This window comes from Rhizobacter sp. P5_C2 (assembly GCF_054049715.1).
In genome coordinates this window covers 1-44,131 of the sequence record NZ_JBFULV010000060.1, presented here as the reverse complement: position 1 = coordinate 44,131, position 44,131 = coordinate 1, and the positions used below count along the sequence as shown (strand labels likewise).

37 protein-coding genes and 2 pseudogenes are annotated in these 44,131 nt (G+C 68.6%); 26 read left to right on the top strand and 13 right to left on the bottom strand.

Translation table 11 applies throughout. From position 1 onward, the window contains the following. The coding region (locus ACXJLU_RS21205; RefSeq protein WP_457334353.1) for an efflux RND transporter permease subunit at window positions 1-2,396 on the top strand (2,396 nt) is incomplete at its 5' end. 28 nt (window positions 2,397-2,424) lie between these two features. Here ACXJLU_RS21205 and ACXJLU_RS21200 read toward each other — a convergent pair. After that, the gene (locus ACXJLU_RS21200; RefSeq protein WP_457334351.1) at window positions 2,425-4,458 is read right to left on the bottom strand and encodes a PAS domain-containing hybrid sensor histidine kinase/response regulator; all 2,034 of its coding nucleotides are present in this window, start codon (window positions 4,456-4,458) and stop codon (window positions 2,425-2,427) included. 83 nt (window positions 4,459-4,541) lie between these two features. On the opposite strand from ACXJLU_RS21200, the pseudogene ACXJLU_RS21195 reads away from it, so the two are divergent. Continuing rightward, window positions 4,542-4,673, top strand: a pseudogene (locus ACXJLU_RS21195) (TRAP transporter substrate-binding protein); the annotation flags it as partial. A gap of 76 nt (window positions 4,674-4,749) precedes the next feature. Then, window positions 4,750-4,953 (top strand): annotated as a pseudogene (locus ACXJLU_RS21190) (DUF6691 family protein); the annotation flags it as partial. 10 nt (window positions 4,954-4,963) lie between these two features. Here the strand turns inward: ACXJLU_RS21190 and ACXJLU_RS21185 are convergent. The 3 genes from ACXJLU_RS21185 to ACXJLU_RS21175 form a co-directional block, all read right to left on the bottom strand. Next, a complete protein-coding gene (locus ACXJLU_RS21185) occupies window positions 4,964-7,213 on the bottom strand; it encodes a sensor histidine kinase (protein ID WP_457334349.1) in 2,250 nt (749 codons plus the stop codon). Between the two features lie 29 nt (window positions 7,214-7,242). Beyond that, window positions 7,243-7,977, bottom strand: coding sequence for a LuxR C-terminal-related transcriptional regulator (locus ACXJLU_RS21180; RefSeq protein ID WP_073465289.1), 735 nt, complete (start codon window positions 7,975-7,977; stop codon window positions 7,243-7,245). Window positions 7,978-8,118: 141 nt separating this feature from the next. Then, window positions 8,119-9,096, bottom strand: a complete 978-nt coding sequence (locus tag ACXJLU_RS21175) for an NADPH:quinone oxidoreductase family protein (protein WP_457334347.1) — start codon at window positions 9,094-9,096, stop codon at window positions 8,119-8,121. Window positions 9,097-9,181: 85 nt separating this feature from the next. Between ACXJLU_RS21175 and surE the strand changes: the two genes are divergently transcribed. The 5 genes from surE to rlmD all read left to right on the top strand — a co-directional run bounded on the left by surE (window position 9,182) and on the right by rlmD (window position 14,226). Beyond that, a complete protein-coding gene (gene surE / locus ACXJLU_RS21170) occupies window positions 9,182-9,937 on the top strand; it encodes a 5'/3'-nucleotidase SurE (RefSeq protein ID WP_457334345.1) in 756 nt (251 codons plus the stop codon). Then, window positions 9,934-10,740, top strand: coding sequence for a protein-L-isoaspartate(D-aspartate) O-methyltransferase (locus ACXJLU_RS21165; RefSeq protein WP_073465291.1), 807 nt, complete (start codon window positions 9,934-9,936; stop codon window positions 10,738-10,740). Before surE ends, ACXJLU_RS21165 begins: the two co-directional genes overlap by 4 nt. Window positions 10,741-10,754: 14 nt before the next feature. Then, window positions 10,755-11,699 (top strand): peptidoglycan DD-metalloendopeptidase family protein, encoded by a 945-nt coding sequence (locus ACXJLU_RS21160; RefSeq protein ID WP_457334343.1) that lies wholly within the window; start codon window positions 10,755-10,757, stop codon window positions 11,697-11,699. Window positions 11,700-11,734: 35 nt separating this feature from the next. Next, window positions 11,735-12,790, top strand: a complete 1,056-nt coding sequence (rpoS, locus tag ACXJLU_RS21155) for an RNA polymerase sigma factor RpoS (RefSeq protein WP_457334341.1) — start codon at window positions 11,735-11,737, stop codon at window positions 12,788-12,790. Between the two features lie 92 nt (window positions 12,791-12,882). After that, the gene (rlmD, locus tag ACXJLU_RS21150; protein ID WP_457334339.1) at window positions 12,883-14,226 is read left to right on the top strand and encodes a 23S rRNA (uracil(1939)-C(5))-methyltransferase RlmD; all 1,344 of its coding nucleotides are present in this window, start codon (window positions 12,883-12,885) and stop codon (window positions 14,224-14,226) included. A 64-nt stretch (window positions 14,227-14,290) separates the two neighbouring features. On the opposite strand, the gene ACXJLU_RS21145 is transcribed toward rlmD, so the two are convergent. Continuing rightward, window positions 14,291-14,998 carry a Bax inhibitor-1/YccA family protein gene (locus ACXJLU_RS21145; RefSeq protein ID WP_457334337.1) on the bottom strand — a complete coding sequence of 236 codons (708 nt, stop codon included), beginning with the start codon at window positions 14,996-14,998 and terminating at the stop codon, window positions 14,291-14,293. Between the two features lie 197 nt (window positions 14,999-15,195). Here ACXJLU_RS21145 and ACXJLU_RS21140 point away from each other — a divergent pair, with 197 nt between their 5' ends. Then, window positions 15,196-15,597 (top strand): GlcG/HbpS family heme-binding protein, encoded by a 402-nt coding sequence (locus tag ACXJLU_RS21140; RefSeq protein WP_073465296.1) that lies wholly within the window; start codon window positions 15,196-15,198, stop codon window positions 15,595-15,597. Between the two features lie 21 nt (window positions 15,598-15,618). Here the strand turns inward: ACXJLU_RS21140 and ACXJLU_RS21135 are convergent, their stop codons facing one another. Both ACXJLU_RS21135 and bfr read right to left on the bottom strand, forming a co-directional pair. Continuing rightward, window positions 15,619-15,825, bottom strand: a complete 207-nt coding sequence (locus ACXJLU_RS21135) for a (2Fe-2S)-binding protein (protein ID WP_457334335.1) — start codon at window positions 15,823-15,825, stop codon at window positions 15,619-15,621. A gap of 196 nt (window positions 15,826-16,021) precedes the next feature. Beyond that, window positions 16,022-16,501, bottom strand: a complete 480-nt coding sequence (bfr, locus tag ACXJLU_RS21130) for a bacterioferritin (protein WP_457334333.1) — start codon at window positions 16,499-16,501, stop codon at window positions 16,022-16,024. A 315-nt stretch (window positions 16,502-16,816) separates the two neighbouring features. Here bfr and carA point away from each other — a divergent pair, with 315 nt between their 5' ends. From carA to ACXJLU_RS21110, 4 genes are all read left to right on the top strand, one after another. Then, window positions 16,817-17,974 (top strand): glutamine-hydrolyzing carbamoyl-phosphate synthase small subunit, encoded by a 1,158-nt coding sequence (gene carA, locus ACXJLU_RS21125; protein ID WP_457334356.1) that lies wholly within the window; start codon window positions 16,817-16,819, stop codon window positions 17,972-17,974. Beyond that, window positions 17,967-21,233, top strand: coding sequence for a carbamoyl-phosphate synthase large subunit (gene carB, locus ACXJLU_RS21120; protein WP_457334331.1), 3,267 nt, complete (start codon window positions 17,967-17,969; stop codon window positions 21,231-21,233). The genes carA and carB overlap by 8 nt, the downstream gene beginning before the upstream one ends. Before the next feature lie 82 nt (window positions 21,234-21,315). Continuing rightward, window positions 21,316-21,792, top strand: a complete 477-nt coding sequence (greA, locus tag ACXJLU_RS21115) for a transcription elongation factor GreA (RefSeq protein ID WP_457334329.1) — start codon at window positions 21,316-21,318, stop codon at window positions 21,790-21,792. A 49-nt stretch (window positions 21,793-21,841) separates the two neighbouring features. After that, window positions 21,842-22,288: a DUF4149 domain-containing protein gene (locus ACXJLU_RS21110; protein ID WP_457334327.1), complete on the top strand. Its 447-nt coding sequence runs from the start codon at window positions 21,842-21,844 to the stop codon at window positions 22,286-22,288. Between the two features lie 15 nt (window positions 22,289-22,303). On the opposite strand, the gene ACXJLU_RS21105 is transcribed toward ACXJLU_RS21110, so the two are convergent. Then, on the bottom strand, window positions 22,304-22,777 hold the full coding sequence (locus ACXJLU_RS21105; protein ID WP_073465301.1) for a YhbY family RNA-binding protein: 474 nt from the start codon (window positions 22,775-22,777) through the stop codon (window positions 22,304-22,306). Between the two features lie 33 nt (window positions 22,778-22,810). Here ACXJLU_RS21105 and ACXJLU_RS21100 point away from each other — a divergent pair, with 33 nt between their 5' ends. The 4 genes from ACXJLU_RS21100 (at window position 22,811) to glmM (ending at window position 27,801) form a co-directional block, all read left to right on the top strand. Next, on the top strand, window positions 22,811-23,512 hold the full coding sequence (locus ACXJLU_RS21100) for an RlmE family RNA methyltransferase (RefSeq protein ID WP_457334325.1): 702 nt from the start codon (window positions 22,811-22,813) through the stop codon (window positions 23,510-23,512). Window positions 23,513-23,611: 99 nt separating this feature from the next. Continuing rightward, a complete protein-coding gene (gene ftsH / locus ACXJLU_RS21095; protein WP_073465303.1) occupies window positions 23,612-25,513 on the top strand; it encodes an ATP-dependent zinc metalloprotease FtsH in 1,902 nt (633 codons plus the stop codon). Between the two features lie 65 nt (window positions 25,514-25,578). Further along, window positions 25,579-26,421 (top strand): dihydropteroate synthase, encoded by an 843-nt coding sequence (gene folP / locus ACXJLU_RS21090; RefSeq protein ID WP_457334323.1) that lies wholly within the window; start codon window positions 25,579-25,581, stop codon window positions 26,419-26,421. A 48-nt stretch (window positions 26,422-26,469) separates the two neighbouring features. Then, on the top strand, window positions 26,470-27,801 hold the full coding sequence (gene glmM / locus ACXJLU_RS21085; RefSeq protein WP_457334321.1) for a phosphoglucosamine mutase: 1,332 nt from the start codon (window positions 26,470-26,472) through the stop codon (window positions 27,799-27,801). 5 nt (window positions 27,802-27,806) lie between these two features. Here the strand turns inward: glmM and ACXJLU_RS21080 are convergent, their stop codons facing one another. Further along, window positions 27,807-28,292, bottom strand: coding sequence for a fasciclin domain-containing protein (locus ACXJLU_RS21080; RefSeq protein WP_457334319.1), 486 nt, complete (start codon window positions 28,290-28,292; stop codon window positions 27,807-27,809). 213 nt (window positions 28,293-28,505) lie between these two features. On the opposite strand from ACXJLU_RS21080, the gene pstS reads away from it, so the two are divergent. From pstS to phoR, 7 genes are all read left to right on the top strand, one after another. Further along, entirely contained in the window at window positions 28,506-29,543 is a 1,038-nt protein-coding gene (gene pstS, locus ACXJLU_RS21075; RefSeq protein WP_073465307.1) for a phosphate ABC transporter substrate-binding protein PstS, read from the top strand. 109 nt (window positions 29,544-29,652) lie between these two features. Beyond that, window positions 29,653-30,630 carry a phosphate ABC transporter permease PstC gene (pstC, locus tag ACXJLU_RS21070; RefSeq protein ID WP_457334317.1) on the top strand — a complete coding sequence of 326 codons (978 nt, stop codon included), beginning with the start codon at window positions 29,653-29,655 and terminating at the stop codon, window positions 30,628-30,630. After that, entirely contained in the window at window positions 30,627-31,490 is an 864-nt protein-coding gene (gene pstA, locus ACXJLU_RS21065) for a phosphate ABC transporter permease PstA (RefSeq protein WP_457334315.1), read from the top strand. Before pstC ends, pstA begins: the two co-directional genes overlap by 4 nt. 18 nt (window positions 31,491-31,508) lie before the next feature. Then, window positions 31,509-32,294, top strand: coding sequence for a phosphate ABC transporter ATP-binding protein PstB (pstB, locus tag ACXJLU_RS21060; protein WP_047588656.1), 786 nt, complete (start codon window positions 31,509-31,511; stop codon window positions 32,292-32,294). A gap of 14 nt (window positions 32,295-32,308) precedes the next feature. Continuing rightward, window positions 32,309-33,016 (top strand): phosphate signaling complex protein PhoU, encoded by a 708-nt coding sequence (gene phoU / locus ACXJLU_RS21055; RefSeq protein ID WP_073465310.1) that lies wholly within the window; start codon window positions 32,309-32,311, stop codon window positions 33,014-33,016. Between the two features lie 34 nt (window positions 33,017-33,050). Further along, window positions 33,051-33,758 (top strand): phosphate regulon transcriptional regulator PhoB, encoded by a 708-nt coding sequence (phoB, locus tag ACXJLU_RS21050; protein WP_073465311.1) that lies wholly within the window; start codon window positions 33,051-33,053, stop codon window positions 33,756-33,758. Window positions 33,759-33,795: 37 nt separating this feature from the next. Beyond that, complete coding sequence (gene phoR, locus ACXJLU_RS21045) at window positions 33,796-35,154, top strand: phosphate regulon sensor histidine kinase PhoR (RefSeq protein ID WP_073465312.1); 1,359 nt, start codon at window positions 33,796-33,798, stop codon at window positions 35,152-35,154. A gap of 1 nt (window position 35,155) precedes the next feature. On the opposite strand, the gene ACXJLU_RS21040 is transcribed toward phoR, so the two are convergent. The 4 genes from ACXJLU_RS21040 to trxA all read right to left on the bottom strand — a co-directional run bounded on the left by ACXJLU_RS21040 (window position 35,156) and on the right by trxA (window position 39,168). After that, entirely contained in the window at window positions 35,156-36,814 is a 1,659-nt protein-coding gene (locus ACXJLU_RS21040) for a hypothetical protein (RefSeq protein WP_457334312.1), read from the bottom strand. 124 nt (window positions 36,815-36,938) lie between these two features. Further along, complete coding sequence (locus tag ACXJLU_RS21035; RefSeq protein ID WP_073465314.1) at window positions 36,939-37,199, bottom strand: type B 50S ribosomal protein L31; 261 nt, start codon at window positions 37,197-37,199, stop codon at window positions 36,939-36,941. Between the two features lie 103 nt (window positions 37,200-37,302). Next, a complete protein-coding gene (rho, locus tag ACXJLU_RS21030) occupies window positions 37,303-38,565 on the bottom strand; it encodes a transcription termination factor Rho (RefSeq protein WP_457334310.1) in 1,263 nt (420 codons plus the stop codon). 273 nt (window positions 38,566-38,838) lie between these two features. Next, window positions 38,839-39,168, bottom strand: a complete 330-nt coding sequence (gene trxA, locus ACXJLU_RS21025) for a thioredoxin TrxA (RefSeq protein ID WP_047511552.1) — start codon at window positions 39,166-39,168, stop codon at window positions 38,839-38,841. 172 nt (window positions 39,169-39,340) lie between these two features. Here trxA and ACXJLU_RS21020 point away from each other — a divergent pair, with 172 nt between their 5' ends. Further along, window positions 39,341-41,920, top strand: a complete 2,580-nt coding sequence (locus tag ACXJLU_RS21020; RefSeq protein ID WP_457334308.1) for a PD-(D/E)XK nuclease family protein — start codon at window positions 39,341-39,343, stop codon at window positions 41,918-41,920. Continuing rightward, on the top strand, window positions 41,917-44,131 hold a 2,215-nt coding region (locus ACXJLU_RS21015), incomplete at its 3' end, for a UvrD-helicase domain-containing protein (protein WP_457334306.1). The genes ACXJLU_RS21020 and ACXJLU_RS21015, both read left to right, overlap by 4 nt.

Genomic DNA, 44,131 nt, shown 5'->3' with positions numbered 1-44,131 from the left:
CCGTGGCCACGGTGCAGTCGGCCGAGGAACTGGCCGCCGTCGAACTCGTGTTGAGCGACGGCCGGCCCATCCGGCTCGACCAGGTCGCGACCGTGGTCGACGGCAGCGCCGAACCGCGGTCCGCGGCCTTGCTCGACGGCAGGCCGGTGGTCGGCTTCGAGGTCGCGCGCTCACGTGGAGCGGGTGAGCTGGAGGTGGCTGCCGGCGTGCGCAGCGCGCTGCAGGAGCTGAAGGCCGCTCATCCTGGCATCGAGGTGGTCGAGGCCGTGAACGCCATCGATCCGGTCCGGGAGAACTACGAGGGTTCGATGGGCCTGCTCTACGAGGGTGCGGCCCTGGCGGTGCTGGTCGTGTTCGTGTTCCTGCGCGACTGGCGCTCGACCTTCGTGGCGGCGGTGGCCTTGCCGCTGTCCATCGTCCCGACGTTCGCGGCGATGCACCTGTTGGGCTTCACGCTCAACACGGTGACGCTGCTGTCGCTGTCGCTGGTGATCGGCGTGCTGGTGGACGACGCCATCGTGGAGGTCGAGAACATCTCCCGCCACCTGCGCATGGGCAAGAGCCCCTACCGGGCGGCGATGGAGGCTGCCGACGAGATCGGGCTGGCGGTCATCGCCACGACCTTCACGCTCATCGCCGTCTTCCTGCCCACCGCTTTCATGGGGGGCGTCGTCGGCAAGTTCTTCGTGCAGTTCGGCTGGACGGCGGCCATCGCCGTGTTCTTCTCGCTGGTCGTTGCACGCATGCTCACCCCGATGATGGCCGCCTGGGTGCTGAGGGCACCGAAGGAGCAGGGCGAAGCCGAGCCCCGCTGGATGTCCACCTACCTCCGCTGGGCGCGCTGGTGCCTGCGCTACCGCGGGCTCACGCTCGGGGTGGCGTGCGTGTTCTTCGGTCTCGGGCTGTTGCTCGCGTCCACGTTGCCGGGCTCGTTCATCCCGCCCGATGACGAGGCGCAGACCCAGGTGTCGCTGACCCTCCCGCCCGGCAGCCTGCTCGACGACACCCTGGCCCTGGCCGAGCAAGCGCGCGAGATCGTGCGTCGCAACCCGCACGCCCGCACCATCTACACGGCGGTCGGGGGCAGCAGCAGCGATTCGGGGCCGGGCGACGACGGCCCGGTGGCCGGCAACGTGCGCAACGCGGTGCTGACGGTGAAGCTGTCGCACCGCAGCGACCGCTCCGGCCTGAGCCAGCAGCAGATCGAGCAGCAACTGCGAGTGGCCTTGGCGGGTTTGCCCGGCGCGCGTGTCAACGTCGGCGGTTCCGGCGAGAACTACGTGATGGTGCTCGCCGGTGACGACGGCCGCGCACTGGGCCAGGCGGCCGCACGGGTGGAGCGCGAGTTGCGGACGATCCCCGGCATCGGCGCCGTCACCTCGACCGCCGGTCTGGTGCAGCCGGAACTGGTGGTGCGCCCCGACTTCGCGCGTGCCGCCGACCTGGGCGTCACGTCGTCCGCGATCGCCGAGACGCTGCGCGTGGCGACGGCGGGCGACCACGAGCAGGAGCTCGCGCGGCTCAACCTCGGCGAGCGGCAGGTACCCGTGGTGGTGAAGCTGGCAGGCGCGGCGCGGCAGGACATCGACACGCTCGGACAACTGCGCGTACCGGGCGCCCAGGGGCCGGTCGCGCTGGAGAACGTCGCGTCGCTCGAGGTGGCCAGCGGCCCGGCCCGGATCGCCCGCCACGACCGCAGCCGCAACATCAACATCGAGGTCGAGTTGAACGGCCGGCCGCTGGGCGAGGTGGAGCAGGCTGCGCTGGCGCTGCCGAGCCTGCGGCAGCTGCCGCAAGGGGTGAAGCACAGCGCGAGCGGCGACGCCGAGGACATGGCCGAGCTGGCCTACGGGTTCGGCATGGCCATGCTCACGGGCGTGCTGTGCATCTATGCCGTGCTGGTGCTGCTGTTCAAGGACTTCGTGCAGCCGGTGACCATCCTCGCGGCGCTGGTGCTGTCGGTGCCGGGCGCATTCCTGGCGCTGTACGTCACCGGGTCGTCGATGTCGATGCCGTCGATGATCGGCCTGATCATGCTGATGGGCATCGCGACGAAGAACTCGATCCTGCTGGTGGACTATGCCGTCATCGCCCGCGAGCAACACGGGCTGAGCCGCGCCGACGCGATCATCGATGCCTGCCGCAAGCGCGCCCGCCCCATCGCGATGACGAGCATCGCGACGGGTGCCGGCATGCTGCCCTTGGCGTTCGGCTGGGGGGGCGATCCGAGTTTCCGGGCGCCGATGGCCATCGTCGTGATCGGCGGCCTGGTCTCCTCGACGCTTCTGAGCTTGCTGGTGATCCCGGCCGTCATCTCCTATGTCGATGATGCCGTGCAGGGGCTGCGCAAGCTGGCGGGCCGCTCGGGTCGGCCCGCAGCGACGCGCGCCGGGTGAGGGTGGCGGCGGAGCGCGTGCCCGGCGCTCAGCGCCCGACCAGATTCGCCACCACCAGCACCAGCTCGGTCACGTCGAACGGCTTCGCCAGGTGGGCCTGGTAGCCCGCGAGCAGTGACTTCTTGCGGTCCTCGGCGCGCGCGAAGGCCGTCAGCGCCAGCGCCGGAATGCGCTCGTGGCGCGTCTCGCTCGCACGCAGCGCGCGCATGAACTGGTAGCCGTCCATCGTCGGCATGCCGATGTCGCTGACGATGACGGCCGGGCGGGCCCGCTCCAGCCCCGCCAGTGCCTGCTGCGCCGACGCGAAGGGCGTCACCTGCGCGCCCTGGTCCTCGAACACGCGCTGCAGCAGGTCGCGCGCATCGGGCTCGTCGTCGATGATGAAGGCATGCACCCCGCCGAGCCGAGGCAGGGCGGGCAGGTCCGCGGCCGGCGCGGCCTCTTCCACCGTTGGCACCGAATCCACCGATTGCACGCGCTGCGCCTCCTCGGCTTCCAGTTGCGCATGCGAGACCGGCAGGTCGACCACGAAGCTGGCGCCGTGGCCCTCGCCGGCGCTGGTCGCCCGGATCGTGCCGCCGTGCACCTCCACCAGCTGCCGGCAGATCGCCAGCCCCAGGCCCAGGCCGCCGAAGGCCCGCGTCGTCGAGCTGTCGTTCTGCGAGAAGCGGTCGAACACCTGCGGCAGAAAGCTCGCCGGGATGCCGATGCCGTTGTCGGTGACGCTCAGCGCCAGCCGCTGGCCGTTGCGCTGCAGCGCGACCTGCACCTGCCCGCCCTGCGGCGTGAACTTGATCGCGTTGGTGAGCAGGTTCCACACCACCTGCTGCAGGCGGCTGCTGTCCCCGCGCACGGTCGGTGCGTCCGGGTCGAGCCGGGTCGCCAGGCGGATGTCCTTGGCCTCGGCGGCGGGTCGGGCCGAATCGACGGCCGCCTGCACGACCTCCAGCAACGGCACCTGCTGCGCATCGAGCCGGATCTTGCCGGCCATGATGCGGCTCAGGTCGAGCAGGTCGTCGATCAGCTTGACCTGGGCCCGCGCGTTGCGATCGATCACGTCGATGGCGCGTGCCAGATCGACGGGCGTGCCCGTTTTTTCGGCCCGGCGCAGCACCTGGGTCCAGCCGAGGATGGCGCTGAGCGGCGTGCGCAGTTCATGCGACAGCGTGGCCAGGAATTCGTCCTTGACGCGCGTCGCGCGCTGCGCCTCCATGCGGGCGCTGCGCTCGGCCTGCAGCAGTTCGTCGCGCTGCCGGCTGGCGAGCTCGGCGGCCGCGGCGTCCCGGCGTTCGGTGAGGTCGCGGGTCAGCTTGGCGAAGCCGAGCAGCCGGCCGTCGTCGTCGCGCAACGCGGTGATGGTGACGTTGGCCCAGAACATCGAGCCGTCCTGGCGCACCCGCCATCCTTCGTCGATGAAGCTTCCCTTCTCGGTCGCCACCAGCAACTCGTGGTCGGGCCAGCCGCTCTCGCGCGTTTCGCGCGGATAGAAGACCGAGAAGTGCCGGCCGATGATCTCGGCGGCCGCGTAGCCCTTGATGCGTTGCGCGCCGACGTTCCAGGTGGCGACCATGCCGTTGGCATCGAGCATGAAGATGGCGTAGTCGGATACGCCCTCGACCAGCAGCCGGAAGCGCTCCTCGCTGCGGCGCAAGGCCTCTTCATGGCCGCGCCGCTGCGTCAGGTCGCGCGTGACCTTGGCGAAGCCGACGAGCCGCCCGTCGGGCGCGCGCATCGCGGTGATGACGACGTTCGCCCAGAACTGCGAACCGTCCTTCCTGACGCGCCAGCCTTCGTCCTCGAAGCTGCCGGCGGCCTGCGCCACCTCGAGTTCGTGCGCGGGCAGGCCGCGCGCCAGGGCTTCGGGCGGGTAGAAGCGCGAGAAGTGCTGGCCGATGATCTCGTTCGCCCGGTAGCCCTTGAAACGCTCCGCACCGGCGTTCCAGGTGACGACCCGGCCGTGGATGTCGAGCATGAAGATGGCGTAGTCCCGCACGCTCTCGACGAGCAGGCGGAAGCGCGCTTCAACGTGCAGGGAGGGGTCCGCGGGGAGGTCGGCGGTCATGAGGCCGCACCCTAGCACAGCGAACGGCCTGCGCCGAGCCCTCGAAGGCCTGCTTCAGGCGGCCCGCTTCCGCAGCAGCGTGGAGGATGTCGGCCCCGGCGACGACCTCGCTGGCCGGCATCGTCAAGGAGTTCGGGCTGGTCGATTTCCCGTTCGCCGTCGGCAGCTTCGCGCAGGCCGATGCGCTGCTCGACGGCCCGCTCGGGCAGGCGCTACGACCGTGTTCATGGCCGCCGGGTTCGCCGTGGTGTTCGTGGTCCGGCATGTGCTGACCCCTGTCGGGGGCGCGCTGTGATGCGCGTCCTGGTGCTCGGCAGCCTGCTGTTCGGCATCGGCTGGGGCCTCGCCGGCTTCTGCCCGGGGCCGGGGCTGGTCGCGCTCGGCATGGGCGAGTTCAAGGCGCTGGTGTTCGTCGCCGCGATGCTCGCGGGCATGGGCCTCTTCGAACTGATCGAGGGGCGACGCGGCGCGGGGCGGCTCACCGCGGACCGGTAGCGGCCCGCCGTCAGTGCCTCTCGGTCAGCTGCCGTATCGTGACCCGGCAGCGGATCCCGACCGCGCCGGCCTCTTTCCACTCGACCTCGCCGCCCAGCTGCTTCACCCGCTTGCGCACGCCGCCCAGACCGAGCCCGTGCGCCCAGGCCTGCGGGGTGCGGCCGATGCCGTTGTCGGTGATGGTCAGCTCGAGCCCGTCCTGCAGCAGGTGGAACTCGATGTCGACGCGGCGTGCCTTCGCATGCGCGATCGCATTGCTGACCAGTTCGCGCATCACGCGCGTCAGCGCCGACCACTGCACCACGGTCAGCGAGATGTCGCGGTCGAAGGTCAGGTTCCAGCCGAGCTCGATGTGCGCCGCGGTCAGGCGCTGCGTCAGGTCGGCCTTCCATTCGGCGGCGGCATGCGACAGCGGGTGGTTCGGCGCGGCGAGCCCGCGCGTCAGCGTCTTCAGGTCCTGCAGCGTGTGCCGCACGTACTCTTCCATCTCGGGCGACTGCGCCTTGTACATCAGCGTCAGCAGCCGCGCGCCGATGTCGTCGTGCAGGTCTTGTGCGAGGCGCAGCCGCTCCTCGCTGCGGCCTTGCTCCACGGCCTTGTCGAACGCGATCGCCCGCCGCAGCTGCTCGAGGATGCGCTCGGCCAGCCGCGCGTCTTCCGACGTGAAGAGCCGCCGCCCGCGGTGCGCGAAGCGCAGCACCACCGAGCACGGCAGGCCGTCGCCGACGCCCGGCAGCTGCGGCACCGGCACCACCAGCGTCGAGCCGTCGCCGGCCACGCGCGCGCTGCGCGTCGCTTTCTCGACCACCACCGCCTCCATCGGCTCGAACAGCTCGCGCAGCAATTGCATCAGCATGTCGGACGCGCGCTCGGGGTGCGTCTCGACCTCGCGCGCCATGCGGTAGAGCTTCTCGAACATGCGCTCGGTGGTCAGCACGTTGCTGCCGAGCAGCTGGTTCAGGATCCACTGCCGCGCGCCCGAATAGATGCCCAGCGACAGGAACAGCGCCAGCGTCACCGACGCGAACTGGCCGAGCGAGAACACCGCGACGAACAGCAGGTCGAGCGAGGTCGCGATGGTGCTGACGGCCGCGAGCAGCGAGAACTCGCGCATCACCTGCTGCGATTTCGACAGGAACGGCACCAGCAGCAGCAGCGACGCGAAGAACACGTACCAGATCGCCGGGCCGATGTTGGTCATCTGCTGCTGCACCGACGRCAGCCGGTGACCCGCGGCGATGGCGATCGACAGCAGCACCCAGGTGCTGATCGCCATCACGCCGAAGCGGCGCATCACGACCGCGAACGGATGCGGCTCGCGCCGGTACCACCAGCTCAGCAGCCCGAGTGCCGCCAGCCCCAGCAGCAGGACGCCACCCTGCGCCCACCACCACGCGCCGCGCAGCGATCCGCCGGCGCACAGCATCGCCAGCAGCAGCGCGATGCCCCAGCCGGCCCATGCGATGCGCCGCCCGCCGGCCGGTGGTTGCTGTGCCGGATAAGCGGCGTGCACCAGCGCGGCGGCCGTGAGCAGGTCGAAGGCCAGGCGCAGCGGCAGGTCCCAGCGCAGGAAGCCGAGCGGCAGCCCGAGCTGCAGCGTCGACTCGACCGCCATGAAGGCGAGGCTGCCGGCCTGGCACAGCGAGGCCACGGCATACAGCAGGTTGCGCATCGACGGCTTGGCCAGCAGCACCACCATCGCCACCAGGTACAGCGTCAGGCTCAGCGCCGACAGCACCCAGAACATCATGCCCAGCCGCGTGAGCCCGCGCGGCTGCAGCGCCAGCTCGACCTGCCGCCCACCGATGAAGAAGACCCGCACCGCACTGCCGCCCATCACCGCGGCGACCTGCTGGTGCTGGTCGAGGTGGCGCTCGCGCTGCGCATCGTTCGTGATCCAGCGCGGCGAGCGCTGCAGCGCCAAGCCGTCGACGATCGCAACTTGCCCGTTGTCGTTCAGCAGGCCGACCAGCGCGCGGCCTTCGAGCGGCTTCAGCGCCGCGTCGTCGGTGTGCACCAGTTCGATCTCGCCTTGCGCGCCGACGCGCCAGTCGGCCGGCAGGTGCGGCTGCGCGGCCAGCCAGCGCGCCGTCATCACCAGCGCCACGCAGCCGAGCAGCGCGGCCACCACCAGCAGGCGCAGCCGCCAGCCCATCCAGCGTGACAGGCGCTGGTCATCGCCGAGCGCGTGGTCGATCAGCCCGGAATCGAGTGCGGAATCGGTGTGCAGGCTCGCCGGCCGTGACGCGGGGGTGTCCATGCGTTGTCAGCCCCGCAGGGCCGTTGACCCTAGACCAGGCCTTGCTTGCTGGCCAGCACGGCCGCTTCGGCACGGCTGGACACGTTGAGCTTCTTGTAGATCGACTTGATGTGGTCGTTGACCGTGAACCACTTGATGCCCATCAGGTTCGCGATCTCCTTGATCGTGAAGCCCTTGCTGAGGTAGGTCAGCACCTCGCTCTCGCGCGGGGTCAGGCGCTCGTGGTCGAGCGGTGCGCCGCGGCCGAGCGGCATCGGGCGGCTGCTCTGGAAGCCCGACGGTGCCGGCTCGGACAGCCCACCCATGCCGCCGGGGCCCTGGCGGAAGTGGCCGAGCAGGCGCCGCGCGATGGCCGGCGACAGCGGCGGCTGGCCGCGCACGATCTTCTGCAGTTCTTCGACCAGCACCTCGAAGCGGTCTTCCTTCAGCAGGTAGCCGTCGGCACCGCATTGGAGCGCGGGGAACAGGTGGTCGTCGTCGGAGTAGAGCGTGGTGACGATCTTGGTGGCCGGGTAGCGGGCCAGTTCGGCCAGCAGCTCCATGCCGTTGCCGTCGGGCAGTTCGAGGTCGACCAGGATCAGCTTGAACGGATCGGTGGGCGCGTCGATCTTCTGGCGGTCGGGCAGGCCGATGTGGCGGCGCGCGCTCTCGAGGTCGCCGGCCTCGGTGATGGCGATCGTGTCGCTGAAGCTTTCGCGCACCACGCGGCACAGGAAGCTGCGCGCAACGGGATTGTCTTCAACGATCAGGACCTTGATTGCCATGCCATGGTGCCGGGGGTGAACGGAGGGGACGCGGGGCGCGTCCTGCATCGTAGCGCACTCGACCCCGCGCAAACTGTGTCCAGCCGTGTGCCGCACGGCAGGCCCCCCGGGTGAAGGGGGGGCCCTCCGGCGTTCAAGCCGTCAGGCGTTCACGAGCACGATCTTGCCCTGCACCTGCCGGCTGCCCATGCGGGCGAAGGCATCCGACAGACCGCTCATCGGCAGCGTGCGGTCGATCGCCGGCTTGATCTTGCCCTGCGCATACCAGCCGGCCAGTTCGGCCAGCGCGCGGGCGTTGTTCTTCGGTTCGCGACGGGCGAATTCGCCCCAGAAGACGCCGACGATGGACGCGCCCTTCAGCAGCGCCAGGTTCAGCGGCAGCGCCGGGATGCCGCCTTGCGCGAAACCGATCACCAGGTAGCGGCCGCGCCAGGCGATCGAGCGGAACACCGGCTCGGCCAGGTCGCCGCCGACCGGGTCGTAGACCACGTCGGGGCCCTTGCCTTGCGTCAGCGCCTTCAGCTCCTCGCGCAACTGGCCGCGGCTGTAGTTGATGGTCTCGTCGGCACCGAGCTGCTTGCAGAAGCTGCACTTCTCGTCGGTGGACGCGGCGGCGATCACGCGTGCGCCCGCTGCCTTCGCGATCTGGATCGCCGCGCTGCCGACGCCACCCGCTGCGCCGAGCACCAGCACGGTCTCGCCGGGCTGCAGCGCCGCGCGGTCCATCAGCGCATGGTGCGTGGTGCCGTAGGTGCACAGGAACGCGGCCGCATCTTCGAATGCGAAACCCGGTGGCAGCGGCATCAGCAGCGCGGCGTTCACGCAGGCGTGCGTCGCGAAGCCGCCGGTGCCGGCGAACGCGGCCACCGCATCGCCGACCTTCAAATGCCTGACGCCTTCGCCGACGGCCTCGACCACGCCGGCGTACTCGGCGCCGGGCACGAAGGGCAGCGGCGGCTTGATCTGGTACTTGTTCTGGACGATCAGCAGGTCCGGAAAGTTCAGGCTCGCGGCGCGGATCGCGACGCGCACCTCGCCGGCGGCCGGCTGCGGCGTCGGCAGGTCTTTCCAGGTCAGCGCTTCAGGGCCGATGGGGTTCTCGCACAACCAGGCTTGCATCGTCATGTCTCCTTGGGGTCGCCGAATGATAGGCAGGCGAGTCGCGTGCGCGCGTCGCGCAGGTGACGAGTCCTACAATCGCCCGATGCGCATTCTGATCGCCAACGACGACGGCTACCTCGCCCCCGGCCTCGCGGCCCTGGTGAAGGCCTGCGAAGGGCTCGGCGAGATCGACGTGGTGGCCCCGGAGCAGAACGCGAGCGGCACCTCGAACTCGCTGACGCTGCACCGGCCGCTGTCGGCCTTCACCGCGGCCAACGGCTTCCGCTACATCAACGGCACGCCGTCCGATTGCGTCCACATCGCGCTGACCGGGCTGCTCGAGCACAAGCCCGACCTGGTGCTGTCGGGCATCAACAACGGCGCCAACATGGGCGACGACACGCTGTACTCCGGCACCGTCGCGGCCGCGATGGAAGGCTTCCTGTTCGGCATCCCGGCGATCGCGTTCTCGCAGGTCGAGAAGGGCTGGGGGCAGGTCGATGCCGCGGCGCGCTTCGCGCGCTCGCTGGTCGAGCAGGTGCTCGCGAACCCGCCTGCGCCCGGCGCCTGGCTGCTCAACGTCAACATCCCGAACCGGCCCGACGCGATCGAGCTGCCGCGCCGCATCACGCGGCTGGGCCGCCGCCATGCGAGCGAGCCGGTGGTCTGCCAGCAGAACCCGCGCGGCGAGCCGATCTACTGGATCGGGCCGGCCGGCGACGTGCGCGAAGCGGGCGAGGGCACCGATTTCCATGCCACCGCCGACGGCTGCGTGTCGATCACGCCGCTGCAGGTCGACCTGACCGACCATGCCCGGTTGCCCGCGTGGCGGCAGTGGTCGCAAGCGGTGGGTGCATGAGCGAAGCACCGAAGCGACCGAAGTTCCCGCTGCAACTCGATCGGCTCACGCCGCCGGCCAAGGGCCGCGAGGTGCTGCGGCCGCAGCGGCCGGTGCAGCAGGCGGCGATGGCCGCCACGCAGCGTGTGGTGCCGACCGGCCTCGGCCTCGATTCAGCCGGCGTGCGCCAGCGCATGGTCGACCGGCTGCGCAGCGGCGGCGTGCGCGACGAGCTGGTGCTCGGCGCGATGGCCCGCGTGCCGCGTCATGCCTTCGTCGACACGGCGCTGGTCAACCAGGCCTACGAAGACACCAGCCTGCCGATCGGGCTCGGGCAGACCATCTCGAAGCCGTCGGTGGTGGCCCGCATGATCGAGCTGCTGATGGCGAGCCCCGCCGCGCGCACGCGCCGCACGCTGGGCCGCACGCTCGAGATCGGCACCGGCTGCGGCTACCAGGCGGCGGTGCTGGCGCAGCTGTCGCGGCAGGTGCTGTCGGTGGAGCGGCTCAAGCCGCTGCACGACAAGGCGCGCGAGTTGCTGGCGCCGCTGCGCTTGACGGACATCCGGCTGGTGTATGGTGACGGGATGCGGGGCCACCCGCCGAACGCGCCGTATGACAGCATCATTTCGGCCGCCGGCGGCGACAACCTGCCGCAGGCCTGGCTCGATCAACTGGCCGTCGGCGGCCGCCTGGTGGCCCCGGTGCAGCGGGCTGCAGGGCAGGGCCAGGTGCTGGTGGTGGTCGACAGAACAGAGGGTGGCTACGAGCGCACGGTCCATGAGGCCGTGTTGTTCGTCCCCCTAAAATCAGGAACGGATTGATGACAGTGGCATTGATGGCAAGCACCCCGATTCCCGCGGCAGCGCGCCGCCGTTCGATCAGTCCGCGATCGATCGCCATCGTGCTGGCGGCGCTCGCGCTCGCGGCCTGCTCGTCGCCGAAGGTCAAGGCGCCGGTCGAGGATCGCGGCGGCATCCGGGCGCCGGTCACGACGGCGGGTGGGTCGCAGGGCACGCCGATCGCGACGCCTGCGCCACCACTCGTCACGCCGGACGGCGTGAAGCCGCTGCCGGGCGCCGAGAACGCCGGCAAACCCGGCTTCTACACGGTGAAACCAGGCGACACGATGATCCGTGTCGGGCTCGAGACCGGCCAGAACTGGAAAGACCTGATCAAGTGGAACAACCTCGACAACCCGAACGTCATCGAGGTCGGCCAGGTGCTGCGCGTCGTGCCGCCGGGTGCCGACCCGAACGCGGTGGCCACGCGCGGCGTGACCGCCGCGAAGATCGACGTGAAGCCGCTCGATGCGCCGCGGGCTGCTTCGGGGGCCTCGGGTGCGGCGGGGGTGTCGACGGCCTCGACGCCGGTCGCGGTGGCCCCCGCGGCAACGGCCACGCCGCGCGATGACGACGACATCAACTGGCAGTGGCCGGCCGCCGGCCCGGTGGTGACCGGCTTCGACGACGTGCGCAGCAAGGGCCTGTCGATCTCCGGCAAGGCCGGCGATCCGGTGCTGGCCGCGGCCGACGGCCGCGTGGTCTATGCCGGGTCCGGCCTGCGCGGCTACGGCAACCTCGTGATCCTGAAACACAACAGCACCTTCCTGACGGCCTACGCGCACAACCAGGCGCTGCTGGTCAAGGAAGACCAGACCGTGCGCCGCGGCCAGAAGATCGCCGAGATGGGCACCACCGATTCCGACCGGGTGCTGCTGCATTTCGAGATCCGCAAACTCGGCAGGCCGATCGATCCGGCCAAGCTCCTGCCGCCGCGCTGACGCGCGGCCCACCTTCCTCCAGCCCGGGCAACAGCATGGCCAAGAAGCGCAGCACACTGAACGGGCATGCGCTGGGCCAGGAGGCCGCGGTCAGGCCGTCGCTGCCGGTGCTGAGGGGGGGTGATGCGCAGGGCGAGCCGGCCGAGCCCCCGGAAGCGCCGCCCGATGGCGACCCGCGGGAACAGGCCGACGCAGCGTCCGACGATGCGCGCCCGGTGATCGAGATCGCCGCCGGCGATGGCGAGGTCGGCAACACGCTGCAGACCTATCTGCGCGACATCCGCCGCGCCCCGCTGCTGACCCCGCAGGAAGAGTTCGACACCGCGACCAAGGCGCGTGCCGGCGATTTCGCGGCGCGCCAGCTGATGATCGAGCGCAACCTGCGGCTGGTGGTCAGCATCGCGAAGAACTACCTGGGCCGCGGCCTGCCGATGACCGACCTGATCGAGGAAGGCAACCTCGGCCTGATGCACGCGATCGGCAAGTTCGAGCCGGAGCGCGGTTTTCGCTTCTCGACCTATTCGTCGTGGTGGATCCGCCAGAGCATCGAGCGCGCGATCATGCACCAGGCCCGGCTGGTGCGGCTGCCGGTGCATGTGGTGCGCGAGCTGAACCATGTGGTGAAGGCCCGCCGCGCGCTCGAGGCCGACGGCCTGCATGGCGACGGCACCGACAAGCCGGTGCGGGTCGAGGACATCGCGTTGCGCGTGGGGCGGCCGGTGCAGGAGGTCAGCGATCTGCTGAAGTTCGCCGAGCTGCCGGCCTCGCTCGATGCGCCGATCGACCGCGAGAACTCCGAATCGATGATCGACAGCGTGGCCGACGAGGGCGCGAGCGATCCGCTGTCGACGACGCTGAACCACGAGATCGACGTGCTGCTGCAGCACGGGCTCGACGAGCTGAACGACCGCGAGCGCGAGGTGCTGTCGGGCCGCTACGGCCTGCGCGACCGCGAGCCCGAGACGCTGGAGGTGCTCGCCGAGCGGCTGGGCCTGACGCGCGAGCGCATCCGGCAGATCCAGCAGGAGGCGCTGGTCAAGCTGAAGCGCCGCATGGCGCGCAGCGGGATCGACCGGGATTCGATCTTCTAGGCGGCAGGACGATCCCGGATTGGCATCCGGGCTACAGGCCCGTAGCCCGGATGCCAATCCGGGATGCTGCCGTGGCCTGAGACAATCCCGAGATGACAGCACAAGATGAATGGCTGACGGTCGAATCCCTCGACCTCGAAGCGCAAGGCGTGGCGCACAACGCGGAAGGCAAGGTGGTGTTCATCGAGGGCGCATTGCCCGGTGAGCAGGTCCAGGTCAGCGTGGGGCGCCGCAAGAACAACTGGGAACAGGCGACGATGACGGCGCTGCGCCGCGAGAGTTCGCAGCGCGTGACCCCCGGCTGCCGGCATTTCGGCACCTGCGGCGGCTGCAAGATGCAGCACTTCCACGTGGGCGCGCAGGTCGCGACCAAGCAGCGGGCGCTCGAAGACGCGCTGTGGCACCTCGGCAAGACGAAGGCCGAGCGCGTGCTGCGGCCGATCGAAGGGCCGGCCTGGGGCTACCGCTACCGCGCGCGCCTGTCGGTGCGGCACGTCGTCAAGAAGGGCACGGTGCTGGTGGGCTTCCACGAGCGCAAGTCGAGCTACGTGGCCGACATGGACAGCTGCGAGGTGCTGCCGCGCCACCTGAGCGACCTGCTGCTGCCGCTGCGCGTGCTGATCACCGCGATGGACCAGCGCGACCGGCTGCCGCAGATCGAGGTGGCGATCGGCAGCGAGGTCACGGCCCTGGTGCTGCGGCACCTCGAGCCGCTGAGCGAAGGCGATCTGCAGCGGCTGCGCGAGTTCGCGGCGGCGCACTCCATCCAGTGGTGGCTGCAGCCCAAGGGGCCCGACACGGTGCACCTGCTCGATGAAGGCGGCCCGCCGCTCGCCTACGGGCTGCCGGAATTCGGCATCACGATGCCGTTCAAGCCGACCGACTTCACGCAGGCCAATCACCAGATCAACCAGGTGCTGGTGTCGCGGGCGCTGAAGCTGCTCGCCGCCGGGCCGGACGAGCGGGTGATCGACTGGTTCTGCGGGCTCGGCAATTTCACGCTGCCGATCGCGACGCAGGCGCGCGAGGTGCTCGGCATCGAGGGCAGCGAATCGCTGGTCGCGCGCTCGCGCGAGAACGCGCAGGTCAACGGGCTGGCGCACAAGACCTCGTTCGTCGCGCGCAACCTGTTCGAGATCACGCCGGCCGAGTTGGCTGGGTACGGCAATGCCGAGAAATGGCTGGTCGACCCGCCGCGCGAAGGTGCGTTCGCGCTGGCCAAGGCGATCGCGGACCTGCACGAGAATCCGGCGGCGGCACCGGGCTACGTGCCGCCGAAGCGCATCGTCTACGTGAGCTGCAACCCGGCGACGCTGGCGCGCGATGCCGGGCTGCTGGTGCACCAGGGCGGCTACCGCTGCACGGCGGCGGGCGCGGTGAACATGTTCCCGCACACGGCGCATGTCGAAAGCATGGCCGTCTTCGAGCGGGACTGATCGGCAGCGCCGAAAATGCAGAAGGGGCCCGAGGGCCCCTTCCTTGTTCGGTCAACGGATCTGCTTATTCGCGGTCGCCGCCGAAGATGCCGAGGATGTTCAGCAGGCTGACGAAGACGTTGTAGACGTCCAGGTAGATCGCGAGCGTCGCGGTCACGTAGTTCGTCTCGCCGCCGTCGACGACGCGCTTCAGGTCGTACAGCATGAAGGCCGAGAAGATCACGACCGCCAGTGCCGACACGGTCAGCGACAGCGCCGGCATCTGCAGCCAGATGTTGGCGACGCTCGCGACGATCAGGCCGATCACGCCGACCATCAGGAACTTGCCCCAGCTGGAAATGTCGCGCTTGATCGTCGAGGCCAGCGTGGCCATCGCGATGAACACCACCGAGGTGCCGCCGAAGGCCATCATGATCAGCTGGCCGCCGTTCTTGTAGCTGCCCAGCACGCGCCCGATCGTCAGCGACAGCATCAGGCCCATGAAGAACGTGAAGGCCAGCAGCAGCACCACGCCCATCGACGAGTTCTTGGTCTTCTCGATCGCGTAGAAGAACGCGAACGAGCCGCCGAGGAACAGCACCAGGCTCAGGATCGGGCTGGCACGCACCGCGTCGCCGAACCCGAAGACCATGCCGGCCCAGGCGCCGATGACCGTCGGCACCATCGACAGCGCCAGCATCCAGTAAGTGTTGCGAAGGACCCGGTTGCGCTGTTCAGCGCTCGGAACCGAGCCGATGTAGCCGCCGTAGGCAGCTTGCAGGTTGTCGTTCATGAATCCTCCAGAGAGTCGAACCACGGGTATGGACCCGGACGGCGCATTGTAGTTCCCGGTAACAACTGACATGGGATGACATGGATCCCTGCGCTGCATTGGTTTGCGCCGGCGCAGGGGTGTTCTGCGTCCGTGGGCCTTGGCCGCGCTGGCGCTGTCGCACTACAGTGCGGCTTTCCCAACTCCTGCCCCTGCGCATGAACAGCAAACCCGTGTTGACCCTCGACGACGTGAAGCGCATCGCCGCCGCCGCCGAGGCCGAGGCCTTGAAGAACCAGTGGGCCGTGACGATCGCGATCGTCGACGACGGCGGGCACCTGCTGTGGCTGCAGCGGCTGGACGGCGCGGCGCCGATCTCGTCGCACATTGCCCCGGGCAAGGCCCGCACCGCAGCGGTCGGCCGCCGCGAGAGCAAGGTCTACGAGGACATGATCAACCAGGGCCGCAGCGCCTTCCTGAGCGCGCCCACGCTGGAAGGCATGCTCGAGGGCGGCGTGCCGATCGTGGCGCAGGGCCAGTGTGTCGGTGCGGTGGGGGTCAGCGGGGTGAAGTCGAGCGAGGACGTGCAGATCGCGAAGGCAGGGATCGCGGCGCTCTGATCCGCGCCCGGGTCGCTGCTGTCAGGCGGCGATCTTCAGCGGGATGATGGTCATCCCGCCTTGTGCGGCAGTGGAGGTTTCGAACACCTCGCGCGCGCAGTCTTCGCAGCGCCCGCAGCAGGTGGCGACGCCGGTTTCCAGCTGCAGGGAGTCGAAGCTGTCGCACCCACCCCGGACATGCCGTTCGATGTCCCGGTCGGAAACGCGTTCGCAGACACACACGATCATCAGATGCACTCCCGGCCGCCGAGCGAGGGCCGATGAGTGCATCTTAAACAAGAACGATTCGCACTTCAAGCTTGGGGACATCCCCGCACCGCGGGGGTGCGAGGAATCGGTCACGTCAGCCGGCGCCGAGCCGCCTCAAGTCGGCTGAGCCCCCATGGGGGGCAGGAGCGTAGCGACGTGGGGGCTGTCAATTCCTTCAGCCTTCGACTTCACCCATTTGTGACTGGAGGTAGTTCTGCAGGCCGACCTTGGTGACCAGGTCGAGCTGCGTCTCCAGGAAGTCGATGTGCTCCTCGGTGTCGTCGAGGATTTCCTGCAGCAGGTCGCGCGAGACGTAGTCGCGCACCGTCTCGCAGTGGGCGATGCCGTCCTTGATGGTGGCCTGCGCGCCTTGCTCGGACTTCAGGTCGCACTGCAGGATCTCGACGGTGTCTTCGCCGACCATCAGCTTGCCCAGGTCCTGCAGGTTCGGCAGCCCGTCGAGCGTGAAGATGCGCGTCATCAGCTTGTCGGCATGCTTCATCTCGCCGATCGACTCGGCGTATTCCTTGGCGGCCAGCTTGTCGAGGCCCCAGTGCTTGAGCATCCGGTAGTGCAGGAAGTATTGGTTGATCGCGGTGAGCTCGTTCTTCAGCTGCGCGTTCAGGTGTTCGATGACTTTCGGGTCGCCCTTCATGTGTGGCTCCTTCTTGTTGGGTGTGAGAGGTCGGATCAGCGCGCATTATCGGAGCCGATCGGCGCGCAACGAAGCGCAAATCCGACTGCTGCGCTCGCGTTGCACACGGCAATCGCTCGCATTCGTGTGCTGCATGCTTCGCTCAGGGTCAACCCTCGAAGCTCGTCTATAATCCCGCGGTTTACCTGCAACCCGCCCGCCCCAGCGAAACCCTCGCCGTTTCCTGTCGAAAACTCCCCCAGTTTTCTCCCCGGTACGACGCTCGAGAAGAGCAGAGCTGGGCGCGCACCAACGGAGATACGTGTGCCGCCTCAACTGCTGACAAACCCAGGACAGGCTCTGCTGGCACTCGCGGACGGAACAGTCTTTCAGGGCGTCTCGATCGGCGCGCCTGGCGAGACCATCGGCGAAGTGGTGTTCAACACCGCGCTGACCGGCTATCAGGAAATCCTGACCGACCCGAGCTACTGCCGCCAGATCGTCACGCTGACCTATCCGCACATCGGCAACTACGGTGTCAACGATGAAGATGTGGAAGCCAACCGCGTGTTCGCGGCCGGCCTGATCATCAAGGACCTGCCGCTGCTCGCGTCGAACTTCCGCCAGACGATGACGCTGGCGCAGTACCTGCAACGCGAAGGCACGGTCGCCATCGCCAACATCGACACCCGCCGCCTGACGCGCGTGCTGCGCACCCGCGGCGCGCAGAACGGCTGCATCGTCACGCTGGCCGTCGGCCAGGCGGTGACCGACGAGATCCGCAACGGCGCCATCGCGAAGGCCAAGGCCGCGCCCAGCATGGCCGGGCTCGACCTGGCCAAGGTGGTCAGCGAGACCAGGCCCTACGACTGGACCGAGACCGAGTGGACGCTCGGCGAGGGCTACGGCACGCTGAAGGATCCGCGCTTCCACGTGGTGGCCTACGACTTCGGCGTCAAGCGCAACATCCTGCGCATGCTCGCGGCCCGCGGCTGCAAGGTCACCGTGGTGCCGGCGCAGACCCCGGCTGCCGACGTGCTGGCCTACCAGCCCGACGGCATCTTCCTGAGCAACGGCCCCGGCGACCCCGAGCCTTGCGACTACGCGATCGCCGCGACGCGCACGCTGATCGACACCGGCATCCCGACCTTCGGCATCTGCCTGGGCCACCAGATCCTCGCGCTGGCCTCCGGCGCGAAGACCTTCAAGATGAAGTTCGGCCACCACGGCGCGAACCACCCGGTGAAGGACCTCGACAACGGCCGCGTCAGCATCACGAGCCAGAACCACGGCTTCGCGGTCGACGAGAAGACCCTGCCTGCCAACCTGCGCCCCACGCACGTCAGCCTGTTCGACGGCACGCTGCAGGGCCTGGCACGCACCGACAAACCCGCTTTCTGCTTCCAGGGCCATCCAGAGGCCTCCCCGGGACCCCATGACATCGGCTACCTGTTCGACCGCTTCACGGCCATGATGGAGAAGAACAATGCCTAAGCGCGCCGACCTCAAATCCATCCTCATCATCGGGGCCGGTCCGATCATCATCGGCCAGGCCTGCGAGTTCGACTACTCCGGCGCGCAGGCCTGCAAGGCGCTGCGCGAAGAGGGCTACAAGGTCATCCTCGTCAACAGCAATCCGGCGACGATCATGACCGACCCGGAGATGGCCGACGTCACCTACATCGAGCCGATCACCTGGCAGGTGGTCGAGAAGATCATCGCGAAGGAGCGTCCCGATGCGGTGCTGCCGACGATGGGCGGCCAGACCGCGCTGAACTGCGCGCTCGACCTGCACAAGCACGGCGTGCTCGCGAAGTACGGCGTCGAGATGATCGGCGCGAACGAGAAGGCGATCGAGAAGGCGGAAGACCGCCTGAAGTTCAAGGACGCGATGACCGGCATCGGCCTGCATTCGGCGCGCTCGGGCATCGCCCACTCGATGGAAGAAGCGCTCTCCGTGCAGAAGCGCATCACCGCCGAGATCGGTGGCACCGGCTTCCCGATGGTGATCCGCCCGAGCTTCACGCTCGGCGGCACCGGCGGCGGCATCGCCTACAACCCGGAAGAGTTCGAAGAGATCTGCAAGCGCGGCCTCGACCTGTCGCCCACCAAGGAACTGCTGATCGAGGAAAGCCTGATCGGCTGGAAAGAGTACGAGATGGAAGTCGTGCGCGACCGCGCCGACAACTGCATCATCGTCTGCTCGATCGAGAACCTCGACCCGATGGGCATCCACACCGGCGACTCGATCACCGTCGCGCCGGCGCAGACGCTGAGCGACAAGGAATACCAGCTGCTGCGCAACGCGAGCATCGCGATCCTGCGCGAGATCGGCGTCGACACCGGCGGCTCCAACGTGCAGTTCTCGATCAACCCGGTTGACGGCCGCATGGTCGTGATCGAGATGAACCCGCGCGTCAGCCGCTCGTCGGCGCTGGCCTCGAAGGCCACCGGCTTCCCGATCGCGAAGGTCGCCGCCAAGCTGGCGATCGGCTACACGCTCGATGAGCTGCGCAACGACATCACCGGCGGCGCGACCCCGGCGTCGTTCGAGCCGAGCATCGACTACGTCGTCACCAAGATCCCGCGTTTCGCGTTCGAGAAATTCCCGGCCGCCGATTCGCGCCTGACGACGCAGATGAAGTCGGTCGGCGAGGTGATGGCGATGGGCCGCACCTTCCAGGAGAGTTTCCAGAAGGCGCTGCGCGGGCTCGAGACCGGCATCGACGGGCTGACCGAGCGCACCTCGTGCAAGCAGGAAGACCGCGACGAGATCATTGCCGAGATCGGCGAGGCCGGCCCGGAGCGCATCCTGTTCGTCGGCGACGCGTTCCGCATCGGCATGAGCCTGCAGGAGGTCTTCGAAGAGACCGCGATCGATCCCTGGTTCCTCGCGCAGATCCAGCAGCTGATCAAGTTCGAGCAGGCGCTCGCCGGCCGCACGGTCGCGAGCCTGTCGACCGAGGAACTTCGCTTCCTGAAGCAGAAGGGCTTCTCCGACCGCCGCCTGGCCAAGCTGCTCGGCACGCACCAGCACGAGGTGCGCGAAGCCCGCTGGGCGCAGAACGTGCGCCCGGTCTACAAGCGCGTCGACACCTGCGCCGCCGAGTTCTCGACGCAGACCGCGTACATGTACTCGACCTACGACGAGGAGTGCGAGGCCGAGCCGACCGATCGCAAGAAGATCATGGTGCTGGGCGGTGGCCCGAACCGCATCGGCCAGGGCATCGAGTTCGACTACTGCTGCGTGCATGCCGCGCTCGCGATGCGCGAGGACGGCTACGAGACCATCATGGTCAACTGCAACCCCGAGACGGTGTCGACCGACTACGACACCTCCGACCGCCTGTACTTCGAACCGGTGACGCTGGAAGACGTGCTGGAGATCGTCGCGAAGGAAAAGCCGGTCGGCGTGATCGTGCAGTACGGCGGCCAGACGCCGCTGAAGCTGGCGCTCGACCTCGAGCGCGCCGGCGTGCCGATCGTCGGCACCTCGCCCGACAGCATCGACATCGCCGAAGACCGCGAGCGCTTCCAGAAGCTGCTGCACGAGCTCGGCCTGAAGCAGCCGCCGAACCGCACCGCGCGCACCGAAGAGGCCGCGAAGACGCTGGCCGCCGAGATCGGCTACCCGCTGGTGGTGCGCCCGAGCTACGTGCTGGGCGGCCGCGCGATGGAGATCGTGCACGGCGAGAAAGACCTCGAGCGCTACATGCGCGAGGCGGTGAAGGTGTCGGAGAAATCGCCGGTGCTGCTCGACCGCTTCCTCGACGACGCGATCGAGGTCGACGTCGACTGCATCAGCGACGGCGAAGACGTGATGATCGGCGGCATCATGGAGCACGTCGAGCAGGCGGGCATCCATTCGGGCGACTCGGCCTGTTCGCTGCCGCCGTATTCGCTGCCGAAGGCGCTGCAGGATGAACTGCGCCGCCAGACGGTGCTGATGGCCAAGGCCTTGAAGGTCAAGGGCCTGATGAACACGCAGTTCGCGATCCAGGGCGAGGGCGCCGATGCGGTCGTCTACGTGCTCGAGGTCAACCCGCGCGCCTCGCGCACGGTGCCCTTCGTCTCGAAGGCCACCGGCCAGGCGCTCGCGAAGATCGCCGCGCGCTGCATGGTCGGCCAGAAGCTGTCGAGCCAGAAGGACCGCCACGGCAAGCTGCCGCGCGAGGTGATCCCGCCGTACTTCTCGGTGAAGGAAGCGGTGTTCCCGTTCAACAAGTTCCCCGGCGTCGATCCGATCCTCGGCCCGGAGATGCGCTCCACCGGCGAGGTGATGGGCACCGGCCGCACCTTCGGCGAGGCGATGCTGAAGAGCCAGCTCGGCGCCGGCTCGCGGCTGCCTGACCGCGGCACCGTCTGCATCACCGTGAAGAACGGCGACAAGGCACGTGCGGTGGTGGTCGCGCGCGACCTGCACGCGCTCGGCTTCCAGGTCGTCGCGACCAAGGGCACGGCCGCGGCCATCGCCGAAGGCGGCGTGCCGGTGAAGGCGGTCAACAAGGTGAAGGACGGCCGCCCCCACATCGTCGACATGGTGAAGGCCGGCGAGATCCAGCTGGTGTTCACGACGGTCGACGAGACGCGCACGGCGATCGCCGATTCGCGCCACATCCGCCAGGCGGCGCTGGCCAACCGGGTGACCTACTACACCAGCATGGCCGGCTGCGAAGCGGCGGTCGAAGGCATGAAGCACCAGGACGATCTGGTCGTGCTTTCCCTGCAAGAGCTGCACCGCGAACTGCACTAAACTTTCTGAAACACATCGGCCGCCGCCGGGCCTCCCGAGAGGGAGAGGGCGGCGGCTTCATTTTTGTCTCCAGGGTTCCACCATGACGACCATCCCCATCACCGTGCGCGGTGCCGAAAAACTCAAGGAAGAACTGCATCGGCTGAAGACGGTGGAACGCCATTCGGTCATCCAGGCGATTGCCGAGGCGCGCGCACAGGGCGACCTGTCCGAGAACGCCGAGTACGAGGCCGCCAAGGACAAGCAGGGCTTCATCGAGGGCCGCATCCTCGAGATCGAAGGCAAGCTCGCCGCCGCGCAGATCATCGACCCGACGACGCTGAATGCCGAGGGCCGCGTGGTGTTCGGCGCCACCGTCGAGCTCGAGGACGAGAAGACCGGCAATCCGGTCACGTACCAGATCGTCGGCGAGGACGAAGCCGACCTGAAGGAAGGCCGCATCTCGATCGGCTCCCCGATCGCCCGTGCGTTGATCGGCAAGGTGGCCGGCGACGTGGCCGAGGTGCAGGCGCCCGGCGGCGTCAAGAGCTACGAGATCATCGAAGTCCGGTATGTCTGAAGTCCGCCATGTCTGACAAGCGGTTCGGTGGGCGCCGCTTGAGGCGGGCATGAGCTCGCACAGATTGCAGCGCTTCGCGGGCTGGCTGGCCGGCCTGTGGGCCGGCGTGCTGCTGGGCGTCGGCTTCATCGGCGCGCCGGCCGGGTTCGCCAGCACCTTCCCCGAGACCGCCGGGCGGATCGCCGGGCGCATGTTCATGCAGGAGGCGTACCTCAGCCTTGGCTTGGCGGTGCTGCTGTTGATGGTGCTGCGCCGGATCTGGCAACAGACCGAAACCCGCGGCAGCGTGCTGGGCGCCGATGCGCTGATGCTGCTCGCGGTCGCGTTCTGCACGGTGCTGGGCTGGTTCGGCTTGCAGCCGGCGATGGCCGCGGCGCGGGGCGGGCAGGGCGCGATGTCGTTCGGCGCCTTGCATGCCTTGTCGATGGCGCTGTACGCGGCCAAGACCGCGCTGTTGCTGGTACTGGCCTGGCGGCTCCACGGGAGCCGGGCCTGACGGCCGCGCGTCGACTCAGTCGGCGGCTGTCTTCTTCAGGCTCGTGATGCGCTTCTTCGCGCGCTTGATCTCGCCGCCGGCGGCGACGCGCTGGTTGCCCAGCACCTTGAGCTTCTTGACCTGCGGGCGGTGGTTGCCGCTCTTCGAGAACTTCAGGATCTTGACGGTGCGCGGCCCCGGCATGCGGTCTTCGCGCTCGGCCTTTTCCTTCGGCGGTATCGGGCGCCACAGCACCAGCAGCTTGCCGATGTGCTGGATCGGCGCGGCATTCAGCTGGTCACTCAACTGGGCGAGGATGGCCTCGCGGGTGGCGCGTTCGTCGGAGAAGACGCGCACCTTGATCAGGCCGTGGGCATTGAGCGCAGCATCGGCCTCCTTGATCACGGCGGGGGTCAGGCCGTCACCGCCGATCAGGACGACCGGATTCAGGTGATGGGCTTCGGCGCGCATGTCCTTGCGCTGGGCGGGGGTCAGTTCGATGGCAGGCATCTCGGTATTATCGTTTGCAGTGAGCGTAAGCCAATGAAAATCAAGACAAAAAGCAAGAAGGTCAACAAGGCGTGGTTGCATGACCACCTCAACGACACGTACGTCAAGCTGGCCAAGAAAGAGGGCTATCGGGCCCGTGCGGCCTACAAGCTGAAGGAAATCGACGAGGAACTGAAGCTGATCCAGCCGGGCCAGTTGGTGGTCGACCTGGGCGCGGCGCCCGGGGCCTGGAGCCAGTATGTGCGGCGCAAGTTCGCACCGAAGGAGGTCGGCGGCCTCGGGGGCGCCGCCGCCGGCGAACTGAACGGCACCATCATCGCGCTCGACATCCTGCCGATCGAGCCGATCGAAGGCGTGGTCTTTTTCCAGGGCGATTTTCGCGAGGACGCAGTGCTGGCGCAGTTGCACGAGCTGGTGGGCGGCCGGCCGGTCGACGTGGTGATTTCCGACATGGCGCCCAATCTGTCGGGCATCGAGAGTTCCGATGCCGCCCGCATGGAGCACCTGGTGGAACTGGCGGTCGAATTCGCGCAGAACCATCTGACGCCGAATGGCGCACTGGTCAGCAAGGTTTTCCACGGCAGCGGCCACAGCCAGTTGGTCGAAATATTCAAGAAAACCTTCCGGGTCGTGAAACCGATCAAACCGAAGGCATCACGCGACAAATCGTCCGAAACCTTCCTGGTCGGGATCGGTCTCAAGAATCCCGGCGTTCAGGTCGATAAGCGTTCGTGAAGTCGCATGGGTTGAGTGGACTAGAATCGTCCCCAGATGCCGTGGATGTTGGGCACGTCCTGTGCCCGCGCTGAGGATTTATCGCAAGAAGGAGCCGCGGTGAACAATCAATGGTTCTCCAAAGTCGCTGTCTGGCTGGTGATCGCACTCGTGCTGTTCACTGTGTTCAAGCAGTTCGACAAGGGTGCAATGCAAGGCAACCAGATCGGCTACTCCGACTTCCTCGAGGAAGTTCGCAGCAAGCGGATCAAGAGCGTCCAGCTCCAGGAAGGGCCTTCCGGTACCGAGATCAAGGCCAAGACCACCGACGACAAGGACCTGCGCACCACCGCAACCTTCCTCGACCGCGGCCTCGTGGGTGACCTGATCAACAACAACGTCAAGTTCGACGTCAAGCCCCGCGAGGAGCCGTCGATCCTGTTGAGCATCCTCGGCTCCTGGGGCCCGATGCTGCTGCTGATCGGCGTGTGGATCTACTTCATGCGCCAGATGCAGGGCGGCGGCAAGGGCGGCGCGTTCAGCTTCGGCAAGTCGAAGGCGCGCATGCTCGATGAAGCGAACAACACCACCACCTTCGCCGATGTCGCCGGTTGCGACGAGGCCAAGGAAGAGGTCAAGGAGTTGGTCGACTTCCTGAAGGACCCGCAGAAGTTCCAGAAGCTCGGCGGCCGCATTCCGCGCGGCGTGCTGCTGGTCGGCCCTCCGGGCACCGGCAAGACGCTGCTGGCCAAGGCGATCGCCGGCGAGGCGAAAGTGCCATTCTTCAGCATCTCGGGCTCCGACTTCGTCGAGATGTTCGTCGGTGTCGGTGCGGCCCGCGTGCGCGACATGTTCGAGCAGGCGAAGAAGAGCGCGCCCTGCATCATCTTCGTCGACGAAATCGACGCGGTCGGCCGCCACCGCGGTGCCGGCCTCGGCGGCGGCAACGACGAGCGCGAGCAGACGCTGAACCAGATGCTGGTCGAGATGGACGGCTTCGAGACCAACCTCGGCGTGATCGTGATGGCGGCCACCAACCGGCCCGACATCCTCGACCCGGCGCTGCTGCGCCCGGGCCGCTTCGACCGCCAGGTCTACGTGACGCTGCCGGACATCCGCGGCCGCGAGCAGATCATCAACGTGCACATGCGCAAGGTGCCGGTCGGGGCCGACATCCGGGCCGACATCCTCGCGCGCGGCACGCCGGGCTTCTCGGGTGCCGATCTGGCGAACCTCGTCAACGAGGCCGCGCTGTTCGCCGCGCGCCGCAATGGCCGGGTCGTCGAGATGATCGACTTCGAGCGCGCCAAGGACAAGATCATGATGGGCGCCGAGCGCAAATCGATGGTCATGGACGAGGACGAGCGCCGCAACACCGCGTACCACGAGTCCGGCCACGCGCTGATCGGCCGCATGCTGCCGAAGCTCGACCCGGTGCACAAGGTCACGATCATTCCGCGCGGTCGTGCGCTGGGCGTCACGCTGTCGCTGCCCGAGAAGGACCGCTACAGCTACGACCGCGAGTACATGCTGAACATGATCAGCATGCTGTTCGGTGGCCGCATCGCCGAAGAAGTGTTCATGAACCAGATGACCACCGGCGCCTCGAACGACTTCGAGCGTGCGACGTCGATGGCGCGCGACATGGTCACCCGCTACGGCATGACCGACGAGCTGGGCCCGATGGTCTATGCCGAGAACGAGAGCGAGGTCTTCCTCGGCCGTTCGGTGACCAAGCAGGTCAATGTGTCCGAGCAGACGATGCAGAAGGTCGACGACGTGATCCGCCGCATCATCGACGAGCAGTACGCGGTCGCCCGCAAGCTGATCGAGGACAACCAGGACAAGATGCACGCGATGGCGAAGGCCTTGCTCGAATGGGAAACCATTGACGCCGACCAGATCGACGACATCATGGACAACCGCCCGCCGCGCCCGCCGAAGGACTGGGGCCCCAGCTCCGGCAAGCCGAGCGGCCCGACGCCGCCCGTCAAGACGGACGGCGCACCGGCTGCGGCCTGAGCGAGCTGACGGATTCAGACGACGGGGCTTCGGCCCCGTTTTCAATGGCGGAACAGAACCCTGCAATGCACTGGCAGACCACGCGCTTCCCGATCGACCTGGCGCGCCCGCGCGTGATGGGCATCGTCAACCTGACGCCCGATTCGTTCTCCGACGGCGGCCAGCATGCGACGACGCGCACCGCGCTGGCGCACTGCGAGCAGTTGCTGAAGGAGGGCGCCGACATCCTCGACCTCGGGGCCGAATCCAGCCGGCCCGGCGCCGACGCGGTGTCGCTGGCCGACGAACTGGCGCGCCTGCTGCCGGTGCTGCGCGAGGCGCTGCGGCTGCAGGTGCCGCTGTCGATCGACACGTACAAGACCGAGGTGATGCGCGCCGCGCTGGACCTCGGTGCCGACATCGTCAACGACATCTTCGCGCTGCAGGCGCCGGGCGCGGAAGAAGCGGTTGCCGCGCACCCGGCCTGCGGCATCTGCCTGATGCACGCGCAGGGCGAGCCGAAATCGATGCAGGCGGCGCCGCACTACGACGACGTTGTGGCCGACGTGCGCGATTTCCTCGCCGGGCGCTGCAATGCACTCGTGCAGCGCGGGGTGGCCGCCGAGCGCATCGTGATCGATCCGGGCATCGGCTTCGGCAAGACGGTCGCGCACAACTTCACGCTGCTGGCGCGCCAGCGCGAGTTGCTGGCGCTGGGGTATCCGGTGCTGGCGGGGTGGTCGCGCAAGAGCAGCCTCGGCGCCGTCACCGGGCGGCCGGTGGGCGAGCGGTTGGCGGGCAGCCTCGCCGCGGCGCTGGCGGCCGTCCAGAACGGTGCCCGTGTGTTGCGGGTCCACGACGTCGCCCCCACGGTGGACGCCCTCAAGGTGTGGGGTGCCGCCGGCCTGATCGACGGCGACGGCCGATAGTTGCCGCAAAATCCCGTCCTGATCGATCCTGGGCGTGGAGACAAGCGAATGAGCAGAACCTATTTCGGCACCGACGGCATTCGCGGAACCGTCGGCCAATCGCCGATCACCCCCGATTTCATGCTGCGCCTGGGCCATGCCGTCGGCCGGGTGCTGAAGGCCGGCATCGCCAAGCCGACGGTGCTGATCGGCAAGGACACGCGGATCTCCGGCTACATGATCGAATCGGCGCTGGAAGCCGGCTTCGCGTCGGCTGGCGTCGACGTGCTGCTCACCGGCCCGCTGCCGACCCCGGGCGTGGCCTACCTCACGCGCGCGCTGCGGCTGGATCTCGGCGTCGTGATCAGTGCCTCGCACAACGCCTACCCGGACAACGGCATCAAGTTCTTCTCGGCACGCGGCGAGAAGCTGCCCGACGAATGGGAGCAACGCGTCGAGGCCACGCTGCTGGAGCCGGCGCAATGGGTCGACTCGGCCCAGCTCGGCAAGGCCCGCCGGCTCGAGGCCGCACGCGGCCGCTACGTCGAGTTCTGCAAGAGCACCTTCAGCAACGACCTGTCGCTGAAGGGCTTGAAGATCGTCGTCGACGCGGCGCACGGCGCCGGCTATCAATCCGGCCCGGACGTGTTCCACGAGCTGGGCGCCGAGGTCGTCGCCATCGGTTGCAGCCCCGACGGCGTCAACATCAATGCCGGCTTCGGTGCGACCGCGCCGGCCGCGCTGGTCCAGGCGGTGCGGGAGCACAAGGCGCACTACGGTGTCGCGCTCGACGGCGATGCGGACCGCCTGCAACTGGTCGATGCCGACGGCCGCCTCTACAACGGCGACGAGTTGCTCTACGTGATGGTGGCCGACCGCTTGGCGCAGGGCCAGCGCGTGCCCGGCGCGGTCGGCACGCTGATGACCAACATGGCGGTCGAGGTGGCGTTGAAGGCGCAGGACATCGAGTTCGTGCGCGCCAAGGTCGGCGACCGCTACGTGCTCGAAGAGCTGGCCGCGCGCGGCTGGCTGCTCGGCGGCGAGGGCTCGGGCCACCTGCTGGCACTCGACAAGCACACCACCGGCGACGGCATCGTCAGCGCGCTGCAGGTGCTGCAGGCGGTGAGCCGCAGCGGCAAGTCGCTGGCCCAGCTGGTCGAGGCGGTGACGCTGTTCCCGCAGGTGCTGATCAACGTGCGGCTGAAGCCCGGGCAGGACTGGAAGTCCGCACCCAAGCTGGCCGAAACGCAGGCCGCCGTGCAGCGCGAACTGGGCAACGACGGCCGCCTGCTGATCCGCCCATCCGGCACCGAACCGCTGGTGCGCGTGATGGTGGAGGCCCGCGACGCGGCGCAAGCCAAGGCCTGCGCAGAGCGTCTGGCCGACACCCTGCGCGCCTGAGGCGCTTACTTCGTGGCCGGGATGAAGACGCGGTCGACGATCTGAACGACGCCGTTGGTGGCCTTCAGGTCGGCCTGCGTCACGACGGCATCTTCGACGGTCACGAAGGTGCCCGACTTCGACAGCGCGAGGTTGCCGCCTTGCAGCGTCTTGACAGGGCCATTCTTGATGTCGGCCGAGGTCAGCTGACCGGGCACCACGTGGTAGTTCAGCAGCGCGACCAGCGCGGCCTTGTCCTTCGACAAGGTGTCCATCGTCTTCGCCGGCACGGCCTTGAAGGCGTCGTTGCTCGGCGCGAACACGGTGTACGGGCCGGGGCCGCTCAGCGTGGCGGCGAGACCGGCATCGCCGATCAGCTTGTTCAGCGTCGACAGCTCGGGCGTCGTCGCGGTGACCTCGGCGATGGTCTTCGGCGCCGGCGTGGTCGCGCAGCCGGCGGCCAGCAGGGTCAGGGCGGAGGTGGCGGCGATCAGCCAGTTTCTCTTGTTCATCGAAGGTCCTTCAGGGGTTGGGATGGCTGGCCGGCAGCATATGGACCACATGTGACAGGGCCGTGAATACTTCATGACAGCGTCATCTGCCGGGCGTCAGTCAAAATTTGGCGGCCGCAACCGGCAATCGATGACAGCGATGTCACCGCCTTGTCACACAGCACTTTTACAGTCCCTGGCATTCCTCCAGCCAGTACCTGAAAGGTGCGCACAATGAATCTCAAGTCGTTCCGGTCCGTTGCCACCCTGGTGGCTGTCAGCGCGGTGTCGTCGATGGCCTTCGCTCAAGACATCACCGGCGCCGGCGCCACATTCCCGGCCCCGCTGTACGCCAAGTGGGCCGAGGCCTACAACAAGGCCAGCGGCGCCCGCATCAACTACCAATCGGTCGGCTCGGGCGCAGGCCTGAAGCAGATCCGCTCGAAGACGGTCGACTTCGGCGCATCCGACATGCCGCTGAAGGACGACGAACTCGCCAAGGACGGCCTGGTGCAGTTCCCCACCGTGATCGGCGGCGTCGTGCCGGTCGTCAACATCAAGGGCATCCAGCCCGGCCAGATCAAGCTGACCGGCCAGGCGCTCGGCGACATCTACCTCGGCAAGGTCACCAAGTGGAACGACCCGTCGCTCGCCGCGCTGAACCCGGGCGTGCCGCTGCCGGACGCCGCGATCTCGGTGGTGCGCCGTGCCGACGGCTCGGGCACCAGCTTCATCTTCACGAACTACCTGTCGAAGGTGAACGCCGAGTGGAAGGACAAGGTCGGTGAAGGCACCGCCGTCAACTGGCCGACCGGCGCGGGCGGCAAGGGCAACGAAGGCGTCTCGTCGTACGTGCAGCGCCTGCCGAACTCGATCGGCTACGTCGAATACGCCTACGCGAAGCAGAACAAGATGTCGTACGTGCAGCTGAAGAACAAGGACGGCAACTTCGTGTCGCCGGACGACGCCAACTTCAAGGCCGCCGCGGCCGGCGCCGACTGGAGCAAGACCTTCTACCAGGTGCTGACCGAACAGGCCGGCAAGGATTCGTGGCCGCTGACCGGCGCGACCTTCATCATGATGCAGAAGTCGCAGGACAAGCCGGTGCAGGCCTCCAACTCGCTGAAGTTCTTCGACTGGGCCTACGCCAACGGCGACAAGATGGCCGCCGAGCTCGAATACGTCGCGCTGCCCGACGCGGTGAAGGCGCTGGTCCGCAAGCAATGGGGCGAGATCAAGGACGCTTCGGGCAAGGCCGTCGCGGTCAAGTAAATCCTGCAAGCAACCACCGGCGGCGGGTGCCTTCAGGCCTCGCCGCCCTCGCCTGGATGGAGGAATCGTGGCCGCTACACTCCCCGCATCGCACTACAACAAAGACGAGATGCAACGCTCCGACCCGCTGGGGCAACCGCCCTCGGCCCGCCGTTCCACGCAGTGGGCCGACACGGTCTTCTCTGTGCTGGCGCATGGCGCCGCGATCCTCACGCTGCTGCTGCTGGCCGGCATCATCGTCTCGCTGGTGATCGGCGCCGCGCCGGCCATCCGCGAGTACGGGCTGAGCTTCCTGTGGCGCAGCGAATGGGATCCGGTGAAGGATCAATACGGCGGCCTCGTGATGATCTACGGCACGCTCGCCACCTCGGCGATCGCGCTGCTGATCGCGGTGCCGGTGAGCTTCGGCATCGCGCTGTTCCTGACGGAGCTCTCGCCCAACTGGCTGCGCCGCCCGCTCGGTGTCGCGATCGAGCTGCTGGCCGCGGTGCCGTCGATCGTCTACGGCATGTGGGGCCTGCTGGTGTTCAGCCCGGTGCTGTCCGAGTACGTGCAGCAGCCGCTGCAACGCGTGCTCGGCGACGTGCCGTTCTTCAAGAGCCTGGTCTCCGGCGCGCCGGTGGGCATCGGCATCCTGTCGGCCGGCATCATCCTCGCGATCATGATCATCCCGTTCATCGCAGCGGTGATGCGCGACGTGTTCGAGGTCACCCCCGCGATGCTGAAGGAATCGGCCTACGGGCTCGGCTCCACCACCTGGGAGGTGGTCTTCCGGGTCGTGCTGCCTTACACCAAGACCGGCGTCATCGGCGGCATCATGCTGGGCCTGGGCCGTGCGCTCGGCGAGACGATGGCGGTCACCTTCGTGATCGGCAACGCGAACCAGCTGAACGGCCCGTCGCTGTTCGAAGCGGCCAACAGCATCACCTCGGTGCTGGCCAATGAATTCGCCGAGGCCAGCGAGGGCCTGCACCAGGCCTCGCTGCTGTACCTCGCGCTGGTGCTGTTCTTCATCACCTTCGTGGTGCTGACGATGTCCAAGCTGCTGCTCGCGCAGCTCAAGAAGGGTGAGGGGAGCCGCTCATGAACGCCGTGATCGATGACGGCCGCCAGGCCAAGGCGCGCAGCCGCCGCCGCATCAACGCGGTCGCGCTGACGCTGTCGATGGCCGCGATGGCCTTCGGGCTGTTCTGGCTGATCTGGATCCTGATCGAGACCTTCCGGCTCGGCGTCGGCGGCCTCACCTGGACGGTGCTGACCGAGATGACGCCGGCCCCGCAGGCCGAGGTCGGCGGGCTGGCCAATGCGATCTACGGCTCGATGCTGATGGTGTCGCTGGCCACGCTGGTCGGCACGCCGATCGGTGTGCTCGCCGGCATCTACCTGGCCGAGTACGGCCAGAAGACCTGGCTGGGCAGCGCCACGCGCTTCATCAACGACATCCTGCTGTCGGCGCCGTCGATCGTGATCGGCCTGTTCATCTACGCGGTGATCGTCGCGCGCTTCAAGACCTACTCGGGTTATGCCGGCGTGCTGGCCTTGGCGCTGATCGTGATCCCGGTCGTGATCCGCACCACCGAGAACATGCTGTCGCTGATCCCGCATGCGCTGCGCGAGGCGGCCTACGCGCTCGGCACGCCGAAGTGGAAGGTGATCTCCAGCGTCACGCTGAAGGCCGCCCGCGCCGGCGTGATGACCGGCGTGCTGCTCGCCTTCGCCCGCATCGCCGGCGAGACCGCGCCGCTGCTCTTCACGGCGCTGTCGAACCAGTTCTGGTCGAGCAACCTGTCGGGGCCGATGGCCAACCTGCCGGTCACGATCTTCAAGTTCGCGATGAGCCCGTACGAGAACTGGCAGAAGCTCGCCTGGGCCGGCGTGTTCCTGATCACCCTCGGCGTGCTCGCGCTGAACATCTTTGCGCGCGTGGTCTTCCGCAACAAGCACTAGAGAACCAGAAAGCACGACATGGACGTCAAAGTCGAACTCCCGGTGACCGAGAAGGCCAAGATCTCGGTGCGCAACCTGAACTTCTATTACGGCAGCTTCCACGCGCTGAAGCGCATCAACCTCGACATCCCCGAGAAGAAGGTCACCGCCTTCATCGGCCCGTCGGGTTGCGGCAAATCGACGCTGCTGCGCACCTTCAACCGCATGTTCGAGCTCTACCCCGAGCAGCGCGCCGAAGGCGAGATCCTGGTCGACGGCGAGAACGTGCTGAAGAGCAAGCAGGACGTCTCGCTGGTGCGCGCCAAGATCGGCATGGTGTTCCAGAAGCCAACCCCGTTCCCGATGTCGATCTACGACAACATCGCGTTCGGCGTGAAGCTGTTCGAGACGTTGCCGCGCGTCGAGATGGACGAGCGCGTCGAATGGGCGCTCAAGAAGGCCGCGCTGTGGAACGAGGTCAAGGACAAGCTGAACCAGAGCGGCTCCGGCCTGTCGGGCGGCCAGCAGCAGCGGCTGTGCATCGCGCGCGGCATCGCGATCAAGCCCGAGGTGCTGCTGCTCGACGAGCCGTGCTCGGCGCTCGACCCGATCTCCACCGGCAAGATCGAGGAGCTGATCCACGAGCTGAAGAACGACTACACCGTGGTGATCGTCACGCACAACATGCAGCAGGCGGCGCGTTGCTCCGACTACACCGCCTACATGTACCTCGGCGACCTGATCGAGTTCGGCGTCACGTCGGACCTGTTCATGAAGCCGAAGAAGAAAGACACTGAAGACTACATCACCGGCCGGTTCGGTTGAGCGGAGGAAGCACCATGACGGACAAGCACCTTTCCACCCAGTTCGACACCGAACTCAGCGGCATCTCGACGCGCGTGCTCGAGATGGGCGGGCTGGTCGAGTCGCAGGTTGCGCAGGCGGTCTATGCGCTGACCCACTTCAGCGGCGACATCGCGAGCGACGTGCTGCGCAACGAAGAGCGCGTCAACGCGATGGAGATGGAGATCGACCGCGATCTCTCCAGCATCATCGCGCGGCGCCAGCCGACGGCGCGCGACCTGCGCCTGCTGATCGCGATCTCGAAGACCATCGCCAACCTGGAGCGTGTCGGCGACGAGGCGGCCCGCATCGCACGCACCGTGCAGCGGCTGATCAACACCGGCGTCTCGAGCCGGCTGCGCCTGCCGGTCAACGACCTGGCCTTCGAGGCCGAGCTGGCGGTGGCCCAGCTGCGCAAGGCGCTCGACGCGTTCGCGCGGCTCGACACCGCGAAGGCCCTCGAGGTGCTGAAGCAGGACGACCAGATCGACCAGGAGTTCGACGGCCTGATGCGCAAGCTGATCACCTACATGATGGAAGATCCGCGCACCATCTCGTCGAGCATCGACCTGGTGTTCGTCGCGAAGGCGATCGAGCGCGTGGGCGACCATGCGAAGAACCTCGCCGAGGTCATCATCTACGTGGTGATGGGCACCGACGTGCGTCACAACTCGCTCGAGAACGTCGAGTCGATGGTGCGATGACGCGATCCGAAGCAGCAGCAAAGGGAAAACCGCAATGAGCCAGGTGCTGGTGGTCGAAGACGAATCGGCAATCGCCGAACTGATGTCCATCAACCTGCGCCATGCCGGCTACGAGGTGGTGGTGGCGGCCACGGCCGACGAGGCGCTGTTGCAGGTCGACCGCGTGCTGCCCGACCTGGTGGTGCTCGACTGGATGCTGCCGGGCGAATCGGGCATCACGCTGGCGAAGCGCTGGCGCTCGCAGCCGCGCACCCGCGAGCTGCCGATCATCATGCTGACCGCGCGCGCGGCCGAATCCGACAAGATCTCGGGCCTGGATGCCGGCGCCGACGATTACCTGACCAAGCCGTTCTCGACGCACGAGCTGATGGCGCGCATCCGCGCGGTGCTGCGCCGCAAGGCCCCCGAGGCGCTCGACTCGGCGGTCGAGGTCGGTGCGCTGAAGCTCGACCCGGCGACGCGCCGCGTGTCGCGCGAAGGCCAGGAAGTCCGCGTCGGCCCGACCGAATTCCGCCTGCTGCACTTCTTCATGACGCACCCGGAGCGCGTGCACAGCCGCTCGCAGCTGCTCGACCGGGTGTGGGGCGACCATGTCTTCATCGAGGAGCGCACCGTCGACGTGCACGTCAAGCGCCTGCGCGAAGCGCTGAACCCGGTCAACTGCTCGCAGATGATCGAGACCGTCCGTGGCGCCGGCTACCGGCTGACGCAGCAGGTGCAGTCGCAGTCGCTGTCGGCTTGAGCCTGCCGTCCCGCGACCGCACAACGGACCCGATGCGATGAACTGGCTGCTGCCGCGCTTCCTGGCCGGTGTCTTCGCGATGGCGGTCGGCGGCGCGCTCGGCCACGTGCTGGGCGAGATGGCGCATGCGCCGCTGGTCGGGTTGTGGCTCGGCACGCTGGTCGGCGCGAGCGCGGTGGCGCTGATCGACGCGGTGCGCGGCTACCGGCTGATGCGCTGGCTCAGCGGCTCGCTCGAAGGCTCGGCGCCGCGCGACACCGGCTTCTGGGGCGAGATGGGCTACCGCATCGAACGCGCGGTGGTGGCGCGCGACCGCACGGTGAGCCGCGAGCAGGGGCGCCTCGCGCATTTCCTGTCGGCCATCGAAGCCTCGCCGAACGGCGTGCTGCTGCTCGACGAGAACGACCAGATCGAATGGTGCAACTCGGTCGCGGCCGACCACTTCGGGCTCGACCCGGTGCGCGACAGGCGCCAGCGCGTGACCAACCTCGTGCGCGCGCCGGCCTTCGTCAGCTACCTGCAGGCGGGCGCGTTCGATCAGGCGGTGTCGGTGCCTGACCTGCGCAACCGCGGCACCTTGTCGGTCTACATCCGCCCCTATGGCGACGGCCTGAAGCTGGTGCTGTCGCTCGACATCACCGAGCGCGAGCGCTCCGAGGGCATGCGGCGCGATTTCGTCGCCAACGTCTCGCACGAGATCCGCACGCCGCTGACGGTGCTGTCGGGCTTCATCGAGACGATGAGCAACCTGCCGCTGACCGAGGTCGAGCGCCGCCGCGTGCTGACGCTGATGGGCCAGCAGACGCAGCGCATGCAGACGCTGGTGGCCGACCTGCTGACGTTGGCGCAGCTCGAGGGCAGCCCGCGCCCGCCGAGCGACCGCTGGGTGGCCGTCAGCAAGCTGTTCGGCCAGGCGCAGGCCGATGCGACCGCGCTGTCGATGGGCCGCCACCAGCTGAGTTTCGCCGGTGCCGATGCGGCCCAGCTGGCCGGCAGCGAGAGCGAGCTGATGAGCGCGGTCGGCAACCTGGTGACGAACGCGGTGCGCTACACGCCGGAGGGCGGGCGCATCGCAGTGAATTGGCGCATGCGCGAGGACGGGGCCGGCGAGGTGTCGGTCAGCGACAGCGGGCCGGGCATTGCGCGCGAGCACCTGCCGCGCCTGACGGAGCGCTTCTACCGCGTCGACGGCAGCCGCTCGCGCGACACCGGCGGCACCGGGCTCGGGCTGTCGATCGTCAAGCACGTGGTGCAGCGGCATGGCGGCGAACTCGACATCCACAGCGAGATCGGCAAGGGCTCGCGCTTCTGCCTGGTGCTGCCGGCCGCGCGGGTGCGGTTTCTCGAGCCGGCGCCGGATCCGCGGCGCGCCATGCCGCAGGTTCAAGACTCGTAGGCTACGGACCGCGGCGGTAGACCGCTGCCACCTCGTCGCTGTCCGACGGCCGCAATTCCCGCGTGATCAGCTGCCAGCCCTTCGGCGCCGGCGCCTGGCGGCGCAAGGTCTCCATCACCACCAGGAACTCGCACAGCGTGTGGTCCGGCATCTGCGTCGCATCGACGCGGTAGCCGCCGAAGTACTCCAGCGCCACCAGCTGCGCGCGGCTCAGGCCGGGTGCCGCGATGCAGACGTCGCCCGGCACGTGGCGTGCGATGCGCGTCACCAGCGGGCGGTAGCTGCGCGCGTAGTCGAACAGCGGCAGCCCGAGCGTCATCAGCAGCGACCAGCACAGCGCGACGCCGCTGGCCGGCAGCACCAGGCTCTTCCACAGCGGATGGCGGTGCCGCCCGGTGCGCCACTTGACCAGCCACAGCCAGGCCAGCGTGGCGGCGATCGCGGTCAGCAGCGCCAGCAGCGAGAAGTTCGGGATGAAGCCCGGCGCGAGCCGCGCGACGTTGGCCGCCGGCTTGGCCGGAACGCCGGTGTAGACCGACGCGTAGACGACCCAGATCGCCAGCGCCCAGACGCTGAAGAAGAACACCGAGAACCAGTCCATCGCGGCCGAGGTGCCGCGGTGCAGCGTCGGCAGCGCGAATGCCGCCAGCACCGCGAGCGGCGGCAGGCCGAGCATCAGCGCGCGGTCCGAGCCGCCCATCGCGAGGCAGGCGCCGACGCTGACCAGCACGCAGCCGAGCGGCGCGGTGATGTGCCGGTTCAGCCACTGCGCGCGCCAGCGCCACAGCGTCCAGAACGCGAGCAGCCAGCCCGGCCACATGAACCAGACGAAGAGCTTGCCGAGGCTGACGAAATCGCTCGCCTCGACATACCCGTCGAGCCGCCAGCCCCAGGCGCCGAGCAGCGTCGCGACGACCAGCCCCAGCACGCCGCCGGCGGCGATCCACAGCGTGAAGCGGCGCGCCGGCTCGTAGCTCGAGCGGCCGCAGACGATGCCGCCGGTGACGGCGAGCAGCGCACCGATCATCGGCGCGCCGCTGGCTGCGAGCGCCGGGAGCGCGACCACCACCGCCGCCTTGCTCTGCCAGCCGCGGAACGGGCAGGCCGCCAGCGCATAGAGGAACAGCGACACGCTGGCCAGCTGCGCCAGTTCGGGCGTGGTCTCGTGGCCGAGCTGCAGCAGGCCGAGGCTCGCGATCAGCGCGAGCAGCGCGCCGTCGGCCACCGCGCGCGCATAGTCGATCGGGCTGGCCTCGCCGCCGAACGCGAACGGCACCGGCTGGGCCGCCTCGGTGCGTGCGAAGTGGTAGGTGCTGTACCAGGTCAGCAGCAGCGTGACGCCCAGCAGCAGCGTGAACGGGATGCGGGCGGCGAGCGGCGGGCCGAGCAGGCCGCCGAGCAGCTTGATGAAGACGGCACCGAGCCAGTAGGGCAGCAGCGCCGAATCGCTCGGGATGCCCGCGACGGTCGGCGACCACCAACTGGTGCTGCCCTGCGCGATGTCGACCATGTAGCCGAACGACGTCATGTCGGCGGCCTTCCACGGGTCGCGCCCGAACAGGCCGGGCAGCAGGTAGGCCGCGCAGAACAGCAGCAGGGCCAGGCGCGGCAGGCGCTGGGCCGCACGCTGGGTGACGAGGGCAGGGGTGGGAGAGTTCAAGGACGGTGGCGCAGGCTGTTCTCGGGACGGCGACGATGATGCAGCAACTTGTGCACGAAGTTCGGGCGCGCCAACGAAAAAGGCAGCCCGCAGGCTGCCTTGGTGTCGCTCATCGCGAGGGGATTTACTTCGCCTTCAGGTGCGCAAACTTGTTGCGGAACTTCTCGACGCGGCCGCCCAGCGAGTCGATGCTCTTCTGGGTGCCGGTGTAGAACGGGTGCGATTCGCTGGTGGTTTCCAGCTTGATCAGCGGCAGCTCACGGCCATCTTCCATCTTGATGGTTTCCTTCGACTGCGCGCACGAGCGCGTGACGAACTTGAAACCGTTGGACAGGTCCACGAAGCAGATGTCGCGGTAGTTCGGGTGGATGCCTTCTTTGGCCATGAGAAACCTCTTCAGCGCTGTGATACCGGGAGCCACGCCAAACCACTTGGCGCACTTTCCGGAATGCGGAAAACCGCGGATTATAGCGTCGCGCGAACAGGCATCAACCGCCGCGGCGCATCATGTCGAAGAAATCGTGGTTGTTCTTCGTGGATTTCATCTTGTCGAGGATGAATTCCATCGCCTCGATCTCGTCCATCGGGTACAGCAGTTTGCGAAGGATCCAGGTCTTCTKCAGGATCTCGGGCTGCAGCAGCAGCTCTTCGCGGCGCGTGCCGGTCTTGTTGATCAGGATCGACGGGTAGACGCGCTTCTCGGCCATGCGGCGATCCAGGTGGATCTCGCAGTTGCCGGTGCCCTTGAACTCTTCGTAGATCAGGTCGTCCATGCGGCTGCCGGTGTCGATCAGCGCGGTGCCGATGATGGTCAGCGAGCCGCCTTCTTCGACGTTGCGTGCCGCACCGAAGAAGCGCTTCGGGCGCTGCAGCGCGTTCGAGTCCATGCCGCCGGTCAGCACCTTGCCGGACGAGGGCAGCACGTTGTTGTAGGCACGGGCCAGGCGGGTGATCGAGTCGAGCAGGATCACCACGTCCTTGCGCATCTCGACGAGGCGCTTGGCGCGCTCGATCACCATTTCGGCGACCTGCACGTGGCGCGCGGCCGGCTCGTCGAAGGTGGAGCTGATGACCTCGCCGCGCACCGTGCGGACCATTTCGGTCACTTCTTCCGGCCGTTCGTCGACCAGCAGCACGATCAGGTAGATGTCGGGGTGGTTGGCGACCAGCGCATGCGCCAGCTGCTGCATCATCACCGTCTTGCCGGTCTTCGGCTGGGCCACGAGCAGCGCGCGCTGGCCTTTGCCGATCGGCGCGATCAGGTCGATGATGCGGCTGGTGACGTTCTCTTCGCTCTTGATGTCGCGTTCGAGCTTGAACTGTTCCTTCGGGAACAGCGGCGTCAAGTTCTCGAACATGATCTTGTGCTTGCTCTCCTCGGGCGTCAGGCCGTTGACACGGTCGACCTTGACGAGCGCGAAGTAGCGTTCGCCGTCCTTCGGAACCCGCACTTCGCCTTCGACGGCGTCGCCGGTGTGCAGGTTGAAGCGGCGGATCTGGCTCGGCGACAGGTAGATGTCGTCGGTCGAGGCCATGTAGCTGGCGTCGGGTGCGCGCAGGAAGCCGAAGCCGTCGGGCAGCACTTCGAGCACGCCGTCGCCGAAGACCTGCTCGCCGCCTTTTGCGCGCTTCTTCATGATCGCGAACATCAGCTCCTGCTTGCGCATGCGGGCGACGTTCTCGATCTCCAGCGCCTCACCCATCGTGATGAGCTCGGAAACGTGGAGCGCTTTCAGTTCAGACAAATGCATGGGCAGTGCCCCTGGAAAGAGTGCAAGCAGGATCCTTGAAACCGGACCCGGATCGATCGCTGCGACAAGTTTCGCGAGCAACCCGACATCGGGCTGCAGGACAACTTGGCACCGCTTTCGCGACGACGACTATCTGGGATTTGAAACGCTGGAGTTTTGTGCCGGACCGGTGCGCCGCTGCCGTTGTCGGCATTGGGCGGGGTGGCAATCTTCAGGTGGTGGCTTCAGTCCGTCCGGGGAGAACGGGGCCCGAGGCCACCACGATTCGGCGGATTATAGATGACCGTCGAGGAAGGCCGTCAACTGGGCCTTCGAAAGTGCGCCGACCTTGGTGGCGGCGAGCTGGCCGCCCTTGAACAGCATCAGGGTCGGGATGCCGCGGATGCCGAACTTGGCGGGCACGTCGCGGTTGTCATCGACGTTCAGCTTGGCGATCTGCAGGCGGCCGCTGTAGTCCTTCGACACTTCGTCGAGGATCGGGGCGATCATCTTGCAGGGGCCGCACCATTCGGCCCAGTAGTCGACCAGGACGGGCTTGTCCGCCTGCAGGACGTCGCTGTCGAACGACGCGTCGGTGGTGTGCTTGATCAGTTCGCTGCTCATGGGATTTGTCCTTGGACATGTGCCACCCGTTGCGAGTGGCAAGGCACAATGATTCTGACACAAAGCCCCTGCGCACGCGGCGTGTCCCGACCTCACCGCGGCTATGGCTTCGATAGCTGCAACGTCTTCTCCAAGCCTTTTCGACGCCACTTTGAGCGACCTAGACACCCCGGTGATCGACACCCTGCCGGCCGCCGCACTCGACGGGCCGGGCCTCGTCGCGCAGGTGCGCGCGTGGCTGGCGCGCGAGGGCATCGAGGCGCGCGGCTGCGTGCTGCTGATGCCGTTCGCGCAGCAGCTGGGCGCGGCGCGGGCCGCCTGGGCGCAGGCCGGCGGCTGGATGCCGGAGATCGAGACGACGCAGACGCTCGCGCAGCGGCTCGGCCCGCCGCCGGGGGCGCAGGAAGGCCAGATCAGCTTCGATGTCCACCTCGATCGCCTGGCGGCCGCGCGCATCCTGCGCAGCCAGGCGCGGCTGCAGGCCTGGGGCCGCAGCGATCCGCGGGCCTTCGACGATGCGGTGGCCGGTTTCGTGCGGCTGTCGCACGGGCTCGCGCGCGCCGCGGCGGCGATCGAGCCGTCCGGCCGCGAAGCCCACTGGCGACAGGCCCGCGCGCTGCTGGCCGCCGGCGACGGGCCCGGGCTCACCGAGCGTCAGATCGCGGCGATCGCGGTCGAATGGGCCGCGGCCGCCGCGCCGCCGCACACCGACGCGCTGTTCGCGCTGCGTCCTGCCGCCTGGATCGCGGTCCGCGTCGGCGGCAGCGATCCACTGACCGATGCGCTGCTGCGCGCCGCGCGCGTGCCCGCCGTCTTCGTCGACACCGATGCCGCGGCGCTGCGCCTGCCGTCGCGCACGCCGGCCGTCGCGCTGTGCGAGGGCTTCGAGGACGAGGCCCAGTGCACCGCCGCGCAGGTGCTCGCGCATGTGCAGCGCGGCGAGCTGCCGGTGGCGCTGGTCGCGCAGGACCGCCTGCTGGTGCGCCGCGTGCACGCGCTGCTGGCGCGGCAATCGGTCGCGGTGCTCGACGAAACCGGCTGGAAGCTGTCGACCACGCGGGCCGCGGCGCAGTTGATGGGGCTGTTGCGCGCGGTCGGTGCGTCGAGCGCCGATGCGACGCTCGACGCACTGAAGTCGCTGACGGCGCCGTGGCCGGGCGTCGGCGCGGTGGCGTCGCTGACGCAATCGCTCGAAGCCACCTGCCGCCGCCAGGGCTGGCGCCGCACGTCGCAGATCGATGCCGAGCGGCTGCACCCCGGCGAGGCCCGGTTGTGGGCCGCGTTGAGCGCCGCGCTGGCGCCGCTCGCCGAGCCCGGCCGGCGCCCGTTGCGTGACTGGTGCGAGGCCTTGCAAGGCCTGCTCGGCGCCGCCGGCCTGGCCGATGCGCTGGCCGATGACGCGGCCGGCGCCCAGGTGCTGGCTGCACTGTGGCTGTCCGAAGGCCGCGGCTGGCCGGCCCAGGCGGGCCAGACCTCGATGACGCTCGAGCAATTCCGCCAGTGGGTCGACGGCGTGCTCGAGGAGTCGTCGTTCGTGCCGCCCGCGCCGCCGCAGCCGGCGGTCGTGATCACGCCGCTCGCGCATGCCACGCTGCGGCCGTTCGCCGCGCTGSTGCTGCCCGGCGCCGACGAGCGCCACCTCGGTGCCGGCGTCGATCCGCTGCCTTTCATCAGCGACGCGCAGGCGGTGGCGCTCGGCCTGCCCAGCGCGGCCAGCCGCCGCGAGCGCGAGGCCTTGTCGTTCGCGCATGCGATGCATGCCGCGCAGGTCACGCTGCTGCGCCGGCATGTCGACGGCAGCGAGCCGCTGTCGGCCAGCCCGCTGGTCGAGCGGCTGTCGCTCGCGCTGCAGAAGGCGTCGCGCGCTTTCGAGCCGTGGGCCGATCCGCGCCCCTCGCAGGCGGTCGAACCGCAACCGGTCTTCATGCCCGCGCCATCGGCCGGCGCGCTGCTGCCCGACAAGCTGTCGGCCAGCGCCTGCGAAGCGCTGCGTGCCTGCCCGTACCGCTTCCACGCGCGGCACATGCTGAAGCTGCGCGAGCCCGGCGAGCTCGACGAAGAGGTCGAGAAGCGCGACTACGGCAACTGGCTGCACGCGGTGCTGCAGGCCTTCCACGAGACGCGCGCCGAGCCCGGCACGCCGGCCGACGAGACCGCCCACCTGCTGCACCTGGGCCGCACGATGCAGGACCGCGCCGGCCTGGCCGACGAGGATTTCCTGCCGTACGGCGCCAGCTTCGAGCAGCTCGCGCCGCGCTACATCGCGTGGCTGCACGAGCGCGATGCGCAAGGCATCGCGTGGGCCGAAGGCGAGCAGGCGCACGAGATCGACCTGCCGGCGCCGGCCGCCGTCACGCTGCATGGCCGCATCGACCGCGCCGACCGCCGCCGCGTCGAAGGCGCCGACGTGCTGGAGCTGATCGACTACAAGACCGGCAGCGAGACCGCGCTGCGCCAGCAGGTGCGCCAGCCGCTCGAAGACACGCAGCTCGCGTTCTACGCCGCGCTGATGCGCCCGCACACCGATGCCGGCCTGCAGGCCGTCTACCTGCTGCTCGACGCCGGCCACGAGATCCGCCAGGTGCCGCACCCCGAGGTCGAGGCGAGCGCGCAGGCGCTGGTCGAGGGCCTGTCCGATGAACTCGCCCGCATCCGCGCCGGCGCGGGCCTGCCGGCGCTCGGCGAGGGCCGCGTCTGCGATTTCTGCGAGGCGCGGGGTTTGTGCCGCAAAGACCAATGGAGCGCGCGATGAACGCCCCGGCCTACCAGGCGGACGGCGCGCCGGTCTCGCGCGAGGCGTTCTACACGATCGCCTGCGACCCGCAGCGCAGCGTCGTCGTCGAGGCCTGCGCCGGCGCGGGCAAGACCTGGATGCTGGTGTCGCGCATCGTGCGCGCGCTGCTCGACGGCGCGCGCCCGCAGGAGATCCTCGCGATCACCTTCACCCGCAAGGCGGCTGGCGAGATGCGCGAGCGGCTCAACCAGTGGCTGGCCGATTTCGCGTCGCCGCAGGTCGACGATGCGAAGCGCGCGGCCGAGCTGGTCGCGCGCGGCGTGCCGCCGGCGCAGGCGGCAGGGCTCGCGGCGCGGTTGGCCGGCCTGCACGAAGAGGTGCTCACCACCGGCCGGCCGGTCGAGATCCGCACCTTCCACGCCTGGTTCTCGCAACTGCTGAAGACCGCGCCGCTCGACCTGCTGGCCGAACTCGGGCTGCAGCCCGGCATGAGCCTGATCGAGGACATCGACGAGCACCTCGGCGAGATCTTCCGGCGCTTCCACGCCGCGCTGCTCGACGACGACGCACTGCACGCCGACTACCGCGCGCTGATCGAGCGGCGCGGCCGTTCGCAGACCGCGAAATGGCTCGCGACGGTGCTCGACAAGCGTGTCGAGATCGAGCTGGCCGACGAGGCCGGCGTGCTCGACGAGAGTGTGCCGTCGGCCGCGCAGCTGTGGCCGGCGCTGGCCGCGCTGCCGCATCCGGCGCACCGGCTGAACGATGCCGAAGCGCGCGCGCTGCTGCTGCGCGTGGCCGCAGCGCTCGGTGCGCAGACCAAGGCCACGCCGCGCAAGCAGGGCAGCCTGCTCGAGCAGGCGCTCGCACTGGACGAGCCCGAGGCCGCATTGAATGCCGCGCGCAGCGCCTTGCTCAACAGCAGCGGCCAGCTGCGCGCGCACCTGGCCGCGCCCGAACTCGACGACGCGGTCGCGCTGCTCGACGCCATCCACCACGCGACGCGCCAGCAGCTCGCGCACGACGAGCACCTGCGCATGGCGCGGCTGTCGCGCGTGCTGCTCGCGCAGTTCGCCGCGTTCAAGCGCCTGCGCGGGCTGGCCGACATGGCCGACCTCGAACGCTGCGCGCTCGCGCTGCTGCGTGATGCCGACCTCTCCGGCTGGGTGCAGGAGCGGCTCGATTCGCGCGTGCGCCACGTGCTGATCGACGAGTTCCAGGACACCAGCCCGCTGCAGTGGCATGCGCTGCACAGCTGGCTGTCGGCCTATGCCGGCGCCGGTGGCGGCGCGAGCGGTCAGCGGCCGCCGTCGGTCTTCATCGTCGGCGACCCGAAGCAGAGCATCTACCGCTTCCGCCGTGCCGAGCCGCGGGTGTTCGCCGCGGCGGCCGAGTTCGTCGCCGACGGCCTGGGCGGCCATGTGCTGGCCTGCGACCACACGCGGCGCAACGCGCCCGAGGTGATCGCCGCGTTGAACCAGGTGTTCGAGGCAGCGCAGCGCGACGGCGACTACAGCGATTTCCGCGCGCACAGCACCGAGATCGCACCGATTGCCGGCGCCGGCCTGCGAGCGTTGCCGCCGGTGCCGCGCCCGCCGCGCGAGAGCGCTGCGCGCGACGAAGGCCGGCTGCTGTGGCGCGACAGCCTGGTCACGCCGCGGCACGAACCCGAAGAAGTGCTGCGCGAGCAGGAGGCCCGCTGGGTCGCGCAGGCGGCCGGCGAGCTGGTCGGCAGCGGTGCGTTCGCGCCCGGCGAGATCTTCGTGCTGTGCCGCAAGCGCGCGTCGTTGCGGCTGGTCGCGCAGGCGCTGCAGGCGCGGCACCTGCCGGCCGCTGCGGTCGAAGACCAGTCGCTGATGGATGCGCCCGAGGTGCGCGACCTGATCGCGATGCTCGATGCGCTGGCCTCGCCGCAGCACCGGCTGTCGCTCGCGCAGGCGCTGCGCAGCCCGCTGTTCCGGGTCGGTGACGGCGAGCTGATCGCGCTGGCGCAGCAGGTGGCCGATGGCGGCGACTGGTTCGGTGCGCTGCTGGCCGGGCCGCACGACCGCCCGCTGCAGCGCCGGGTGGCCGTCGTGCGGCCCGGCCAGCAGCGCACCGAACCAGTCGCCGCCATCGGCCACCTGCTGCGCCAGCGCGATCAGCTCGCCGTCACCGACCCGGAACAGCGGGCTGCGCAGCGCCTGCGCGAGCGACAGCCGGTGCTGCGGCGAGGCCAGCGCATCGAGC

What these genes read in the sequence shown, in the direction of transcription:
- ACXJLU_RS21200 (WP_457334351.1), bottom strand. Translation starts at nt 4,458, where the DNA reads ATGACCGCCGACCTCCCCGCGGACCCCTCCCTGCACGTTGAAGCGCGC.
- ACXJLU_RS21180 (WP_073465289.1), bottom strand. Translation starts at nt 7,977, where the DNA reads ATGGCAATCAAGGTCCTGATCGTTGAAGACAATCCCGTTGCGCGCAGC.
- ACXJLU_RS21175 (WP_457334347.1), bottom strand. Translation starts at nt 9,096, where the DNA reads ATGCAAGCCTGGTTGTGCGAGAACCCCATCGGCCCTGAAGCGCTGACC.
- surE (WP_457334345.1), top strand. Translation starts at nt 9,182, where the DNA reads ATGCGCATTCTGATCGCCAACGACGACGGCTACCTCGCCCCCGGCCTC.
- ACXJLU_RS21165 (WP_073465291.1), top strand. Translation starts at nt 9,934, where the DNA reads ATGAGCGAAGCACCGAAGCGACCGAAGTTCCCGCTGCAACTCGATCGG.
- ACXJLU_RS21160 (WP_457334343.1), top strand. Translation starts at nt 10,755, where the DNA reads ATGGCAAGCACCCCGATTCCCGCGGCAGCGCGCCGCCGTTCGATCAGT.
- rpoS (WP_457334341.1), top strand. Translation starts at nt 11,735, where the DNA reads ATGGCCAAGAAGCGCAGCACACTGAACGGGCATGCGCTGGGCCAGGAG.
- rlmD (WP_457334339.1), top strand. Translation starts at nt 12,883, where the DNA reads ATGACAGCACAAGATGAATGGCTGACGGTCGAATCCCTCGACCTCGAA.
- ACXJLU_RS21145 (WP_457334337.1), bottom strand. Translation starts at nt 14,998, where the DNA reads ATGAACGACAACCTGCAAGCTGCCTACGGCGGCTACATCGGCTCGGTT.
- ACXJLU_RS21140 (WP_073465296.1), top strand. Translation starts at nt 15,196, where the DNA reads ATGAACAGCAAACCCGTGTTGACCCTCGACGACGTGAAGCGCATCGCC.
- ACXJLU_RS21135 (WP_457334335.1), bottom strand. Translation starts at nt 15,825, where the DNA reads ATGATCGTGTGTGTCTGCGAACGCGTTTCCGACCGGGACATCGAACGG.
- bfr (WP_457334333.1), bottom strand. Translation starts at nt 16,501, where the DNA reads ATGAAGGGCGACCCGAAAGTCATCGAACACCTGAACGCGCAGCTGAAG.
- carB (WP_457334331.1), top strand. Translation starts at nt 17,967, where the DNA reads ATGCCTAAGCGCGCCGACCTCAAATCCATCCTCATCATCGGGGCCGGT.
- greA (WP_457334329.1), top strand. Translation starts at nt 21,316, where the DNA reads ATGACGACCATCCCCATCACCGTGCGCGGTGCCGAAAAACTCAAGGAA.
- ACXJLU_RS21110 (WP_457334327.1), top strand. Translation starts at nt 21,842, where the DNA reads ATGAGCTCGCACAGATTGCAGCGCTTCGCGGGCTGGCTGGCCGGCCTG.
- ACXJLU_RS21105 (WP_073465301.1), bottom strand. Translation starts at nt 22,777, where the DNA reads ATGCCTGCCATCGAACTGACCCCCGCCCAGCGCAAGGACATGCGCGCC.
- ACXJLU_RS21100 (WP_457334325.1), top strand. Translation starts at nt 22,811, where the DNA reads ATGAAAATCAAGACAAAAAGCAAGAAGGTCAACAAGGCGTGGTTGCAT.
- folP (WP_457334323.1), top strand. Translation starts at nt 25,579, where the DNA reads ATGCACTGGCAGACCACGCGCTTCCCGATCGACCTGGCGCGCCCGCGC.
- glmM (WP_457334321.1), top strand. Translation starts at nt 26,470, where the DNA reads ATGAGCAGAACCTATTTCGGCACCGACGGCATTCGCGGAACCGTCGGC.
- ACXJLU_RS21080 (WP_457334319.1), bottom strand. Translation starts at nt 28,292, where the DNA reads ATGAACAAGAGAAACTGGCTGATCGCCGCCACCTCCGCCCTGACCCTG.
- pstS (WP_073465307.1), top strand. Translation starts at nt 28,506, where the DNA reads ATGAATCTCAAGTCGTTCCGGTCCGTTGCCACCCTGGTGGCTGTCAGC.
- pstC (WP_457334317.1), top strand. Translation starts at nt 29,653, where the DNA reads ATGCAACGCTCCGACCCGCTGGGGCAACCGCCCTCGGCCCGCCGTTCC.
- pstA (WP_457334315.1), top strand. Translation starts at nt 30,627, where the DNA reads ATGAACGCCGTGATCGATGACGGCCGCCAGGCCAAGGCGCGCAGCCGC.
- pstB (WP_047588656.1), top strand. Translation starts at nt 31,509, where the DNA reads ATGGACGTCAAAGTCGAACTCCCGGTGACCGAGAAGGCCAAGATCTCG.
- phoU (WP_073465310.1), top strand. Translation starts at nt 32,309, where the DNA reads ATGACGGACAAGCACCTTTCCACCCAGTTCGACACCGAACTCAGCGGC.
- phoB (WP_073465311.1), top strand. Translation starts at nt 33,051, where the DNA reads ATGAGCCAGGTGCTGGTGGTCGAAGACGAATCGGCAATCGCCGAACTG.
- phoR (WP_073465312.1), top strand. Translation starts at nt 33,796, where the DNA reads ATGAACTGGCTGCTGCCGCGCTTCCTGGCCGGTGTCTTCGCGATGGCG.
- ACXJLU_RS21035 (WP_073465314.1), bottom strand. Translation starts at nt 37,199, where the DNA reads ATGGCCAAAGAAGGCATCCACCCGAACTACCGCGACATCTGCTTCGTG.
- trxA (WP_047511552.1), bottom strand. Translation starts at nt 39,168, where the DNA reads ATGAGCAGCGAACTGATCAAGCACACCACCGACGCGTCGTTCGACAGC.